Here is a 55932-nt window from a genome sequence, read left to right as displayed (position 1 = left end):
TCCGGCTTGGCTTGATGGCTGGAAGTCCACTTGGCGAGGGAATGGGTACGATGACGAGGAGCACCGCCGTATCCTCCGCGAATGGGATGAACAGGATCGACGGTTCAAAAAAATGCGCGCGCTAACGGATCCGCTGGATCCACGGTCTGGCGCCATATGGGTGCACAATCCCAGTAATCCCTTCAATTCTCAGAACCCGGCAAACCAGCGCCATTAGCGCTCGCCCGAGTTGTTATGTCCGTCGTCCGGGGCTCCTTTTAGATCAGTCGAGAAGCGGCCGGAGCCGAGAACCGAAGCTTGCTCGAGAGAAGTCAGCGGACCGGTGATGTCGAATGTTCCGCGGCCTGCATCGGCGTCGTTCAGGTACCGCGACCTCAATCCATTGGTGCTGAGGACCCCTTGCGAGAGAGCTTTCGCAAATGACTCTTCCGGGCGGGGCGTTCGTGCCGCAGCACGGGTCGCCGCCGTGATCGCGCTGCGGACATCATAGTTGACGACGTCCAGAGTGCTTTGGGCATTTTCGTTGACGGTGCCCATATCGCTACTGCTAAAGCCAAGGTTACCGCCCACCTTACCGCTTGTATCATGACTTCTTTGCGATTTCTTCGACGCACCGGATTTACGGCCTCGACCATAGTCGACTTCGCGCTCGCTCACTCCCGCTGACCCGCCGATCTCCAGTCCTATGCTGGTTCCCATGGATATCTGGTCCTGCGCCGAGCGCGACAGCGTGCGTTGCCAGCCGGTCTGGGCCATGACTGCCTGCACGTCGCGCTGCAGGGTGTCGGCGACCTGCGGCTTGAGGCGCCATTCCCCTTTGCGGTCCATCTCGAAACCGCCGCGCAGCCAGTTGGCCAGCATTTCCTGCCCTTCCTTTCCGCCGCTCATGAAATGCTCGATCGTGTCCGGGCCCGCCTGCTTGCCTGCTTCGAAGCGGGTACTGGTATCGGACCTCGCCGATCGCGAATGGGTGGTCGCGCTCGAAACCAGCAGGTCATTGTGGGCGAAGCTGAAGCGGGCCGTCCCGCCATTGGCGACGGCGCCAAGCTGACTCTCGTTGAGGAGCCCGCCCTTCCACATCGCCGCTGCCGTCTGCGGAGTGAGGTTGAGGCTCATGTCGCCGTTTTGGTCCATCGCGATCTGACGCTTGCCGAGATCCACGCCATGCTCAGCGAGCAGGTGCTGCATACGCGTCAGCCGTTCCTTCTCGACGATGTTCGTGAGCCGGTCGTTGCGGGCGCGATCGGCGATGCCTTGCGTCCCACCCTCGGCCATATCAACCTGGCTTCCGGACGTGCGCGAGAGCGCCAGGATGAAGCTGTCGAGCCTTGCGGCTTCGCGGGTCGAGCGGCCGGCCGCCGCGGCACCTTGCGCGAAACCGAAGTTCTCCGATTGGCGGCGCTGTTCGCCGATCCTGGCGGCGGATCGCGTTCCCGCCGTACCAACCCCGCGCTGGGCGTCGAGCTTGCCCGAACGTTCGGCGAAGTCGTAGCCTGCCGCCTCCCGTGTACGGCCATAGATGCTGGCGCCTTCGCGGGCAGCTTCCGCGCCGGCACCATCGGCCGTCCCGACCTGACTTGCCGCGTTGTAGTTCTCCAGGGCGTGGAGGACTTGCGCTTCGCTGCGCCCGGTGGCGTGGGAAAGCTGGGTTATCGCCGTGCTTCGCGCCTCGCCGGACAAGGCGTTGACGAAGCCGATGCGCCTCGATGTCTCATCCAGCGATAGGCCGAGCATCGCCGCCGCCTGGCGCTGTCCGTGGTTGCTGCCGGTACGCCAGGCCTGTTCCGTGGCGACGTTGGCGCGCTCGGTCTCGGCGACCCGCTCGCCTGCATAGTCGCGGCGACCCTCCATGGCTCCGACCTGGACCTGCGCGGAGGTGAGATCGTTGGCGAGCAGCTGGTGCTGGTCATAGGCATTCGCGATCAGCCTGGCGAACGTCGGATCGGCCTGTGCCTCGCCTATCACCCCGGACGCCTTAAGGCTTGCATCCTCTGGCGAATAGCCGCTCCGCTCGAAATGGCGCGTCGCCGCCTGCATCATCATGCCGTAGGCGCGCTGGTCGCCGAAGGCGCGCCACTGGACGAGGTTCTGGCTGAAGGCGGCGAACGCCTTCTCTCCGGTTTCGCCGCTTCCGAAATAGCTGGTGGCGAGGCCGCGCAATGCATCCTTCTGCGCGAACTGGTGGATCGCGCCGGTGGCGGCGCTCGCCTGGACCGCACGGGCGACCTGAGGGTCGGCAAGATCGCGGTCCCCAAGGGCAGGGGCCAGGCTCCCGATCTGGCGGGCGCCCTCGATTCCCCCAAGCGCGAGGGCGGTATCGCCCGCGGTGCCGGGCCGTTCTCCCAGGATATGTGCCGCCTCTCCGAAGCCGCGATTGGCCTGGAAGCTCGCGCGTTCGCCAAAATCGCCGAAACTCGACGATGCTGCCGCGCGCGAGCGCGTGCCCATCGCGGATGCCTGGGCTTCCAGCGCCGAGGCCTTGCCCTCGGCTGTCGCCATCGGTGCCGCCGCTGCAGCGGCCTGTCCGGTTATCCCGAGCGAACCGGACGTGAACGCGCCAAAGACGTTCCCACTGAAGCGGAACACCGTGAATACGAAGGCACCGGCAAGCCCCGCCGCTGCGGTACGGAAGCTCCCGAAGATGGCCAGCGCCTTCATCGCGGCTGACGGCGCGAGGAGCCAGGCATTGGCACCAAGGGCATTGGCGCGCAGCTCCTCCAGAACGGCGCTGGCACGCCCGAGCGTCAGCTGGTGGATGCCGGCATCGATCACGCCCCACAACGCGACGAACACGAACATGCCGATGGCGAAGCTCGCAACGCGCAAGTTCATAGGGGTCAGGATGAAGAGAAGCGCGATCGGAACCATGAACAGCATGATCCCGAACACCACGGCGCGGATTGTCGGCATCCATTCGTTGGCAACGGACAGGGTGGCGAGACCGCCCGACAGGACGGCGCGGTTGGCCATGACCCGTGCCGCCGAGGCCGGGCTGTCCTCGAACAGGACGTCGCCGACGCTGCCTGCCAGCATCACGTGGGTGAAGAGGCTCTGGGCCGTCATCGGGCGGCCGAGCATCATCTGGCCCATCTCACCCAGTTGCTGCCGGCACCGGGCCAACTGCTGAGCGTTCGCGGCGTCGTATCCGGTGTGTACGCAGATCTGCCGCGAATAGTCCTCGAACAGCGCCGGATCGGAAAGTCGCCCGGAGATGTGGGCCCAGGCCTCGGTGCAGCTTACGGTGGTGCCGCCCTTGTCGGTTCCCGTGTAGACCGTCGAGAACGTGGCGGGGCCGGCCATTGCGGCAAAGGCGGAGGGCAGGTCGCTCGTGGTTCGGAACAACTGGTCGTCGTCGATCCCGTAGGCCGGCGACACCCGGGCAACGGGATAGCACTGGCGCACATAGTCCTTGATCGTCGCATCGAGGAACGTGTCGGTCATCGGACCGCGCGGTGACACGGCGTTGAGGAACAGGTCGAAGCTGTGGCCGCCCGCCCCGAACTCGATCTTCGCATTGGGGTCGAGAGTATTGTCGTCGATCGTCTCGACAAGCGCGCGTTCCATCATGTTGGTGGCGCCGGCCACCAGCACGAGGAGATTGGGAACCCCGCCAACCGGTTGATAGGCGTTGCGGACACGGTCGTAGACGTGGACCGTGCCGGTGCTGGCGACGAGGCCGACGAAGACGCCGACGCCGAACAGGATCTGGAAACCGAAGGCGACGAGACCCATGCCGGATCCGCGTACGCTGGCGAGAACGGCTCCCAGGCCAATACCCACCGTAGCCACGATCAGCACCAGCGTCTCGTAGCGGGGATCGCCGAAAATCATCGAAACCAGCCGGAATGCGTCCACGGTCTCGGCGAAGCCGCCATAGGTATGGAAGCTCGCGTCGACAGCGAGCGCGGGTTCTGCCGAGAGGCAGAGAAGGACAAAAGCGAGAATTGCGCGGCGCATGGCAGGCATGACCTATCGGCTGCGGGCGGCGGCGCCGGCGGTATCGCGCGCGTCGCGGTCGCGCTCGCGCAGGAGGCCGGCATAGTTCGCCGAAAGGTTCGCGGCCGAAAGCGCGGCCATGTAGCTCTGGCGCATCTGCGCACGCTGGCGGAGCACTTCGTCGCGCAGATCGCGCAGCTGTTCGATGCCTTTGGAGAGGATACGGGTCTGGCACACGCTGGCGTTGGCGCTGTCCGCCGCACCCGCGACAGTCGCACCGCGCTCCGCATTGCTCACCGTGAAATCGATGGTGCGGGTGAGATCGTTCAGCATCTGGTAGGCCAGCGTGAGCGCCACCAGTTCGTCCGTGTCGCCGATGACGGAATCGGTCACGCCCTGCCGCACGCCCCACTCGAGCATGCGATAGACCGGCAGTGTCCGCACATTGGCGACGAACTGGCGTTCCTCGCTCGTCAGCGCAGTGCGGGTGCGGATTTTGGTTGCGATCGACTGCATGCGCTCGCGCGCGAGCACCAGCGCGCCGCGGCCCGAACCATCCTGCGCGCAGTCGGCGATGCTGGGCGGCAGGTTGAGCGAGCGGCGCTGGACGCGGCCGGTCAGGAAGTCCTGGGCGCTTTCGGTATCCTGCGCCGGGCACTGCGGGATCGCGGTGAACAGCGGGACCTTGTCGTTCGCATCCCAGCGCATGTAGACGTCCCCGACCCGTGCCCGCATCACGCTGGCCCAGTCTCCGGCACCAACCCGCGCCGCGGCATGGCTGAGAAGCGATCCGGTGCGGAAGATGTCGGTGACCTCGGCCGGGCAATTCGCCAGCGCGTCCTTCAGGTCCTCGGTCGGATTGTTCGCATTGGCCTCGATCTTCTCGCGGCTGTTCTGATAGCTCTTCGCGAACCCCTGCTTCACCGAGCGGTAGCCGGTCATCTCTTCGATGATCCCGGACATGTTGTCGTCGCCCTTGGCGATCTGGACCATGCGGTTTGCCAGCCGACAGTCGTTGACCTGGATCGAGTTAAGGTAATTGGTCGCCGCCTCCATCTTCGAGATTATGTTCCCCATCTTCTCGTCGAGGGTTTCGAGCAGGTACTGGAACGCAACCGCCGGCGCTGCCTGCAGGATGCTCTCCAGCTTTTGCACGAGGTAATCCGGGTCGAGGAACGACATGCCGCCCAGGAACATGTCTATGCCGCCGCAACCGGCCCGCACCTTTGGCAGGCTGACGGACATCAGATAGTCGTTGTGGACATCGACCCGGCCCGACATCCCGCCCGCGGTGATGTAGCCCCGCGTCTGATCCTCGAAGCTCCCCGGCGCCGTGTACGTGACGTTGTCGAACCAGGTCTCGGCCCAGCTCTGCGCCCTGGCCGGAGATGCAGTGCAGCAGGTAAAGGCGAGGGCGGCGAATAGCGCCATCAGCCCCTTGCACGGGTAGGACATCGGCTGGGTTCCTTCACGGGAAAGGTTGCGGTGGCGGTGGCGGTGGCGGTGGCAGTGGCAATGGCGGGGGCGGGCGCGGACAGCGAAGCGGAGCAGCATCATGGCCGCCTCCCTTCGCGTGGACGAGGCGCCGCGCCGACGATGCCGGTGAATTTCGCCATTGCGCGCACCCCTACGGCCGGCCGTACCCCCGTGAGCATCTTCGCGGCGAGGTAGAGGTTGCGCGCCAGGTTTGGCGTATGGTCGGTACCGACCGCGATCGGTATGGCGCGCCATGGGTCGGTCACCGGTCTGACCCAGGCAACCGGATGCCCGGCCCATGGCAGCCCGAGCCTGCCGGAGCGGATCATGGCGTCCTCGCTGCCCATCGTGCGCAGACGCCATCCGTGCCGTGCCGCGAGCGACGACAACTTTGCCCAGAGGTCCCCGCAGGGAATGCAACCCGCGCTAGTCGTCATTTCGATAATGAACGCAGGGCCATGCCCGTCCAGCGTCGCGGCAAGATCGTTGGGGAACGAGCGTGTCACCGGAACGCGGGCCAGCCAGGCCTGCATGGCCGCCGCGTCCGCGACCGGATGGATCGCGGCGCGCCTGGCCGCATCCTGGGCCGCATCCCGTGCGATGGGCTGCTGCGCTGCCGCGGCTGGTGGCAGGGCGGCAAGCAGCGCAATGGTGGGCGCGATTGATAGCAGGGCGCGGTTGCAGGCCGGGTACCGGAGAAGCGCGTGCTGGTTTGGCATGTTGGAGTGAGCCTTGAAGGCAAGGAAGATTTTCCTTACATTCAGCGGCGAAGGGACTCGCGCCATGAACGCTCTGACGATCAGCACCAAGGGACAGATCACATTGCGCAAGGAATTGCTGCAGCACCTTGGCGTGCATCCGGGCGACCGGATCAGCTTCGAGAAAATGCCCGGCGGCGAAGTGCGCATTCGCGCGGTGCGGCCTTCAGGCAAGCTCGACGGCTTCTTCGGTTCGCTGCGGCGCGATGGCCAGGCACCGATTTCGGTCGAGGACATGAACGAGGCGATCGCGGAAGGCTGGGCCGGCCGGTCGTGAAGATCACGGTCGATACGAATATCCTGGTGCGCGCCGCGACCCAGGACGACCCGGTGCAGGGCGCTCTCGCGCAGCGGCTGATGCAGGAGGCCGACCTTGTCGCCATCGCGCTGCCGTCGCTGTGCGAGTTCTGCTGGGTCCTGCTTCGCCTCTACAAGTTTCCGGGGTCCCGTGTCGCCGACGCGCTGAGGGTCCTGATCGAGGCGGAGAACGTCAGGCTCGACCGCCAGGCCGTCGAGGCCGGTCTGGCGATACTCGATGCAGGCGGTGACTTCGCGGACGGCGTGATCGCACACGAAGGTCAGTGGCTCGGCGGCGAGACATTCATGAGCTTCGACCAGAAGGCTATCCGTCTCCTGCAAGCGCGCGGGGAAGCAGCCGAAATTCCCGCCTGAACTGGATGCTTGGGGCTTTCGCTGCGGAATGGGTGGGTGCCGATTGGTCATTCTCCCGGCCCCTGGGCAAGAGGAATCCCAAGCCCATCGCTCACCCGCGGATCGCTGGCGGAAACGGGACCGTTCGCCAACGCGTCGAAGAAGCCGTCATCCTCGCCCGGCCCGGTCATGAACTGCTCGGGCCGGATATCGCCGCGTAGCAGGCGGACCGCCTGGTACGCCATCTGCGCGAGCGCCGGATAGGCTTCGACGCCTGACGCGATGACCATGCGCTGGTTGCTGGCACGCCGGATCACCATCGTCGTCGGCGTGACTTCGACCCCGAAGCGCTCGCCGACGCCCGGTCGCCTGTCCAGATCGATCGCGGTGACCTGCCAGCCCATCTCCTCCTGGAAGCGCTGGACGATCGGCCACTGGACCCGGCAATATCCGCAGGTCGATCGCGAAAACATCACGATCGCGAACTCGCCCGCATGTGCGCGCAGGTACGCGCGGCGGATCGTGTCCTTCTGCGCGGTCAGCTGCGAACGGGCATCGCCGACCATCGGATTCGCCGATTTCGAGTTCAGTTCGGGATGCTGCAGCATGGCAAGCTGGGTAACGCCCGCGAACGCACGGGCCTTTCGCCTCGCGAAGTCCTGGAGCCGCCAGAAATCCGACACGGCTTCGACGGTGAGGACGGTCGCGGCATAATCGCGCTGCTCCTCGATCAGCTTGCGGATGCGTGGCGGGGTCCACGTGGCAAGCTCGGACATAGGCGGGATCTTCGGTCTTGCGGCCAGGTCGTGGTCCGCCGTTTCCTGCGGAGCAGGGGCCTCGTACCACCAGTATCCTTGTCGGCTGCCCGCCGATGAGACCGGCTCGCGGCCCGGGGCAGCCGCGGCGGTCATCGGCGCGAACGCTCCAGCCTCGCCCACGCTCCCGACTTCACCGGCGGCCTCCCGCGCGAGTGTGGCGGACGAAAGAATGGCGAGGCATGCCAGCCAGCATGCGGGGGCCTGCCGCGGGATCACAGGATCCGCTCCATCCGGGTCAGGCGATCAAGCGGAAGCAGCCCGAAATAGCGGCTGTCGAAACCGCGCGGATGGGAGGAGCCGACATAGACCATTCCGGCCGGGATCACGCCGCTCCAGCGCATATGCTCGAGCCGCATCCCGCTGCGCGCGGCGGGCAGGGAGAGTGCGAGGAACCGGTCGTTGCAGAAGTACCAGGCGTCCGATGTCCCGGACCGGTGCCTCGAGGGAAGCTCGATCGTCGTGAGGCGATCGCCGGGGAGGCACAGCGCATGCTTGGTGATCCTCGCGGGCTTGTCGCCGATGACGGGATGCTGGAACACGAAGAGCACATAATCTCCCCGCGCGATGGGGCCCGGCTTCTCGCGAAGGGCCCAGGCCTCGATCGATGGCGTCATCACCAGCGTGATCTGCGGCATCGTCCAGCCGACCACGAGGGCGATCGGCAGGACGACCAATATCGCGTAGGCCAGCTTCGCGGGCCGGGCAGGCGCGTCGAGAGAGGCTGCGCCCAGAGCAACGGCGGCTTGGCGCGGGAGGTTCTGGAGCCCTGTCCAGATGGCGAGGAAAACCCTAGCGAGCCCCCATAAGAGCCTGAGCATGGCGCACGTCCTCCTTTCCTCCAAGGCGGGCATATTCCTCCAGCAGGCCCGGCAGGGCGCTGTCGCCGTAGACGAGATGCGCGCCGCGCGGACTGTCGTCGCCGCGTTCACAGTAGGCCTGTGCGGGGTCGCCCGGGATCATCGCCAGCGCGGGCACCTTGGCAATCGCGTGTTGGCGAAAAACCAGCGGATCGACGATCACCTGAACGTCGCGCATCGCGCATCCGGGGCCCTCGCACCCGGGATCGCGCTGCAGGATGCCGGCCGTAAGCTCGGCCATCGGACCTGCTTTCCGCAGACCGCCGGGCATCCCCCTGAAGGCCAGCACGCCGTGCACGCGTTCGAGCTGTCCGGCATAGCTGCGCAGAACCGCGATGGGCATCGAGGAGGAGACGAATATGACCGGCACCCAGCGTGTTGCCGCATCGGCAGGGAGGTTCGGCCCGGCTTTTGCGATGGCCTGTTCCTCGGACGGCTCGAGGCCGAGCGCTTGCCGCAGCGTCCTTGCCTGGCGTTCGCGTTCGGCCGCGAGCGCTGCCTCGCTCTGCCGATGCGCGGCCCGTGCCCGCGCTTCCAGCTCCGCAGGCGCCGCGTGCCGCCGCAGGCCCTCGAAAGCGCGGCGCCGTTCGGCCGGGCTATCAAGGTCGGGAAGCACGGGATGAGCGATTTCAGGGGCGTCGGTTCTGCTCTTGGCGATAGCGTCCGCAAGCCGCTCAAGGGTCTGCGAACCTTGCGCGCCGATCGCCTCGCGGGCATTCTCCTGAGCCAGTATCGCGGTGCTGATGCCAGCCACGACGAGCGTCGCGGCGGCGAGCGCGAGACTACTGGCCGATGGCGTTGAGATAGGCATCGACGCGTTCCTCCATGTCGATCTGGATCTCGGACGGCGACCGGTTCTCGATGTCGGCATAGTATTCCGACAGGTCCATCCGGCTGAAATCGAGGGCCTGGAATTCTTCCGGCGTGAAACCGCGGCACATCGGGTTTCTGGCCGTGCCCCAGGGGTTCGCGTTGAAGGCCCGGAGCTGCGGGCGCCCCTGCTCCTGGATGATGCGGCCGAGCTTGGTACTGAAGCAGCAGTGTCCGCGTGCTCGCTGGAGGCAGACGCCGAGTACACTGGACGCGCAGTAGCTGCCGACCTCGTGGCACATGTCCGAGGCGCGCAGCATGGCGGTTTCCATATCCTGCTGGTCGCACCCCGAAAGCAGGAACTCCATCATGAAGTTGATCGCCAGGCTCACGGCGATCGATGTCGGATCGATGCCGACGATGAGGGCGTTGGCGCCCGCGCTTGCCGCCTGGCTGGCCGTCGCGCCGGCCCTGAAGGCGGCGTAGGCGGCCTTCATCCCGGTGAACACGCCCTTGGCGACCGCGATCTTGGTGCCGATCGACGAAATCGACGAGCCCATCCCGTCCTTCACCACCTTGCCCTTGTCCGCGCAGCAATTGGCGAACGTCGTGGAGAGCCCGGCTGGACGGCAGCGCATCCCGCGACCGGCGAATATCTCGACAGTGCCGACGCAGTTGCCATCGGCATCGGCGGTGCCGTCGGCGCTCGGCCCAGCGTCCTCGATCGGTGGCGCCTCCGTGATCGGATTGGCAGCGATGTCGATGCAGGCATTCGGCGAGCACGATGGCGCCGCGCCCGCGACCGGTGAAACGCACGCGAACTGGTCGCCGAGCGGGCAGGCATAGGCCCCGCTCTCGGGCGAAACCACGCACGCGGTCCGCTCTATCGGGCACAGATATCCACCCGCCGGAGCGGCGAGGCAGCTTGCCTGTTCGCCCGCGTCGGCGGCATCGCCGTTCCCGTCGAGATCGGCGGCGCACATATATTGCTGCGCCCGGGCCGCAGGCGCGGCCAGGGTGCAGGTAATGGCGCAGGCCATGGCGATGCAGGTCGCCAGCATCGACCGCGCGCGCATTGACGGCCTTCCCGGCAGGAGCGGCACCCGGCTCATGGCGCCACCGCGCTGCAGACCATGTCCGCACCTGCCATCCGCACTGTCTGCATCATCACGACCGCTTCCGGGAAATCATCGAGGCATCCGCAGGCAGACACGATTTCCTCGCCGGGCCCTGCGGGACAGGCGTTGTCGCTCGTGCAGGCATGATAGAACGTGTCGACGCCCGTCGGCTGGTTCTGCTTCGATCCGACGACGCCGTCGGGTGCCGCTTCGCTGTTGGCCTTGGGTGCCTGCGTCTTGCAGATGGGCTCGCACGCGGGGACCGAACCGCGATCCGGCAAGGCGAATGCCTGCGTGGACGAAGAGAAGCTGCCGTCAGCCTGGAGCGTCCGGTCGGCGAGCAGCGTCTCGGTCGAGCGATCGATGATGTAGGCGCCGCGGCTCGTGTCGGGATAGGCAAGGCTCGTCGCCGTGCAGCGGTACTTGCGATCCTTCGTGAAGTAATCGCGGGTGAGGTCGGTCGGGCAGGACGGCGCGCCCATCAGCCGGGTCTGCTCCAGGGGCCTCAGGCCCGTGGCCACGCCGTTCAACGAGGTCTGCACCCCATCGACAAGCTCGCTGTCGAGACGGCATTGCGGATCGGCGGCGATGAAGGAGCATCCATCGACGACCTGTTCCAGCACCTGGCAACTGTCATCGACGTCGACATGGATCTGGGCGAAGGCCTCGCCGCCCTTGGCGACGGCGACCCGTAGCCAGACCTCGTGGTCGCCATCGGTGAGGAAGGGTTTGAGATCGAGGCCTGGATAACGATGGAACGTGTCCTTGGTTTCGCACGTGCCGGGGGGCAGACCGGTCCCTGTCCAGTTCGAGGGGCCCGAACCGACAAGCTGGCCGTCGATGCGGACCTGCGCCCAGTCGTCGGCATAGTAATGTGCAAGTCGGGCATCCCGGATCCGGTCGGCGCCCGCGACACGAAGCATCATGCGGAAGTCGAAAAGGGTGCAGCTGTTCCCGGCGAGGCTGTTGTCCGCTGGCGAGCCCATCAGGAAATCGAATGCGGATCCGTTCTGCAGCGTAGAGTACCCGCCCGAGGTTCGGCTCACGATGCTGGCAGGCGCGGGCCTGACCACGCTCACCTGCCGCTTGATCGTGCAATGTCGGTACTGCTGCGACGTGCCTGTCCCGATCGACGAGCCTTCGAGTGCCTTGAAGACGGTACTGGCGCTGCTGGCGATGGCCGCATCCGACGCGATCGCCGCCGGAGCCGCGCGGTAGCGGCTTTGCGGAACCGCGGCATCGGCGCTGCACGCGCTCGAGAGTGCTCCTGCATAGCGGATCGAAGGACCGTCGATGACCGCTTCCGCGATCCCGTAGCGCGGGTCGGCGGTCGTCAGTGCGCCGACCATCCCCCCGCCGAGATCGCGCAGTAATGAAGGCATGTTCGCCCAGGCCAGGTTGCTGCCGCAGCTGGCATTGATGCAGTAGCACGCGGCGAGCTGGGGCATGTCCACCGCAGTCAGGTTCAGGGCCCCCGCGCTGTCGACGTTCCAGCGCAGGAAGCGGCATTTCTCCCAAGTCCCCGGGCTGCACGAGACGACCCCGTTGGAGCAGATCCCCGAAACCGGGACCGGAATCGTGGACGTGGAATCGATCGTACCGTCGAGATCCCGGTCGCGCGACACGGTGACCGAGGTGAGATCGCCCGTCCCCGACGGCTGTACCAGCACTTCCAGCATCGTCGCGGTCTTCCGGCAGGCGATGGAGGGCGTGAAGCTGCGGGAATCGTCGATCGTGGCGATCGCCTCCCCGGCGAGGCCCGGCGTCACATAGTTCGCGCGAAGCGCGTCGCTGTCGGATGACTTCGCCCGGGCGGCAGTGGCCGCGGCGCGGGCCCGGTCTTCCATCGTCTGCGCCTTCGTCGATGCTGGAAAGAGGAGGGCGACGGGAACAACGAGGGTGGTCAGCGCGGTCATGGTGACGGCGAAAGTGCGGGGAAGACACTTGCGCCGCCTTGGGAAGGCCATCACCGCGCTGACCGGGGTTGGAGCGGCGCCGCGGGGGAACGGCGCCGCTCCTGCCTGCGCGCCCGGCCGGCGGCCGCTCGGGCCTTGGCGGGATGACCTCCGGGACTTGCCGGTCCGGCACGCGGGGCATGGGGGAGGCGACCTGCTCACGGCGCGGGTATCCCGGCGCAGCAGATCACCTTTTCGAAAAGCATGAACTGGGCATTGTCCTTGCCGGGCGCGTGCTTGGCGCTTGACCACAGCGCGCCGGGGCGCCCGATGTTGACGCACTTGCCGCCCTTCACCGGTTCCATGATCTGGAGCTTGTACCGGCTCTTCGTCCAGATCGGCTGGGGCACGAACGAACAGCCGTCGGCGGAACTGACGGTCAGGGCGCCTAGCCTTCCCATCATGAAGGTGCCGCGGGCGGCAAGACCGGCCCATGCCTCGACGCTGTCGTCGAAATGGATGTCGCCCGCGATCGGATAGGTCGCCCCCCACGATCCCATGCACCAGAACAGCGGATCGACGACTTTGCCGGCTGCCGCTGCCGCGCTGTCCGCCATGCAGGCAAGGCCGGCCGCAGGGTTGCCGAACAGGATGCCTTCGGGCTGGATGATCGCGCCGAGCGTCGCCGATTGCCAGGTCGGCAGCACCTCGGTGATCATCGCGACGTCGAAGCCGTCGTTCTCCAGACAGGGCAGGTCGGTGAACATGTCGAGCATCGCCCACACCGGGGAGATGTAGTAATGCATCTGGGCGAACATCTTGCGGGTGTTCGTGCCGTCCGCGATCGACGACTGGCTGCCCTGCAGCTTGCCGCCGGTCGGCATCAGGTCCGCGCCAAGCGCCATCATGCAACCAGGCTCGGTGACGACGTCGATCATCCGGTTGGGGGACCAGTAGGACACCTTGACGCCGAACCAGAATTCGAGGCCCTTGCGGCAGGCACAGAGCGGCTTCGAGGCCGACTGCGCGTCGAGTTCCTTGTCGAGCTTGTCGTAGCTGCCGACCCTGACGCCGCCGATGGTGATCGGAAAAATGCAGGTCCAGCGGACTTTCGTGATGGGATTGAACGCGCTGCCCGCCTCGCATCTGGAGGCCTGCGCGGGGACAGGCGCCGTGAGCGACATGGCCGCAGCGAGCGGTGCTGCGAGTATATTGGCAAGGCGCGGCCGCATCATCGCGCGGCTGCCTTGCGGGCGCTGCGGACTTGCGGTCCGAATTCGGAGAGGATCAGGCGGGTGCCCGATTGGGCAACTACCACGGGCGCAACGGTGAGGCCCAGCCGTTCCTTCATCCTTTCCTCGAGAATGAAGATGGCGCGGCCGGACTTCTCGGATAGTTCGATCGCATCGCCGCTGTCGGTTCCCAGAGCGGTCAGCACGACGAAGTCCCCGGGCCGCGCGATCCGCAGGCCCCAGGCAAGATCGCGGGGATGGACGATCACCAGCCGCTGCGGAAGCCTCACGTATGTGAGCGGGTTGAACGTGAACCCCTTGGGATAGAGCACTTTGCCGTCCGGGAGTGCGATGTCGAAATCGAGGGTGTGGAAGGGCACGACGCTGCGGACCCGGTCCGCTGGTGCGACGCCAAGCGAAGCGGCCTTCAGTGCCGTCCAGTTGCCGCGCGGGCCATAGGCCGCGCGCATGTCACGGGGGAGACCGGCCACCTTCGCCTCGATCTCGGCGAGCGCATCGGGTTCCGCGATCGGCCACGTCCGGCCGATCGTGCTGCTTGAACCTGTGGCCTGTGCGACCGCGATGGCCGGGCCAGAGGCGAGGATTGCCGCCATGGCAATCGCGGTGCAGGGCAGGGCGGCAGTGTTTCGCGTTTCAGAGTTCATGGCGGCGGCTCCGTCGATGCGCCGCGGCGCGCGCGGTCCCGGCGAGCGAGACGGCCAGCAGGGTCAGCGCGAGCGGGGTGAGGGCCCAGATCAGCGTCCGGTCGCTGGCGTCGAGACGCGGCGACAGGAAGAGCAGGGTGGTCTGGACGAACTGCAGCAGCAAAGCGCTCAGCACCAGCCGGATCGATGGCTGCGAGGGAGCGGACGAGAGCAGCCCGTTCATATGACGCGCCCCTTGGCGAGACGGGAGAGAAGTCGGCCAGCGGCGGCGGACAGGCTGAGCAGCAGGACTCCCGTCGCAAAGCATGATCCGGCGACGATCAGGCTCGCCCTGACCACCATCATCGCGGGATGACCGAGCAGAAACCCGGCGGCCAGCATCAGCACGCCCAGCATGCAGGTCTCGATTGCCACGAGCCGCAGGCGCCAGTGGAACGCTTCCGCCTCGAAGCGCTGCGCCACGCGCTCGCTTACCAGTCGCTCGATCCGTTCCTCTTCTGCGCCGTCAGGATGTAACTGGTCGAACTGCAGCTGATCGGGATGGGTGGTCGGAGTACGCCGGTTCGTCATCGCGCTGCTCCTCCGGCGACTTCGGCCGGATCGACACCGGCAAGCTGGCAGACCGCTTCGAGCGGCGAATGGCCCCGACGGATCAGCGCGTCGAAGGCGGCGACCTCGTCCGGCGCCGACGTGTTGATCCAGTAGGAGAACGGATCGACCACCAGGCGCGCGATACCCAGCCCCAGCGGCGAGTCGATGAAGACCTCGGAGTAGTTGGGCTTGGAGTTGCGGACCGACTTGAGCAGGTCGAGGACGAATCCCGAGTAATCCAGAATCTTGTTCTCGACCGCGCGGTCGTAGGTCGAGCCCTGCAGCAGGAAGCGCGTCGCCGCGTTCTCGAGGATCACCTGACCGGTTCCCCCGAACAAAGTGAGGTCGTTCATGCTTTGCAGGACGATGCCAAACGACCCGCGGTATTTGCGCGCGCGGCGGTAACCCTGCCCGAACGCTTCGGCGAGCCGCGAGAGATCCTGTCCGTCCGTGCGGGTCATGAACTGCGCCGCTTCGTCGCACAGCACGAAGCGCGGGCGATCACGGGCGGACAGATAGAGCTCCTGGGTGAGCGCGTTCACCACGACCATGACGATGACATTGAACAGGTCGGGCATCGCCTTCAGGCGCTCGAGCTCGAGCACGACGAACTCGTCGCTGCGGATGTCCAGCGTCGACGCGCCGTTGAAATAGTGGCCGTAGGCACCGTTCGACCCGAAATCGCGCAAGTTGAACGCGAGTTCGCGCGCGGCGGGCACGAGGTGCTCGACACGGTCGAGATCGCTGCCGACCTGGCCGGGATACGTGCCCAGCCACTCGCGGACCGCATCGATGCCCTGTGCCGAACGGCCGCTGTCGATGGTCCACTGGACCGCCGATTTCAGCAGGTTCCATTCCGACGTGGTGACGCCCTTGCGCGTCGAGGCATTCGCCATCTCAGCGACGATCGCCACCGCCATCGTGATTGCTGACTGCCGGTCGTCCCCGTCGAGCGCGAGCCCCATGTCGAACGGGTTGAGGACAAGGTGTTCCTCGCCGATGTCGATGTAGCGGCCCGAGCACAGCGTGCACAGCTTGCGGTAGCTGCCTCCGATGTCGATGATGCGGATGAGCGCGCCGCAGGCATAGTACTGCTGGCACAGGTTGTTGAGCAGGAAGCTCTTGCCGGCACCGCTTTCGGCCGAGACGACGAAATTGTAGTTATTGATGCGCGGATCGAACAGGTCGAGCGTGATCAGCTGGCCCTTGCGCCCGGTGTAGAGAAGTGCGGGACGTCCGCCCCCGCGAAAGTCGGTCTGGATCGGTGCCATCAGCACCGCGGCCTTGACCGGCATGCGAAAATCGCGCTCGAGCATACGCAGCATTGTGCGGTCGGGATAAAGCCCGAAGGGCAGGCTCATGACCAGCAGGGTGGGATTGAGGTAGCTTTCCTCCTGCATCGCGAAGGGCAGCGGCTCGCTTTCCCACAAGCGTTTGGCGCGGGCTGCAAGATCGCGCGCATGGGCCCGGTCACGGCCGAACACCCAGAGGCAGGGGATCACCCGTACAAACCGGGAATTGCTTGCCTCGTCCAGGATCCAACCGATCTCCTCGATCTGCTTGCCGACTTCGATCGCGAAGCTGCCGGCCGCCTTCTGCGCCGAGAGGATCTGTGCACGCTTGTGGATCTCGAACTGCGAGTGATCGAACAGGACGTTGAGGGTGTAGAGGAACGGGCCGCCGATCTGGTCGCTGTCCTCCGACGATCCGCGCATGCCGCCCATCAAGCGGTTGGCTCTCTCGGCGGTGATCCTGCGTGCAGGCGCCTTGGGCGTCAGGCACCGCGCGACCTGATTGCCGAGGAACACTTCGGAGCCCTCGAACACGAGATCGGGTCCGGCATCGATGATCTGCTTGGCGATCGGCGGCGCGCCCACGGTCGATCCGTCGGCGAAGACACCTGGAGCCCGGTCCGCGACGCCGTTGAAAATACGCCGATAGAAGGCTACCATCGCTTCCGGCGGCAGACGGCGGATGCCGAGCTTGGAGAGCTGTTCCTCGACCTGCCGGCGAAGATCCTCGCCGAGCGGTCGCCGCGTCTTTATCGACAGCAGGGTGCGGAAGTCGCGGACGGGAATGTCATGCAGAGCCTTGAGGCCATGCCGTCCCTCGCTGAGGTATTGGTGGGTCCGCCGCGCCGAGGCCTGGATCAGGGGATCGTCCCTCGTCTTCAGGTCAAGGTAGGCGTCGAGCACGCCGTCGATCAGCGGATCCGCGAATGTGTGGAACTGCAGAACCGTTCCATCGGGGAACTGGATGTTCAGAAGGCCTTGCAGCGCCGCCTGGACATGCGCGAACATGTAGGCGCTGGGCACGATCTCCCACGCATGACCCCAACTGTCGTCGATGCACAGGAAAGCCTCGCTTTCCGGTTCCCAGGCGACGAGTGGGAGAAAGTCTGAGAAGCTGTCGCGGCGCACGTTCTCGCGCAGGCGCGAGAAACTGAGACCGGGGGCGGATGCGCTCATGGCTGAAGCTCCATCTCGCCGGACGCCGCCGCTGTGTCAGCGGCCGTCTCGCGCATGGGCGTGAGCAGGGGAGCCTGGCGCGGAGCGGATGCTTCAGGCGAAAGCATATTGCCGATCGTCCACACCGGCTGGCCCAGGACCGAATAGACATAGCGCGGCATGAAAAGGCGATCGGGTCGGGCCCGGTCGGAATAGGGCAGGATGAGCGTGCGGACCGTGCGCGGGGCTTTGAGCATCGGGGTGACGGGTGCCTCGATCAGGCCCTTCAGTTCGCGGTACACGCTCGCGCGGTAGTCTTCGTAGGCGCCGCCCTGAGCGCTTCTGCGTCCCTGCGATCTCCGGTCGCCGGCGGCGCCCGGGCGGCTGCGCAGCCTGGTCTTGTCGTTGGTGACGCGCGGATCGGACTTCGAGGAGACCCCGGCACGGGCATCCTCGTAGGCGCGTTCGGGATGGATGCACTGGCCGTGATCGTCGTTCTTGCAGGAGAATTTCTCCGGGTAAGGCGACAGCAGCGATCCCATCGTCGAGCAGGCCGGCAGAAGGCAAAGGCCTGTGACGGCGCCGGCAATGGCTAGCACGCGATCCGCGGCGAGCTGGGGCATGATGAGGTTCATGAAGCGCGTTCCTCTGCTTAATGTGATGGAAGGCATCACAGCTTGCTCCCGACCGAGGGTCTGATCTCGAGGGCAAGGCCCTCCTGGATGACTACGACGACGTCCTTGGCGGCACCGACCTCGACGACCGGGCCTGCCTGGCGCGCAAGGTCGAGGTAAAAGTCGGTCAGTTTGTCGGATGAGCGCGAGAACCCACCGGCGATCCCCGCTTTCGCCGCGTCGGCGGCATCGAGCGAGCGCACGTTGCCCAGCGCCGAGGTGGAGACGCTGCCAAACGTGCCTTCGACGCTTTGCGAGATGCCGGCGATGGTCCCGGCGATGAACGAGCGGGCAAGCGTCGCACCCGCCCGGGTGACGACTTTGCCGGAGAGACCTTTCTTCCCATCGGTATCGACGAAGAAACCCTTGATGGTCTGGTCAATCACCGCGTGTTCGTCGAAATCGACGCAGGAGATCGAAACCAGCTGCACTTCGACCCGCTCCTTGGCCAGGCTGCCGGTCGCATTGCCGACGACGAAGCATCCGGCGAGGTTGGCCTTCACGTCATTGGGAAGGACGGCGGGTGCCTGGACCCTCGCTATGATCGGCTCAGGGTTTGTCGTTGCGTCCCGGCTCGCCAGCGCGTCGATCCCCGTCAGCAGCCGGGCCTTCATGAAACCAGGTGGCAAATAGATCGTCCGATTGGCTTTTTTTGACCGTGCCCCGCCGGCCGCGCCTCCCTCTGCTGAAAGCGCCGGCGTCGCGGTTCCGATCGCGCCCACCTGACGTTCGGTCGGCGGCGCGGGCGGGGCGGCGGGGGCCGATGGCACCCCGGGAGGCGCGGGCAGGCTGCCCGCCTCGCCGCGCGCTTCCGCGGGCGCCGGGGGGTAGGCCGGGATCTGGCCGGGCAGCGCCGGAGGAAGACCGTCTTCCCCGGGAAGTGGCGGCAAGCCGTCGGCGCCGGGGGCGGCAGGACCGACCTTGCCTTCCTCGATCGCGGTGACACGATCTCCAAGCAGCGTCTGCCCGTCGAGGATCTTCTGTAGATCGCCGCGGAGCTTCACCTCGAGGCTGTCGCCGCGAAGTCCGGCCCCCATGTCGAGCTTCGACGCTTCCGGCCCCTTGGGAGCCGCCTCGTCGCTGCCCGAACTTGCCGCGTAGAGGCCAGCGCCGAGCAGGGCGATACCGCAGGCCACCGTCACCTGCTTCGCGCGAAGCCGCTGGTCTGAACTGAGCCGAGACCACTTCCTGCGCAGGGTCGCAGCGACGCCGCTCTCGACCTGCCGCGCTTCGCCAGCGGGGCGCTGGCGGCTGCGCCGCTGTCGGACGTCGGAGTGCGCGCCGTCTGTGGCTGCGTCGGTTGCCGGCAGGTCAGCGCGCGCCGCGCCGGGTTCACCCTGGCGGGTCATGGCCGCGCGCTCCGCCGTACGGCGATCAGCCGGGCGGTCTCGCCGGCGCCGGCATTCAGGCGATCGAAGGTGAGGGCGAACAGATCGTCACCCAGCGCGCTGTCGATGAAGTCGCGTTCGTCGAGCGCGGTCGGCGTCTCGGCTGTCACGAGATATTCGCTCATCGAGAGGCCGGAACCATCGATCTCGAGGCGCTGGCGCTCGGACAAGGTGATGCCTGGCACGGCGCTCAGCGCGATGCGGCGGCGTGTCGGTGCAACCGGCGAGAAGGAGGCAGGAACGCGGTCCTGCAGGACGGCAAGGGTGATGCCCACCGCGCGTTCCTCCTCGGCCATCGGGGCCAGCAAAGCCTCGTTCGCGCTGGCGCGCTGGGCCGCTCCCGGCATCAGCACGACCGTTTGTGCCGCTATGTCCGAGGGTTCGGCGTAAAGCGGGTAGATCGCGCCGTTGCAGGCGACGAAGAACTCCGAGGGCTCTGTTGCGTACGTGCGCGTCCTGGCACCGAGATCATCGGTCTCGTGGACGAGGAACTTGATCCACGCATCCGATCCGCCGCGTTCGACGGCGATGCCTTTCTCGGCCGAGAACCGCACATCCTCGATGTCCCCGCCCTGGCATACCACGTGGTTGACGTCGCGGTTCGAGAGACGGATGCGGCTCGTCTGGTCGGGCATCGCAGCGATGGTCTGTGCTTGAGCGGGCAGGGGTGTTCCCGCGAGCACGACAAGGACGGCGAGGGCGGGAACGCTACCGGGTTTCGGCATTGAAGTTCTCCTCCTGGAGGGCGGTGAGCCAGAAGCGACCGTTTTCGATCGCGTATCGGATCCGCAAATTTCCGCGGAATTTGCGGATCACGCCGCCGATCACCCGCACTTTCTCGACCGGAACGACGATCTCGCTGGCAGTGAAGGTCACGGGCTGGTCGCCCCGGATGTACGTGGCGATCGACAGGGTCGGATTGGTCGCGAGTTCTCCCACAAGCCGCGTGAGGCTGTCGCGCATGGCATTGTAGGCGCTGGGGTGGACCAGGCTCAGCAGCTCCTGGAACTGGCGATCGGCGGAATAGGCGGAATAGGTTCCGGCAAGGGCGACGACATTGAAGGTGATCGTGCGGAGATAAGCGGCCGAAGGCTTGTTGCCGGTGACGTAGAGGTCGCCGCCCGCGCCGAACGGCACGACGACCGTGCGCTGGTTCTGACCCGAGGTGTAGAGGACGGTGCCCAGGACCGCGGTAATGCCGAAGAGGCCCGCGATCGCGAATTTCAGCAGGCGGTTCTCCTCGAACAGGTTCGCCGAACCCTGGAGATAGCGATGGAGGTGCCAACTGGGCCGGACGTCGCCGATCAGGTCGGCGCGGGCATCCCGGCGGGGCTCGGTTCCTGGGAAGGGATTGACCATCGCACCTACTCGAAGAAGCGGGTCTGCGTGGGACCCGGATAATGGCGGAAGCGGGTGAGCCCCCAGCGCCAGGCGAGATGCGGGATGAAACCGCGCGGCTTGCTGCGCTTCCAGGGGATGAAGAGGAGAAGGACACCGATGAGGGCCCACCCGAGGATCCCGCCGATGATGACCGCGACGAACACCGCGGCGATCACGACGACGAATTCCTGGCTGTCGAACCAGAGGATCTGGACCGGACGATGCAGGTACTGGGGCAGGCGTTCTTCCAATGCCCTTCTCCCTTGCTTCATCACGCTGGGGAGCGCGATTTACGGAAAAGTGACCATCACTTCCCGTTTCGGACGACGCGGTTCGCGGCCCTGGGGCACGCGCGCCGGACGAAGTTCAGATGACCATGCCGAAGGTCTGGAGGATCGAATCCGCCTTGATGAGGGCGACCGCGGCGACGATCGTGGGGATGCCGATCATGATGTTGGAGAACAGGCGCGAGACGCCGAAGAGGAACGCGGCGACACCGCCAACGAAGCCCAGCGGTCCCTTGACGCCCTGGTTCACCACGATGTCGTAGATGTCGTAGCCGAGATCGCCAGTAGCGGGCGCCGCGAAGGCATGGGCCGCCCCTGCGGCAGCCATCGCGGCGATGAGGAAAAGCGTGGCCGCGTCGATCGTGCGACCCGTCCTTCCGGTGATGAGTTTCAGCATGAGAGGTTTCCTTTCTGTCGGGAGCCGTCCGCATGAGTGCTGCCGGTCGCGATGAAGTATCGTCTCCGGCCGGCGGCAGCGCTGGACGGCACCCGTCAGGTGCGTGCCACCGGCATTTCGGTCCTCGTCGTTGCCACCGCGCGTTCGGCAAAAGCCCGCGCGGACTAGCAGCCGTGGCCCGCCATCAATGGTGATTTTCAGCGGCGGTTCGGGGCGTCGGCGTAATGGCCGGTCACGAACGCTTCGAGTTCGGCCTGCTGAAACCCGGAGATGACACGGCCATTGATGATGATTGTCGGTGTCGCGGCTATGCCCACCCCGTGAACGGCGGCCATGTCACGCTTCACCTTCTCCGCACCGCTGCTGCATTTGCCCAGGGCATCCGGCCTGGAACCGGAATAGACCTGCATGAAGGCGGCTTGCTGGTCAGGAGAACATAGGATGTGCTCCGCGAGAGCGGCCGCCTTCGGGTGCATGCCCGACACGAAGTAGACCCGCCGGCGTACCGGGCGACCTTCGGCGGCCTTGGCTTCCCAGAACCGCTCGAGAGCCTGGCAGTAAGGGCAATCGGGGTCGGTGAATTCGATGACCTCGGGTGCTCCCGCCGGGCCGATCATCAGGCCATCCTGAAGCGGGATGGCGCCAAGGCGGCGGCGCGATGAAGCATCCTGCGCGAGCGCGGTGACGTTGACGCCGTTCTTGTCGTAGACGGCCGCGAAAAGCAGATGCTCGCTTTCCGGCGCAAAATAGATGATGCGCCCGCCCGCATTCGCCTGATATACGGGGCCCTTCACAGGCGCCGGTCCGAAGTCCTCGAACTGCAGGTTCGTGAAGGTCTGGCGCAGTTGCTCCTGAGCCTGGGCCGCGGCCGTGCCGAGCGTGGCGGCATCCGATCCGGCCGTCATTTCCTGAGCGATCGCCGGGGATGACAGAGCCACCGCCCACGATATCGCCAGACTAGCGCCGAGGTGCATGGCCATCTCCGTTGGAACCGGCGCCACCGGCCGGGAAGGGCGTCTGCGCGAGAAGCGCGTTGTCGAACAGGGTCGCTGCACCGACCGGGGTCGGTGAAGGGCTCGCATGACGCGCTGCAGTTGGCAAATGGGGCGGGGACTTGCACGTGATCACGAAGCCATTGTCGTTGCGAGCTTCGATGATGGCGGGTCCGTCCGGGCATCTTTGCGCAGCGGGACCGGGGGGCGATCTGTCGGCGGCCATCGCCGGTATGGCGGTCAAGCCGGTGAGCGTCATCACGAGCGGCGACAGGCGCCGGGGACATGCAGGCACGGCATGGCTCCTTTTCGTTGGTTTGCGGGCGGGCGACATCGCAGCGAAAGGCGGCAATGACGTTGCATACATTCGATCCGGGAGCCGTTCGGTGGGTTCCCCCGGGGAACGAGCAGAGAGATGACGCGATAGGGCCGGGCACGCAATCGGCAGGGCACTGAAGTGCCGGGCTTGTGCAGTTACGGCCACATTGAACGCTTAGTGGCTGCGATGGCCGGTATTCAGTCTTCCAGGTCTCAAATAGTAATGAAACGGCATCTCAGTGCCGCTCGCGGCAGAAACCGAACAATGAGGTGCCAGAGGTACGTTGTGAACAGACGGATCATTTTGAACGCTGTACCAAGGGAGGCTGGGTCCGACGATGACCAGACAATCGCGAACGTTCAAACTCAGGCTATCACCGGCGGGCATGGATCTCCTGATTGATGCCCACTGCCACCTGATCAGGGCGACCCGAGGCCTGATAGCCTGGGGAACGACATTGCAGATCGCGGTCGAATGTCTCGATACCGCGCCCGCTTCCATCGTCGAGGAACTTCTGGCCACCATCGCCGGAGCCGGTCTCGACGGCGATCAGGAGCACCATCTGGGAGCGCCCAAAGGTCTCAACATGACGGCCGCGCGGATCGCCGATGATGTTGCCCGCGCGTCGCCGGGCATCCCGTCGCCCCTGCTGGCCAATATCTACATCGCCGCGCTCATGTACCTTCTCCGGGTCGAGGCCGATCAACTTCGAGCGACTTATGAGCGCGTCAGATTGAACTGAACGGATGCACTGTCATACATGGCGCGTTGTAACGGAAGCGTCATTTTGTACGTAGATGGCGCAAGTATTGCCGCAGTTCCATTTGACGCAGGTGGTATGCACACCTAGCGTGCAATGCAGCAAGCCTTGGCTGGGCGCCTTCTTCTCGTCAGGAGGACACTCGGAAATGTCGCTAGATTGTGCGGCTTCCGTCGCCGGCGGCCCGCTTCCTTACATAAAGGAACAGTCGGGACGGCGAATTGAGGAAGCAAGGAAAAGAAATGGGCTGACCCAGCGCGAACTCGCGGATGCTCTGGGCATGGGCATTCGCTGGCTTCGAGAGATCGAGTCGGGAAATCCCAGGGCCAGGCTCGATGATCATTTGCTGTGCGCGTACCGTCTCGAAATCTCGACCGGTCATATCCTGATACCGCTGATGTTCTTCGCGCAGAAGATGAGTTTTCCGCATCAACTTGGCGGCGGCGATCTTCGCGAGATGGAGCGCTTGTGTATCGAGGTCGTCGCCGAGCGGCACCTCGAACAGATGACAAGCGCGCTGACGCCGCGCTGGAACGTATCCTATCTGAGGCCGAGACGTCTCGATGGCTCCTGATCCCGCTACGCAGGAGCGCATCTATCTGGCGATCAAACGGGATTTCCTCGCCGGCGAGTTCAGGCCATGGGAGCGCATCGACATCAAGGCGATCTCCGATCGTCATCTCACGAGCGCGACGCCGGTTCGCGAGGTCCTGGCGAGGCTGGTCGGCGAGCGCCTGTTCGAACATCGGCCTGAAGGCGGGTTTCGGCCCCTCCTTCCTGACGGAACCGGGCTTGCAGACATGTATGCCTACCATCAGCATCTGATAGTCACGGCCCTGACACTCGCCGACAACCAGAAGCTCAGGCAGGTCATCAAGGCCTACCGCCATGATGCTCCCGAGACTGACCCGAGGGATATCGCGCGATATACGGCTTCACTGTTCAATTCGATCGCCTGGACCTCGGCCAATACGGAGATCATGGCGCAAAGCCAGAGCCTGAATGAACGACTTCATCACGCACGCATCGCTGAAACGAGGGTTTTCAGACATGTGCTGGGAGAGCTTCGAACCATAACCCGCAATGGCCTGGTGGACATACGCGGGGTTCTGGCGAAGCGCATAGCAAAGTATCATGTGAGGCGAGTTGAACGCACGCGGGAAATACTGGATGAATATTGATGGCGCTCGGGTTTTACGGACAGGCAGAATAAGCTTCGATGAGACACTGAATATATAAGGCAACTTTTGCCTTATATATTCAGTGTCTCATCGGCTCGGGCCTGTTACTTCTGGGTTGCCGTCAATCCTGGCGGCTTACACAGGAGTGTACAATGGCTCGCAACGAACAGCACGACCGCGAAGGTCTGATCGACCTCGGCGCCATCGAGGTGGAGACCAAGGGCACCGGCGACGTCCCTTCGGACTCGCAGGGTGGTCTGCGCCAGAACATCGGCCTCTCCGAGGAGGACTGACACGGCGATGGGACGGCGGCTATGCTTGCCGTCCCATTGACATCTCGAGGGCATGGCCATGGGACAGTCTATAGCGCCGGGCGTCACTTACTGCCTGGCTGGAGGTCGGGTCATCTTCATGGACCTGCGCACAGGCCGCTTCAGCGGCTTGCCTCCTCGTCACGAGGAAGCGTTCATCGCATCCATAACCGGTCAGGCCACGGCGACACTCGCCCCGTCTACCGCGGCGTTTCTAACCGCGCGAAAGCTCTGCGTGGAAAGTGACGCAGCAGATTTGCGGGTTCCCGTCATTCCTTTGCCGCAGATCGATCTCCTCGATCTCACTGCGCCGACAACGAGCGCCTCACTCGGCCTGTCCCTTCTGGGCGCGATTGCGCAGGCACGGGCGGAAATGGCACTTCGCACGCTGAGTTTCCGGTCGCTTACGGAACGCCTGCGGCGGCGCAAGCGGATGGTCGCCGCGGCGCCGGAGGAGGGATGCGAACAGGAGGCCGATATGCAGTTTGCGCTGCTGGAAGCGGCGATACGGCGTACTGACCTTCTTCTTCCCCCGAGCAACCGCTGTCTTGGCCGGTCGATCGCATTCCTTTCGATGGCATTGTCGCAAAATCTCGCTCCCGATCTCGTCATCGGGGTTCGCTCCAATCCGTTTCGCGCGCATGCCTGGGTGCAATCGCGGGGCAGGGTGATACACGACGACCAGAGGCAAGCGCCGCTCTTCACACCGATCTTCATGTTATGACGGTGGCCCGGTACGCGATGATCGTTGGCGGCGAGCGGGGCGAACGCGAAATGCTCGCGGAGGTGCTTGGCAGCGGCCCATCCTGGTCCCCGCCGCTCGGCGGATCGATGTCCATCGGGCTCGCCGACCGGCGAACGACGTGCATCGATCTTGACGGCCGAGGGGTAGTGGTGGGCGACCTGTATCCACGCTACGGGCCTGCAAGCCCCGTGGCATCACTGGATTCCACCGAGGTCTCGGCGATCGTCGATTCCGCAGGGGGCCATCTCGTAGAGCGATACTGGGGCAACTACGTCGCCTTGCTGAGCGGCGAGAACAGATCCTGGGTTCTGCGGGATCCATCGGGCGCGGTTCAATGCGTCCACGCACGGATAGGCCATGCCCATGTCTTCGCATCGGATGCCGATGTGCTCGCAGGGTCGGCGATTTGGACACCGCGGGTGGCCTGGCAGGCCTTGGCGCGTCATCTTCATTCGGCGGGATTGCCGGCCGCCACGACGGCGATCGAAGGCCTGTGCGAACTGCTTCCCGGTTTTCGTGCAGAAATTCGTCAAGGCGAGGTGGTCACGGAGCCAGTCTGGTCCCCTTGGGACCATGTCGGTGACCAAGCCTCGTTCGATCGATGCGCTGCTGCCGATACCTTGCGACGGGCAGTAGGTCAGGCAGTGGCGGCCTCCGTCGCCGGCCATAGCCGGATGGCGATCGGTATCTCGGGCGGCCTCGATTCCTCGATAGTCGCGGCGATGGCCATGCGGCGAAAGGCCGACCTCGTAGCGATCACACTGCACACCGGGGAGCCCGATGGTGACGACTACGACTATGCCTGCCACCTCAGCGAGGTGCTCGATCTGCCGCTCTTGGTTGCTCAGTACAGCGTGGCGGACGTCGATTTCTCCAGGGCGGCATCGCCGGACCTACCACGGCCTACGTCGCGGGCCGAGGCGCAGGCTTACAACGCAGCGATCCGAAGGGTAGCGCACGCGCATCACGCCGACGGGTTCCTGAGCGGGAATGGCGGCGACAACGTGTTCGGCTATTCTCAGACGGCAACCGCTCTCACAGACAGACTGCTCGCCGAAGGCATTGGGCCCCGAGCCATGCGCACCCTCGTTGATATCTGCGCGCTCAACGGCTGTGGTCCGGTTGCCGCACTGCGCAATGCTGCGCGAAAGCTTCCCACCTCCGCGCGGCGATATGCATGGTCTCCCGATCCCATGCTGCTTTCGGCGGAATGCAGGGAGGAATGCGCGCAGGTCTCGCCGACGCATCCCTGGCTCGACGCGCCTCGAAAAATCCTGCCGGGCAAAGCCGCACACGTCGCCCAGCTGCTCCGGATTCAGAACCACCTCCAAGCCAATGAGGGGGCACTCGGGATCGACGTGGCGACACCGCTGATGACACAGCCGGTAATCGAAGCCTGCCTCGCGATCCCAAGCTGGGAGTGGTGCGCCGGCGGGCGGGACCGATCGGTGGCGCGCGAGGCGTTTCGAGAGGTCCTGCCGCCGGCGATCGTCGCACGCCGCACCAAGGGCGGGCCCGATGGCTTCTGTTCGCGCCTCATTCACACGCGCCGGCACGAGATCGCGGAGCGCCTTCTCGACGGACGCATCGCCGCTGCCGGAATCCTCGACAGGGAGGCGTTGGTGGGTATTCTCGCCAGCGGGCGCCAGATTGCAGGCACGGAATTCGTGCGCATCCTCACTCTCCTGGAGGCCGAAGCGTGGTGCGAGCGATGGGAAGGGATGGCGATGCAGGTGCGGCGGCGTGTCTGAGGGCGGCCCATCGTGCGACTTCGGCCGCGCGATCGGGACTGGCGCTCCATCCGTCGACCAGCCAATAGGAGAACCAGTCGATCGCCCTCTTGTAGATGGCGAGCCGGTGGGCAGGCTGCCATTTGACGTGAAATTCGTCCGGGAAAACGAACATGTCGACGGGTTTGCCCGCCGCAGCCAGTGCGGTGTATCCTTCGAGTGCTGAAGAAAACTCGGCGTCCGACACCTGCAGCAGGACTGGCGCATGGATTCGTGCGGCGTTGCGGCGCAGACTGTTGCGCATCCAGAAGGCATTCTGCGGGTCGAGGAATGACGGATACCCGAGGTCCACAAGGTCGCGCTCGGCGGAAGGGCCGACGGCGAGGGCGTAATTGGGTTCCCACGTACCGTGGCTGAGCGCCGCCACCGCAACCCAGTCGCGATTGATGAGCGCATACTGTGCGCTCGTGACACCGTCGCTGAACCCGGTCAGACCGATGCGGCGCTTGTCGACGATGCCCGACGCCACTGCGTTTTTCACGCCCTGATCGATGCAAGACAGTATGCTTCGCCTCTCGGCATCCCCGTCGATGTTGATCCGCTCGATTTCGCTGAAGCTCTTTCCGCCGCGTGCAATGCCCAGCATCGGTGGCGAGTTGTAGGTGAGCACGGCGAACCCGGCACCGGCAAATGCCTGCACCGGGTATTCATCACCCGTTCCTCCTCGCAGATATCCCCGATCCTCGTATCCGATCACGACAAGCGGATAGCTGCGGCCGGGACGGTAATCGACGGGACGAACGAGATGGCCGAAGCACTGGAACCCCAGATCGTTCGTAGCCCGCCATTCGCGCGCATCACCCGTTCGCAAGGCCGTGAGACCAGGGTTCGGGTCGAACACCACGCGCAGCTTTCGGGTAGCATAGTCGAGACGGACGATTTGTCGCGGTGTCGCTGCATCCTCCCGAAGGCAGATCGCCGACCCGCGCGCATCTCCGCAGGCCGCGAACACCGCTTGGGATGCCAGGATTGGCTGGATACGTCCGGTGCCGGGCGTCCAGGCGTAGATAGCCGCCGTCCGGTTCGCCCAGCCTTCCTGCCGCACGAAGTAGACGATCCGCCGGTCTTCCGACCACCAAGGCGCCGATACTCGGCCTTCGCATCTGGGATCGAGGCACTCCCGGCCGCCGTTCTCGCCCTCGACGCCGATGCGCCATAGACCCTTCATGGCATCGGTCGACACCCGCAATGCACGGTTTCCCGCGCCGTCACGTGCGCTTCCGGTGCTGTTGCGAGCCTGTGACACACCCGCTCTCTCCTCGGCGGACGCGGTCCGCAAGGATCCCGAACCCGGATCGAGCGCGAAGTACTCCGTTGCCACCCCGGCGGGGGAGAACGGTGTCTTCGCGGTCATGGGCGAGAAGCGGCCATCGAAATGATAGCCAGACCGGGATTCCATCGTGATGGCTTTGCGCATTTCGGCAAGGCCGGGTTGCCCCCAGATGATTATCCTGCCCGCGCTTTCGACGACGAACCCATCGATATCCCATTGCGTGCGCGAAACCTGACGCGGCGGCATGGCGGGGCCGGCGATCCACAACTGGACCCGTCCGTCATGTTTCTTGAGGTAGGCGAACCAGGTCGAGTCCGGGGACCACTGTATGGACGAAATCCGCAGAGGACCCATCGGAAAGCCGACCTTGCCTCGATATTCGACACTCCTGATGACAGGATCGCCACCGTCATCGACGACGCGTGCGCGACCGTCGCGAACGGTGACGACCACGACATCGGTGCAGGAGACGTTGGCCGCCACGTCGATGCCACGCATCATTGCCGCAGCGAAGGTGCCGGATGGCGAGGTTGCGAAACCCTCGCCATCCGGGCCGCCAAGGTCGCGGATTGCGACGACGTCCTCGGCTGATATCACCCGTCCCGGTGCGACCCGAGGGCTGGAGCTGGGTGCCGGGCATTCACCCGCGATCGCGGGTGCGTGGATCGCGAACGTCCAACCGATCGCGATCGCCGTCGCCCAAGAAATCCGGCCCGCCATTTCAGAACGCCTTGGATACGGAAATGCTGATCGCCCGTCCGACGGAGGAGTAATTGGTCGAATCCCACGTCGGGTCGAGCGAACTGAGCGGTGTCACCCGGTCCGGCTTCTCGTTGAACAGGTTCTGTACCGCCAGTGTGCTTTCGATACCCGCCAGGAAACCCTCGTCTGCCGGCGAGCGAAGCCGCAGGGTCAGATCTGCGGAAACAAATGACCCTATCCGGTACGGGGTGCTGGAACGGTCATCGACGACGCCGCCGATGTAGTTGACGGTCGCGTTGGCGTTGATCGGTCCGGACTGGTAGTCGAAGGCCATCTGGCCGCGCCAGTGCGGCGGATCGTAGATGGTTCCGGCCAGCGTCACATAGTCGGCACCCGCTTTCGTCTGTTTCCTGCTTTCCAGGTAACTGGCGCCGGCGTGGAGGTTGAAACGTGTGCCTGAGGACGTCTCGAACGTATAGTCCGCCGCGAGGTCGACACCCTTGACCGCCACCTTACTGGCGTTGCGAAGGCGGTTATCGACGATGAGCCCGACGTTGGCAGGGTCGTAGGGGCGGCCGGTATAGTTCCGCAAGCCGAAGACGGATGCGTCGATCAATGCGGCCTGCTGCTCCGGCGTTGGATCGAAGACGAGCAGGTCGGCATTGAGAGGGTTCGATAGCGCCGCGTAGACGCTTGTGAGCGGAAGGGCGACACGGTCGCGGAAACGGATGTCATAGTATGTGGCCTGAAGTTTCAGACCCTCCAGAAATGCAGGTTCGAACGCCACCGTTCCCGACCAGGTCGTCGCCTTTTCAGGTCTGAGATCGGTGCCGCCACCATAGAGATAGAGGAATGTCCGGGTTGCCGGGTAGCCAGCGATCGAGCCGCCGCCGAGCAAGGCGACATTCTTTTCCTGGAACTCCTGATTAAGGGTCTGGGCCTTGAACGACCTTCCCCAGGTTGCACTGAGCGTCACGCTCTTGAGCGGCACATAGGCGATTCCGATCTTGGGCGTCGCCACGTCCTGCCCGCCATCGTAGCGCTCATAGCGTGCGGCTGCATTCAAGGTCAGTGCCTGCAGGGCCGGCAGGGCATTGGCCTCCCCGAAGATCGGGACGCTGACCTCGCCGTAGGCGAACAGGACACCGCGATCGGCGTCGAATGCGCCGGACGTCGTCGTCACGCCCGATGCCGTCACCGCACTTCGCATCTTCAGGCCGTTTGAACGCCAACCCAGGCCCGATGCCAGCCGCACCGTGCCTGCGGGAAGTTCCACGATGCCGCCCTCGACGCCCAGCTCGGCGGATTTCGCCGCGTTGTCGTAGAGTAGCGCCGTCCGCTGCCGCTCATTGCTCCCGAAGAAGGCGCGATTGAGGATGTGGGTACTGCTCTCGCTGTACATTCCGGTGAATGTGGCGCTCCAGTCCGACCCCAGGCGGACGGCCACTGTCGGAGCCACGCTGAATGCTTCGAGCTTGCGGTTTATGGCCTGCCCGTCGCTGTAGAAGTCGAGGGGCGGCGTGTTCGAGTATCCGTTCGGCGAGCGCCGGTTGTTGTACTGTGCGTCGATCGAGAATTCCACGTCGTCGCTCAGGACCTGATGCCCTGCGAGTACCGCGCTGAACTGTCGCTGGGCGGGAAGGATGGGGTCGTTCGGCGAGAAGGACGTCGCGTAGTCGCGCTGACGAGCCTTGATCGCTGTCCATTTTGTGAAGTCCCCTGCGACGAATATGCCGCCGTTCTGCCAGCGCCGGCCCGCGATCGCGGAATATTGCTGCTGTTCGAACCCTCCGTCGGCCGTGAAGCCGTAGCGCGCGCCAACTTTGGCGCCGTCGTAATCGCGGCGCAGGATGATATTGGCGACGCCGCCCACGGCATCGGATCCATAGATCGCGGAAGCGCCGTCCGCGACGACCTCGATCCGCTCGATCGCCAACAGCGGGATCGCCGAGACATCGACGCCCTGCGAGACGCCATCATAGGCAACGCGGTGACCGTTGATCAGTGTCAGCGTCGCGTCCGGGCCAAGGCCGCGCAAGTTGAAGGCCGACGAATTGTTGACGTTTTCGCTGGTGTCGTTGCTCACGAAGACCGTCGGATTCTGGCCTCCTGTGAAATTCTGCGGGATCGAGCGGATGAAACCGCCCAGATCGGTCTGCCCCCTGTCGAGAATGCTTTCGCGGCTGGTGGTCGACAGCGGTGACGAACTGATGCTCGTGTGGATGCGGCTGCCTGTGACCACGATGTCCTGTCCCACCGGACGCGCGCCTATTTCGCCCGGCGCCTCTTTTCGCCCCCGCAGGACTATCCCGTCCGCCCTGAATTCGGCGACCAGATCGGTTCCCTTCAGCACGATGGCCATCGCCTCGCGCACGCTGTACCGGCCGTGGAGGGCTGCGGTTTGCCTGCCCTCCACGAGTTCGGCCGGGTAGATGATCTCAAGGCCCGACTGCCTCGATAGAAGCCGCAGCGCAGCCCCCAGGTCAGACTGCTCGAGATCGTATTGCTGCCGTGTCTGTCGTTCCTGCGCCATTGCCGACGTACTCAGGACCCCAATCGCGACAGCCGAAAGGATGATACCCCGTAGTTTTCGAATTCCCTGCATTTTTGCCCCCATGTGGCGATCCATTGTTCGGATCCGACAAGAGGGATGGACGGGGTGATTGGACTACTACGGGGTGGTGGTGCGAATTTTTTCGCAGAGCGCGGTCTATCGTTGGTGAAGCACGATCCTCGAAGGGTCGGAATGGTCCACGCGCAGGTCGAACATCAGGGCGATCCGCTCGGCGATGCTTCCTGAATCCGAAAAGCTGAAGCGACCTGAGATTCTTCGTTCGGCAATTCCCGCAGCTGCTAGGCTGATCGGCTTGCCGCCTGCCAGGTTGGCGCGGTCGATTATCGCTCCGACGCGGATGTTGTCGAAGTCCATGACAGGTCCGGTGTCACGAGGTTCTTCGCCAGTCGGGAAGGGACCGGCCGCAGCGGTGAACGATAGCGCAGGCGGGTCCGGCAGACCCGCGAATGAGGTCGTCTGCCCGGGTGCCAGACGTCGTATCGCGGGAGGGACTTTCGGGCTCGCGGGCAAGGCTACATCCACGCTCCCGCGCAGGAGCAGAACTTTGACTTCGTGTGCCTTGTCGATCGCGACGTCGAAGACCGTGCCGCGCGCGGTGACGCTGCCGCCAGCGGCCCGCACCACGAAAGGTCTGACTTCATGCGCGACGTCGAAACGCGCCTTTCCCGATTGGAGGGACAGGATCCGATTGCTTGAACCGAACGTCACCAGCAATCGGCTGCCCGCCTCAAGCGTAACCACCGAGCCGTCCGACAGCGACTGGATAAGCCGCTGCCCGCTCTCTGTCGCCAGGACAAGACTGCCCGGAGCAGGCCGCTGTGCCGCCAGTGGGAGATTGGCGCCGGAACCTGGAGCGTCGAAATGCTGCAGCACAAGCCACGCGGTGGCCGCCGCCAGCAACACGGTCATCACCGTGACCGCCCAGCGAGTTGTTCGGCGTTGCCGGATCGACTGACCGGGCTCCTCGGCAGGTTCGAGAGTTTGTGCGCTCGCATCGCGCGCATTCGCGGCAGAAAGGAACTTTCCTAGCGCGAAGATCTCGCCCGCGCGATTGTACGCTGCCCGGTGCAATGCGCCGCGCGCCAGCCAGTTCTCGAATTCGGCGGTATGCTGTTCGGCTTCGGGGCCGCGCATGCGCGAGAACCAGTAAGCAGCCTCTTCCTCCAGCGTTTCGCCGTTCTGGCCTTGCGATGAGGGATCCTGGGTCATTCGCGTTCCAATATCTCGCCGATCTTCATGATCGCCTGGGCCAGATGCCATTCGACGGTTCTGGAGCTGATCTCGAGCTGATCTGCAATTGCCTTGACGCTGATTTCCTCGACGCGGTGCATCAGGAACACCTCGCGGGTGCGCGGCGCGAGCGCCTCGACACCGGCCCGGTAGCGGTCCTGCAGTTGCATCACCTCGATCGCATGCGACTGGCTCGGAGGTACAGCGGGCTCGATCCCGTCCAGCGGCAGCATGGCCGGAGCCCGCCGTTCGCGCCGGTTCCTGTCGATGAGATAGTTGCGCAAGATGCGCCTGAGGTAGGCCTGAGGGTTTCGCAGCTCCTGTAGCGGACGCCCGGCGGCCAACCGGGCAAAGAGATCCTGGACCATGTCCTCCGGATCTTCCTGCCCCCGGAATCTCGCGCGGAAATATCGGGCGAGGCCGGGCGCCTGCAACCGATAGACGTCCTCGAGCTGCCGGTCGCTCGCGCAGTGTGCATCCTGTGCACCGTCGCCGGGATCGGGCACGGGATCAATGTCTGGAAAGGCGATCGGCTATAGCCGATCGCTCGAGAAGGGCGCAGAAAATCATGAGCGGACCATCCGAAGATGCCGGAGCTGGGCCGATGCTCTCGTCCGACCGTTATGGATGGACGCTCATAATGCGTAAGGCGGGCTATTCCGCGGTCTGGCTGCCGGCAATGCTCAGACCGTGGACATACTTTGCAGGACATAGCCGCCCGGCGCAACATCAAGTGAGTGGCAGGGCAGTCAATCCTTGCCGATGATCTTCAGGATCTGCGCGAGACAATCGTCCAGCATGCGATGCCCTGCTGTAGTCAGTTCGACGTTCGTGCGCCGGCCATCGCTGGCGTCGGGATGACGGGCAAGGATGCGATGCTCGACGAGGCGGTTGATGGTGAACAGGGCCGTTCGCGTGGGTGCGCTTGCCGCGCCGCAGAGAGTCTTGAGGGATATGGGGCGCTTCTCGTCGCGGGCGTAGAGATCCAGGATCATCTCCAGGGCGGGTGAAGAGAACAGTTCCCGGCCCAGATGGGCCTCTACCGTTCGATGGACCTCGCAAAGCAGCTTTGCCGCCGAGGTCTTCCCGAGCGCGCGCCTTGAGCATGGGCGCCCCGCTCGCGTCGTCATCGCACCATCCCGTCCGGCCGATCGGGCTTGAGCCGCCAATCGGGCCCGAGGGAGCAAACCGACCAGAGACACCGGAAGTTCGCGTGCGACCGTGGTCCCCGATTAAGCAGCGTTCGAATCGGCGTCCTCACATGCGCGCCGCGCGGGTTGGCACCGAGCCGCCACTGCGAGGTATGGACCAAGCGTACCCGGGCAAGCTGCTGTGTTGAGGCGGTGCCGGCTGCCGGCGGGTTCGAGTTTCCCATGTTCACTGCTCCTAAATGGCGCTGGAGGTTGCGGCGCGCATGCCGAAGCGCGATCGGCATTGGCCGTGCATCGTCTGATCACCGTGCGACACGGGCTTCTCGGCTTCATGTGTTGCGGAAAACAGTCGGCAGCCAACTGGCCGGTGTCACCGGCCTGCTTCGCCACCTTCGATGTGATGGCGGTGCCTGGTCCAGGCGAACTCCGGCAGCCCTTCACGCAGTCGCCGCTGGTGCCGCTCGATGCCGATGCACAGCAGCGCCATCATCGGATAGCAGGTCTTGCCCAGAAGCCACCAGTAGACCGATGGCAGGATATCGGGCGCATATCCTCGGGCCCCGTGCCCCGCGACCGTGACGAGTTGGAAGGCCGCTATCCACATCGGCCAAAATCGGTCGGCGGTCAGCGCGACGGCCAGAAGCACACACAACAGGCCAGCGTCGATCCAGAGAATGTCCCATCGTACCTGCGTGAAGGTCGAGGCAGTGTCACCGTTGGCGAACCAGGTCACGAGTGCCGCCGCTGCTAGGGAGGTAGCCGCGATCCGTTCGGGCGCGCCTCCCCGCAGTGCAGCTTGGACCGCCAAGGCGACCATCATCGCGGCGAAGACCACGATGCCTGTCAAGCCGGGCTCCCGTGCCTCGTCGTCATGCCGGCGATCATGCGGCGATACCTGCTAGACCTCGTGCAGCACCTTCGGATGGCGGCTTGAGGACGTCCCCGAAGGCGGTGACGTCGAGGCCCATCTTGCGGCCCAGCGTCTCGAGCTGCCGGTGACCGTCCGCCATGTGACCGAGCGCGGACGAAACCATCAACTGGGCGTTGCTGATAGACGCCAGGATCTGGTGCCCGGCAATCGGCGAGACGTTGTGACCCGCCTGCGCCGCAATGGCGGCGCAGGCGAGCTCGCCTCCCTTGGCGTACAGCGACTGCAGCAATCTCTCGTAGGCATGCAGCTCGCTGACCAGCACATCGACGAACGGAACCGTGCGCTCACTGCGGTCCGAGCAGTCGGGAGACGACCTCGAGGCCGACGACGAGCATGCCGAAGCCGATGGCGAGGGCGACACCCAGCTGGGCGCTCCAGAAGATACGGTGGTTTGCGTTGAGGTCATTGCCGTTGTTTCCCTTGTTGCGAAGGGGAAGCAGATCGAGCGATCCCAGGATCTGTGCTCCCCGCCCCTCTTGTGTCTCGAAAACAAGGGGTTCCACGACCCGCGAAGATTCGAGTTCGAATTTCCGGGGGGTCGTTTGACCGGCTTCATATTCATGGAACAGCGCTGCGGCGTGGCGTCGATTCCTCGCTCCGAGGATGGCGATCGCTTCCGTGAGATACGTATCCACGGTGTTGGAGCTGATGCCCAGCTTTTCGGCGATCTCCTTGGACACCAGGCGATCGTAGACCATCCTCAGGCATTCGCGTTGCCGCGGTGTCAGCCGTTCGAAATCGCGTTTCTTCCTATCGGGCATCGGGGCGCCCCTCGCCGGTGACGTGCTCGTCGAAGTGCACGCGGGCCCGTCGTGCGCTTCTCAATGGCTTGCGATTCCTGGTCACCAATGGCGCTTCCCTGCAATGACTGCGGATCGTACGTGGCCTTCAGCCATCCTCTGTCGAGCACCGGCGCGTCCTGACGGACTTATGGTCGTCCGGTACATTCCCCTATCGAGTCAGAGGATAGATGGCGTTCGACCGCATTGTCACGCCTTTGTCGCGATCGGGATCCCCGCAGGCATCTCAGGGAGGCGATGGTGGACGTCTATGGTGCCGCCGGAAGATATGGGTGGCATTGCCGCGCCAAGATAGCCGTCATTCGTGCACCGGCTCTGTCGCAGTCATGAGGTCCGCAAGCTCGTCGAGGCATGCGCGGCCGAAATTGAGAAGCCCCAGCACCTGGCGCTGCCTGGCGCGGTCGAACGGCAGGAGATCGCCGAAAATCCGATAGCCCCCGTTGAGCAGGGCGCTGCTGGTGCGAATGCTCAAAGGCAGTATCTCGATCGGGGTTTGCCGCGTGATCCGGTGGGCCGGGATCGTCCTGCTTGCCTGTTCGTCCAGTTCGACCGCCCGTTTGTGGATCTGGGCCGCCCGCGACTGGCTGATGTGCAGTTCGGCCGCTATGCGCTTGAAGGTCCATCCTTCGCTGCGCAACCGCGATATCCGGTCCCGGCGCTCGCTGCCTGCGGCGATCTGCGCCTGGTTATGGTTCCTGCTCTGCATCGCCATCGTACCTCGCTGTCTCGCGCTTTCGGCTGGCACGTCCTCTCCCGGTTCGATCCGAACCGACTTGTCTTTTGCCGCGCATTCGCCGCGGTTGCGGGCACCATGATGGCGAAGCGCGAGGCGATGCGCCAGACTGCTTTGCCCTGCATCGGGCCCCGGTAAATGTCTTGCGTGAGTGGGGCGCCTCGCGGCTTTGCCGCGACCGCGCTCTAGGCCTTGCGCGCGGCGGGCTGACCGCCCGTGTCGCCGCGCGCCGGCCCCGGATCCCGCTGCCGCGGTTTCCGGCCTGCCGGTGACGATCGCATGGCGCTGGTCGTGCGGGCCTTGCCCGCCCGGGAGCGGACGCGCGCTCATCGCGCGCGGCGTCGGTTGGCGGCCTCCCGGGCGGAGCGCGGGTGGGCGCGCTCCCTTCTAGGCCCGCCCGCGTCGCCGGCAAGCCGGCCCTCAGGGGCCGGCTCCTTCACTGCCGTTACGGTCCTGCGCCGCCCCGCCGCTGCGCTTGCGGGGGCGGCTGGGATGCGCGGCGCCGCTTGGCGGCGGGCCTCTTCCGGTCGCTGGTGCCGCCCACCCCCGCTCCGCCGGGGGAGGCCATGGTGGTTTGGGGCGGGGCAGGAGGTTAGCCATGTCCAATTGTCGAGAGGTTCCGGATGGGGCCCGGTCGTCGGCTCCATGTCGCAAGCGCCGTTCGGGCGGCGAGCGGGCCGATCTTTACGAGGAAGTCACGCGGCGCATCGTCGCGCAGATGGAGGAAGGGTGCCTTCCGTGGGTCCAGCCTTGGGCCAGTGTCCGGGGCGAAGCATCGACGACGCCGGCTCCCGGCCTTCCGCGCAACGCCGTCACCGGGAGAAACTACTCCGGTATCAACGTGCTGATCCTGTGGGGCGCGGTCATCGAGCACGGCTGGCCCTCGCAGGGCTGGCTGACCTTCCGGCAGGCGCAGCAGGCGGGCGGCGCGGTCCGCAAGGGCGAGCACGGCACCACGGTCGTCTATGCCGACCGCTTCACCCCGGAGGCCGAGAAGCAGCGCGCGCGCGACACCGGCGAGGACGCCCGCATGGTGCCCTTCCTCAAGCGCTTCACCGTCTTCAACATCGCACAGGTCGAGGGGCTGGCTAGCCTGCCCGGCAGCGATTCCGCCCCTCTGCCCGAACGCGAGATCATCCCGCTCGCCGAACGCGTCATCGCCGCTAGCGGGGTGGACTTGCGCATCGGCGGCGACAAGGCGTTCTACGCCCCCGGCGCGGACTATGTTCAGGTGCCGCCGCAGCCTGCCTTCCACGAGCAGGTCAACTATTACCGCACCTGCCTCCACGAGCTGACGCACGCCACCGGCCATGCTTCACGGCTGGGCCGCGACCTCACCAATCCATTCGGTTCGAAGGACTACGCGCGCGAGGAACTGGTCGCCGAAATGGGTTCGGCCTTCCTGTGCGCGGCGCTGGGCATCGTCCCCACCGTGCGGCATGCCGATTATCTCGGTGCGTGGATCGCGGTGCTGCGCGAGGACAGCCGGGCGATCTTCCGGGCGGCCAGCGCCGCCAGCAAGGCCGCCGACTGGCTGCTCGCCCGTCATGCCGAAGCCCAAGCCGATGCCGAAGCGCTGGCCCCGGTTCAGCCGCACGGCGCGCAGGGATTCGCCTTGCCCGCGAATGGTCCGGACCGGGCCGAAGCGGGGAGGGCGCTGGCATGATCATCCTGCCCGATCCGCTGCGCGCGCGGCTGCTCGCCAACGCCGAGCAGAGCGCCCGCGACACCTTCTTCGATCCCGCGCCCGTGGTGCGCCTTTTCAATCCGCTCGGCCCCGCGACATGGCTCGCCAGCGAACTCTATGCCGACGAGGACACCCTGTTCGGCCTTGCCGACCTCGGGTTCGGTTGCCCGGAACTGGGCTGTTTCAGCCTGCGCGAGATCGGCGCGGTGCGCCTGCCCTTCGGCATGGGCATCGAATGCGACCTTGCGTTTGTGAGCGTCCATCGTCTCTCGGTCTGGGCAGACACCGCCCGCGCGGCAGGATCGATCCTTCACGCCGACACACTCCTCAGCCGGTTGTCGCCCGATCCCGCCCCGGAACAGCCATTCGGCGACGACACGCTTCACGACCTTCCGCCTCCGTAACCCCGGTTCGGACGGATGACGCGGGGCGGCCGTTCGTCGCCCGATCCAAGGCCGGTCCGCCCTCTCAAGGCATTCGGGAGCGAACCGGCCGCTCACAAGGAGCAGACCCATGAAACTCGAATTCATCCCTCTCGACAACCTGTGCGTCAGCAAGGCGAATATGCGCCATGCCCGCAAGGCTCCCGACGTTTCCGATATCCTCCCCACCATCCGCGCACGCGGCGTCCTGCAACCGCTGATCGTGCGGCCCTGCCGAAACGGCGGCGAGGCTTCGCCCGGCTTCGAAATCGTGGCGGGTGCGCGCCGCTTCCACGCGGCGCAGATTGTCGCGGGCGAGCGCCGCATCGAGGCCGGTGGCGCGCTCGGCGCACAGAGTGGCGGCGACGCCAGTGGAGAAACCGGCGAAGAGGCCGCTATCGCTGCGGCCGCGACGGCAGTCGCCAACGACCCGCAGTCCTCGGCAGAAGCCTGCGATCCGGTCGCCGACGCCGCGCAGCTGCCCTGTGCGATCCTCGATGAGGGCGACGATGCTTCCGCCATCGAAGCTTCGCTGATCGAGAACATCGCGCGCCTCGATCCCGACGAGGTCAGCCGCTGGGAATGCTTCACCCGCCTGATCCGCGAGGGACGCAGGCCCGAGGATATCGCCGCGACCTTCGGTCTGCCCGACCTTGCGGTCCGGCGCGTGCTCGCGCTCGGAAACCTCCTTCCGCGCATCCGCGACCTCTATCGACGCGAGCAGATCGACGCGGCGACCGTGCGGCATCTCACGCTTGCCTCCAAGAGCCAGCAGAAGGCATGGCTGGCGCTGGCCGAAGACCCGGACGCCTATGCGCCGCGCGGCTATCAGCTCAAGGGCTGGCTGTTCGGCGGGCAGTCTGTCCCGGTGCGCCATGCCCTGTTCGACGTCGCCGCGAGCGGGCTTGCCACGATCGCCGACCTGTTCGGCGAGGACAGCTATTTCGCCGATACGCAGGCATTCTGGGCCGCGCAGAACGAGGCCGTCGAGGCGCGCCGCACCGATACGCTGGAGGCCGGATGGGCGGACGCCATCGTCGTCGGTCCCGACACCCATTTCCACGAATGGGAATACGAGAAGGCCGCGAAGCGAAAGGGCGGACGGGTCTATATCGACGTGCGCGGGAACGGCGAGGTCATCGTCCACGAGGGATATCTCGACCGCAGGGAAGCCGCGCGGCTGCAGCGCACCGCCGAACGGGGAGGCGAGGGTGGATCCTCGAAGGTCGCGCGGCCCGAACTGACCTCGGTCACGCAGGTCTATGTGGACCTGCATCGCCATGCCGCCGTACGCGCCGCGCTGCTCGACCACCCCGGCACGGCGCTGAGGCTGATGGTCGCCCATGCCATCTGCGGTTCGCATTTGTGGCGGGTCGGTGTCGAACCGCAGGCGGCGCGCAGCGATGCCTTGCGCGAAAGCCTCGACGAAAGCCGGGCCGAGGCGGTCTTCGACAAGGGTCGGCGTGCCTGCCTCACGATTGCCGGTTTCGGCGAAGAGGAGCCGACCATGACCGGTGGCGGTTCCTCGGGCCTGTGCGGTGCGTTCGCGCGGTTGCTGGCGCTCGGCGATGGCGAAGTGCTCGACATCCTCGCCGTGGTCATGGGCGAGACGCTCGCGGCGGGAAGCGCGGCAGTGGAAGCGGTGGGCACCCAGATCGGCGTCGATCCGGCGAACTGGTGGGAGGCCGACGAGGCGTTCCTCGACACCTTGCGCGACCGCGAAGTGCTGCTCGCGATGGTCGGGGAAGTCGCCGGGCCGCTCGTCGCCACGGCCAATGCCGGGGAGAAGACCAAGACCCTGAAAGCCATCATCCGCGATCACCTCGCGGGCGCGGGTGGGCGCGCGAAGCGCGAGGGCTGGGTGCCGCGCTGGATGGCGTTCCCGCCAACGGCCTATACGGCGCGCGGCGGGGTCGGGACCGTTGCCGCGCATGCCCGGGCGCTGGCGGAACGCAGCGCGGCGTTCGAGGAGCGACCTGTCGAGACGGCGGGCGACGATGCCGAACTCCTGAAGACCGCCGAAGGCGAAGATGCGCCGCAGGACGGGGACGATCGCCTCGCGGCATGAACGCAGGAACCGGGGCGGCACGGCGCCGTCCCGGTTCCCTTTCAGGTCATGCGGGTGGGGAAAATTCGCGCTCCGCGCCTGCGGGCAAGTGCCGGTATTCGGCCCCTGCCCGCAGGCGCGGAGCGGTTTGTCGTTGCACGCGCAGCGGGCAGGTGGCACGGCCCGCTCTGACGGGGGTCAGCGCCAGTGACGATACTTCAGGAAGTCGAGAAACTCGTGGTGCGCCTCGCGCCCGAGCCGGTCTGCGATGCCTGCCTGACGGATACCCTCGGGCTCAGCGTCCTGCACCATGCCGACCACGCGGTGCGCGAACTTGCCGGTTCCAACGGCTTCGAACTCAGCAAGGACGAATGCAGCCTGTGCGGCGAGACGCGGATGGTCATTCGCCGCCGCTGATCTGGCGCAGCCGATGCGCCCCGAACATCGCTGAAGACCGTGGAGAACTGAGCACGGATACTCGCCAGTCAGCGATCGACGCAGCATGATGGCAAACCTCGGTGCGGCTTTTTGCCGCATGAGTTCAGGCAGGCAAGAGCGCGATGGCAAGGGATCATTTCGTCTCCCAGGTGCATCTGAAGAACTTCTATGCCTCGTCGCTGGGCGGCCGCAAGATGTACGGGTTCAGCAAGTCCAGCGGAAAGCGTTTCCCCTGCGGCTCAGAGGACGTCTGCCGGATCGAAGAAGGCAGCACCAATGCCTTCCTGCCCGAACCCCGCCTCGTCGAGGAGTTCCTGAAATCGGTGGAGCCAGGCTACAACGCCGCCTGCACCGCCCTGCGAGCCGGGCCGATCCTTCCCGGACACGTCCGCGTGATCGCGGGGTTCCTCTCCTACGTCATGACCTGCTCGCCGGGTGGGATGCGGCTTGGCACCGAGCCGATGAACTCTCGGCTGAAGCTTGAGATGGCCCTCATGGAAGAGGCGGGACTGTTGTCCGCGCCGCCCCCGGAACTGCCGCCCGCGCTGCGCGAAATGTCGATCGCGCAGCTTGTCGAGGAGGGACATCTCCTGTGCGAAACAGATCCCAAGTATCCGCAGGCGATAGGCATCGCGAGTCTTCTCAGGTTGCTTGGCTTCTTCGGCAACTGCGCGTGGGATATCCTGCTCAACGGCCATGACGACACACCCTTCTTCACCAGCGACTTTCCAGTGGCGGTCGAGGCGACGCCCGATCCGATGGTCGCGAACCGGGTCGTGCCGCTGACGCCGCGACTCGCCATTCGCATCCACCCGCGCCGGGTATCGCCAGGTTCCCTGCCATCGCATCGCGATGGACGCTTTTCGGATTTTCGCTACCGCCGAAGAGAGATTTCCCGGCAGGAGGCGATGGCTGTGAACCGGCTGATTGTCGGCTGCGCCGAGGACCTTGTCTTCGCTTCGCTGGACCGGCCCTGGGTCGGTGATTTCCTCGAGAGGAACGCGCATTTTCGCCTCGAGGCCGAGACCAGCAACTTGCGATACGAGGGCGGCGGCCTCAGCATTGCCAGGGTCGTCCTGAGACAGCGGCGCGCGCGCCCCGGGATCTGATCCACCTGGATTGCGACCGGCGTCCCTGCGCAGTCCATTGGCCTATGGGCGTCGCCGGTCGGCGCGGTCCGAACCCGGGAGCGGCGGTGCATGGCTCGAGGTACCGTTTGCCGGCTCGCCGCCGCGAGCGCCTCGCCCCCACAGCAACGCCGGAGCGGCCCGTGCTTCGATCTGTCGCCGCCATCCTGCCCGGGGGCTTCGGACTCGTCCGCAGGTGGAACGAGAGGTGGCGGCCTTGTGGCCGCGACTGCTCGTGCGCGCGTCCGCTCGGCAACGGTGTTGCTCCGCAAGGAACGACGCCCCGACGCATTCCCGGCTGCAGGGGCATCGACCTGGGACGGTCGCGGTCCGGCCAAACCATCGCCCTTCGGCTTATTTCCCCGCCCGCAAGCGGGCTCCTCGCGGCGGCGCTGAGCGCCTCAAATAAGCCTTCGGGCTCCGGTCCTTCGCTGACGCTTCGGCCTGCCGGTTAGCCGGACCGCTGGTCCCGTCCCTCGCGGTCTGCCCATCGCCCGGAAATGGTTCGAGCGACATCATCCAAGGAGAAACACCATGCCCGCCATCGGTTTCGTCACACGTGAAGGTCGCGGCTTCAAGGGCCAGCTTCGCACCCTCTCGATCCGCGCCGACATCGAGATCGCCCCCAACTCGCGCAAGGCAGGCGATACCCAGCCCGACTACCTGGTCCGCTCCGGCGGCGCCGAAGTGGGGGCAGGGTGGCTGCGCCGCGCCGAGAGCTCGGGCAACGATTATGTCTCGCTCAGTCTCGCCGCTCCGGAGTTCGGACCGCGCCGCCTCTACGCCAACCTGGGCCGCGCCGCCGGACAGGACGACGACGACGCCTTCGCGATCATCTGGAACCCGGCCGACTGACCCTGCCGCTCCCCCCGCGTCGATCCCGGCGCGGGGGCCTTGCCGCAAAGGATGCGGGCGCCGCTGCCGTGTGGCCGGTCCGGCGATGAGCAGCCCAAGCGCATCCTCTTCCCGGTGCGCGGGCATCCGCTCCTTGGAGCGCGAAGCGGAAGACGCCCGGCCGATTGGGACAACACCGGACGTGCGATGCGGCAGCGTTGCGGGATCTGCTGCGCGAGGTGGGAGCCCTGCCGAGAGGGTGGGGCTCGGCTCGGCAAGTCCAAGTGTGACGGCCGGGTCAGCGGCTGTGCAAGGCCGGCGGCACCTCCAATTTTGCCGCAGGCAATGAGCGTGCTGCGCACGCGAGTCTGTTTGAGTGTCTGCGACAAAATCGGCTCCTCCGCCGCCGCTTCGCGGCGCCCCGGCTGACGCCGGTGCGGCCCTGACAGCCGCTTTCCCGGCCATCCGCAAGGACCTGTCCTCGGTTCGCGGGGACGCGAAACTTGTGGAGGCCATCATGACCATTTTTCATTCGGCGCAGCGCGGTTCGGCTGACAACCGCGTGTTCGGCGCGCTCGTGGCGGGGCTCGACGCCGAGTTCGGCGCGGGCGCGGGCGAAGCACTTGCGCAGCACTACCTGGATGCGGAGGAGCGCGACTTTCTGTGGGACGCACGGATCGACGAACGCTGGCTCGGGACATGCGAGGACGAGGAGGACGCGGATGCGCAGCACGACAGGGTGGCAGTCATCGGCAGGCTGCAGGGCACCTGGTACACGGCGGTGAGCATCGTCGATGGCGAGGGTCGGGCGCAGGACCTGATCGCGCGGTGGGACTGGGAAAGCGAATGCTCTGCCCGGGAGGCCTGGTCAGGGTTGGGCTAGGCTGCGGGACCTGGACCTGGGCTTGGACAGGAACGCGGCGGTGTCGGAACGAGGGCACCGCCGCGTTGATGCCGGAAGGTCGTCCGATGGCACTCAGGCCGCGGCATCGCCGGGGGCATGCGCCGTGTTGTCGACTGCGCCAGCACCGGTCCTGGCTGTTGTCGCCCCCTCCGTCAGGGCAGGTTTCCTGCTCGCTGCCGCACGCACCGAAGACGGAGCGGGCGATCCATCATCCCGTGATATGGCCTTCATCGCTGTGATTGCCTCTGCCCCTCCCACGCGGACTGCATGGGCAAGAACGTCGCGGAACTCGCGCTCGCTCAGGCGTTCCACCGGTAGGTCGCTCACCAGTGCAGCGTAGCTGGCGCGCACACTGAGGCGTACCGTCTCGGCTTCCCCGGCAAGTGTGCGCTGATCGGCCTCGATCTTCGCGAGCCGCTCACGGTCAGTCATCCTGGGCATCGTCATATCTCCTTCGCTTCGAAGGAGGTCATCCCGCCGGCACCACTATTCCAGACCGGTGGTGGGATGGCAATCGCCCGGATCGGGATTTGCCGCGCGCCTGGAAACGAAGACGAAGAAAGCGGCCTGAAGGAAGTGGCACCGTCACTTTGACCGATAGGCGCAGTCGCGAAGCGCACTGCGGGAGGGGGACGCACGCCGGAGGCGAAAAGTAATGCACCGTACGCACGGGTGCTGCGGGCGCGAATCGGCCGGAATGCGTGTGTTCACGGGGCGGCGCGCAGCGGCTGCCGCTCCGCAAACTACGCGTCATACCGGCTGCCGCGCGGCGATCCCGATCAACCAAGCCACTGATGCGGATTGGCACTTTTTGGCAGCCGGCGGCAGTTTTCATGAACGCTTGAGATCGATGCGTCATACCGGTAGTATGGTGAGGCTTCATCACCAAACTGGCGAGCCGGACCAAGGAGTCCGCCGCTTGGCACGTATCACCATTCGCATAGACGACGAGCTCTATGCGCACCTCGCAGGCCAGGCGCTCGTCGCCGGGCAGGGGACGGCAACGTACTGCCGCAGTGTCCTGGAGCGTTTCGAGGGGCGCGATCCTTCGGGCTACCATGCGCGCTTCGACGAAGTCCACGCGAGCGTGATCCAGACCCTGGCGATCCTCGCCACATCGGTCGGCGAGCGCTCGCCCGATCTCCTGCGCAAGGGGCAGGCCCAGGCGCGCCGGTTGCTTGACGACAGGGGGCTGCTCGATCCCGCGCAGGACCGTTCATGAGCATCTTCCGGCACGATACGCTCGGCTCGTGGACACGCGGTGGACAGGCTATCGTCCACAATGTGCGCATGACCACGCAGGTATTCTACCAGACCGTTCTGGCCTGCTTCGTCGTCTGGATCGGCGGGATCATCTGGTACGCCCTCGAGAAGTCGAGTGAGTACGAGCGCTTCGTTCTCGTCAAGCTCGGGCAGGCCATCCTCATGGGGGACGCGGTTCCGGGCAATGTGACGCCGGTCCTCTTCCGCACCCCCAGCGGGCTGCAGTACTGGACCTCTCCGCGCGATCTGCTGGAGTCGGACATCGCCCGCCGTACGCTCGCCGCGTTCGAGACCCATCTCCTGTACGGTGCGGGGTTCTCGGGCATCTTTGCCCTGGCAATGCTGGCTTGGGCCTGGTTCTACTTTACCCGGACGGGGCGGGGCCTGGGATCGAACCAGTTCCTGCGCGGCGCCCATTTCGGCACGGTCCGGCAGGTGCGCCGTGCCCTCTGGCGCCATGCGCGAGGCAGCTTCGCGATCGGCGGGGTCGACGTGCCCGACGCCTTCGAGCCCGAGCACATCCTGCTGTGCGGGGCGCCCGGGACCGGCAAGACCAACATCATCGTCAAGATGCTGGGCGGCATCCGCCAGCGCGGCCGCCGCGCGATCGTCTATGACACGGCCGGGACGTTTGTGGAGAAGTTCTATCGGCCCGGCATCGACGTTCTGCTGAACCCGCTCGACGCCCGCGCAGACGGCTGGTCGCCGTGGGTCGATGTGCCGCGCGAGTATCACTACGAGCAGATCGCGGAATCGACGATCCCCGACAAGTCCGGCGATCCCTTCTGGGCCAAGGCCGCTCGCGGCACGCTGGTCGCGGTCCTGCGCAAGCTCGCGGCGCAGGAGCGCATGCTGGTCTCGATCCTGCTCGACACGCTTGTGCGGTCCAAGCTGAAGGAGCTTGCCGCCTTCGCTGCCGGGACCGAGGCCTCGGCGTTCATCTCGACCGAAGGCGAACGCACCAGCGCCGGCATACAGGCCGAGCTTGCCTCGGTGATGCGCAGCTTCGCCTACCTCGACGACACCGCGGACGGCTTGTCCATCCGCGACTGGGTCTCCGACGAGGAGGGCGACAGCTGGCTGTTCATCACCGTCAAGGCCGACCAGCTTCCCTCGTTGCGCCCGCTAATCACGGTGTGGCTCGACATCGCCATAAGCGCGATCATGAGCCTCACGCCCGACCGCAACCGGCGCCTGTACTGCGTGATCGATGAACTGCCGACCCTGCAGAAGCTGCCGTCGCTGTCGGACTTCCTGGCCCGCGCGCGCAAGTACGGCGGCTGCGGCATTCTCGGCTTCCAGTCGTACCCCCAGCTCGAGGCGACTTACGGCCTACAGGATGCCGCCGCGATTACCGGGTACTGCTCGACGTGGGTGGCATTGCGGGCCAACGACACCCCGACTGCCAGGCACGTTTCCGAAAATCTGGGCCAGGTCGAGCAAGTCGAAGCCAACGAGGGCATGTCCTACGGGGTGAACGACATGCGCGACGGCGTGAACCTCTCACGCATGCAGGTCACGAGGCCCCTCGTCATGCCGACGGAAGTGACCAACCTGCCCAATCTCTCCGGTTATCTGCGCTTCGGGCGGAGCCTGCCGGTCGTACGGTTCGAGGACAGCTACAACACCGTGGCTTCGATCGCGGAGGCATTCGAGGAACGCGATACACCTCCAGTCCGCCTTGCGGTGGCGACACGCATGCTGTCGGCACCCCCGGATCACAAGGATCCGGTGCCGCTGGACGGCTCCGGCTGTGGCGGGTGGGTTGAGCCTAGCGCGGCCGCGCCGCTGTCACAGGAACCAGTTGAGGCCCCACGCGAGGAAGAACGCGGCGAACCCGCACCATCGATGCCTGGCGACCCATCGACCGAGGAGTTCTCCTCGCATCCAGCTGCGGTCGATGCCGAGAGCACAGTCGGCGATGGTGCGCGGCAGGGCGGGGATGGAGCCGCCGCTTCTTCGTCGATAGAGCTTCTGGGGCGGCCGGCTGGTTTCCGTCTGCACCAGCATGGCCGCCACGGCGGGGCGCGAAATGCCGCGAGGCCCGCATGATCCACCCGCGCCGCCTCAAGGGCTCGGCGAGCAATATCGCCCGCTACTACGCCATCGGCGACTATTATTCGAAGGGGGCGGGCGAACATTCCGAGTGGGGAGGCGCGATCGCCGCTGACCTTCACCTGGAAGGCAAGGTCGACCCGGGGGTCTTGCGCGACTTGCTCGCGGGCCGTGTTGCCGGCCAGCAGCTCGGACGGCTTCTGGCAGACGGATCGCGTCAGCACCACCCCGGCTGGGACTTCGCCGTGAACGCCCCGAAATCGGTGTCGATCATGGCTCTGGTTGCCGGCGACGGGGGGATAATAGAGGCCCATGAGCAAGCGGTGACGCGCGCCCTTGTCTATCTCGAGGAACACGCCGCGCTACGCCGCCGGATCGATGGCGAGGTCACCGAGAAGACGACCGGCCGGCTGCTCTTCGCGCGCTTCTCCGAGCACGCGAGCCGGGAGCTCGACCCGCATCTTCATACGCACGTGGTCGTGCTCAACGTGACCAGCGAGCGCAGCGGCGACAGGTTCGCCAGCCTCGAGACCAGGGCGATGTACGCCGAACAGATGGTGGCAGGTCAGGTGTACCGCAATGAGCTTGCGCACCTCCTTCGCGAGCGGGGATATGAAGTCGACTTCGATCCGCGCAAGGGCCTGTTCGAAATCCGCGGGGTTCCCAAGGACCTGATCGCGGACATGTCGCGCCGCTCCGCGCAGATCGATGCCCATGCCCGGGAGCATGGCCTTGAAGGGCAAGCAGCGCGGCGCAAGTCTTTCTACGAGACGCGCGGCGCCAAGGAGAAAGTCTCGCTTGAGGCCCTGCATGAGCGCTGGCGCGGCCGTCTTGGTCCACATGCCGAGCAGGTTCACCATACCAGGGCGGAGGCCGACAAGATTTCACCCCGCGAGGTTGCGGTCGAGCCCATGCTGGCGGCACGGGCAATGCTGTTCGGGCTGCGCCAGTCGGAAGGTAGCGAAGCGGTCAACAACCTGGGACGCCTTCTGAAAACAGCGCTCGCGTCGCACGTGGGGGAAGTGCGGCTGGACGACGTTCATCCACTGGCGCGGGAGCATGAGTGCAGGCACAAGGTTCTCGCGGTGCGTCACCCGACTGGCGACGAAGTTCATACCCGCGGGCGGACATCTCGCGCCACGGTGCGGCTTGAACTCGCGCTGGCGGACCATCTCGTCCTGGCGCTCGGCGACGCGAAACCCATCGCCGCGAGAGAGGCGCTCGGCGTTGCCGGGGCCAGGCATGGACTGACGCCGGAGCAGCGCCTTGCGCTAGACCATCTTGGTCTGTCTACGGACAGGGTCACCGGGCTACACGGTGTCGCCGGTTCGGGAAAATCCACCCTGGTCGCGGCGCTGCGCGAGGCTGCCGGTGCTCGCACTACCCTTGTTGCGCTGGCTCCGACATCGTCCGCTGCAGCGGAACTCGGAAATCGGGCTGGTATAGAATCGCGCACGGTGGCGAGCCTTCTGGCGACCGGAGGCAGGTCGCTCGGCGAGGATCATGCCCTTATCGTGGACGAAGCCGGACAGCTCGGGAACCGGCAGGCCGTTCGTCTTCTTGAGATTAGCCGCGCAACCGGCGCGCGACTGATGTTCCTTGGCGACACCCACCAGACCGGACCGATCGAACAGGGCAAGCCCTTCTGGCTCATGCTCCGGCTCGGACTATCCAGCGCGCATCTCAGATCGGCAGTGCGCCAGGAAAACGACAAAATTACCCGGGCGGTTACGCTTGCCCGCAGCCGCGATTACGCGGGCTCCCTCAACAATCTCGATGCCGTGAGGAGCGGCGGCACAAACGAGGAGCTTGCCAAGGCGATGGTAGGGGAATGGACGCGGCTGAGACCGGAGAACCGCGCTCGGACCAACATGCTCGTACTGGAGAACGCTACCCGTCTGATCGTCAATTCCAAGGTACGCGAGACGCTGAAGGTCGAGGGCGCTGTCGCTGCGGAAGAAACCCGGCTCGCGATACTTTCTCCGGCCGGCATGACCGCGCAAGAGAAGCACTTCGCACGCTTCTACACCCGCGGACAAGTCGTCGTATTCTCGCGCGACGACTTGGGTCTCGGCATCGCACGGGACGCCGAGTACCGCGTCCAGAGTGCCGGCCGGAACGGGCGGGGACGCCAAGTGGTCACTCTGGTGGACGAAAAGGGGCGCCGGATCGACTGGGACCCGCGCCTTGGCCGAGCGTCGCGGATCAACGTCTTCAAGGAAGATGTCCGTAATCTTGCCGGCGGAGACCGTATCCAGTGGCGCCTCGTGAACCACGAACTTGGTATCCGAAACGCGGAGCGCGGCACGGTCGAGCGGATCGATGGAACGATCGCGACGATCCGGTGGGATCGCGATGCGCGGGTGCAGGATCTCGATCTTTCCGTGCACAGGACCTGGGACCATGGCTATTGCGAGACGGTGTATTCTGCCCAGTCGAAGACCTACGACCGGGTCTTCGTGCTCGCGCCGGTCGCGTCCCCTCTCGTGACCGGACAGAACTTTTACACCGCGATCACGCGGGCGCGGTTCGGTGCGAAGCTGTGGACCGAGGACCGTGATCGTCTGGTCGATCGTCTGTTGCGCAGATCCGGCGAGAAGACCTCCGGGATCGAAGGGCTGGGCCGCATCGGCCGGGACAGCGCCGCGGCCCGGGCCGAGCGTCATCATGAACGTTTAGCCCGGATTCGCGAGAGCCAGATCGCGCAAAGGCGCGAGCGCGGCGCCGTCGTAAACCGAAGCGGCCCGGTGGCGGCCGGCTCACAGCGCAGCGACGTGCCGATCCGTCTCGCCGAAGACGCGCACTCGATTGTGCAGATCATCGACAGATGGCTGAGAGCCGCCGCCGATCGCCATCGCGGCCCCGACGATAAAAATCTTAATGCCGGAGAATCCGAGCGCCAGTCAGCTGGCGGCAAGCCGGACCGGTCGCTTGCCGCACCGCGTTCCGGAGGAGACAGCCATGAACGCTGATCGGATCGTGGTCGCAGCGCTGCTTATGGCAGCGATTGCCTTCGTGCGGACGTGCGACGTGCATGCGAGGCCCGTGCCACCTATCGAACACGAGGCCAGGATCGGGATATGTATCCGGGAAGCGGCAACCGGCAAGGTCTGGCTGGAAAGAACACTTTGGGGCCTGCGTGACCAGGAAGCAGGATGGCTCGGAGCGCGGATCGAAAATTCCAACGGCACCCAGGACCTTGGGCCGCTTCAGGTGAACAGCTCGTGGATACCGCGTCTTGCAAAGCTAACGAGACGGTCGCAGCACGAAGTCCGGACATGGCTGTCCAGCGATCCGTGCTTCAATGTCCAGGCGGCGCGCTGGATATTCCTGTCCGGACTTGCAGCGAGCGGGGACTACTGGAAGGCTGTCGGAATCTACCACAGTCCAACGCTCTGGCGGCAGCGGCGCTATGCCGGAAGCGTGGCGTTGCACCTGCGCCGCCGGTTTGGCGAGGCCGTCTTCGGACGGTAGTAGCAGGGAAACATATTGCCGAGCGCCCTGACTGGCGCTCGTCCGAGGCTCTGCGGTTTCGGGTCACCGGGGCATGCGTTCAGCGGCCGACAAGACGCGCTGCACCGCCGCCGTCGAGAACGGCTTGAAGCCAGGCCCCGAATGCACGGACTTTTGCAAGTTGCTGAGTTTCCCTGTGGGTCACGAGCCAGAAGGCGCGCTCGAGGCTGCATTCCGGAACGATGCGGGACAGTCCGGGCGCCACGTCGCCGATGAAACATGGCAAGATCCCTATTCCGGCACCGCCTGAAACCATCGCATACTGGGAGTTGATGCTGCTCGATCTCAGGGAGACCTTGAGCTGGGGATGGATCTCGTCCGCGTAGCGCAGCTCGGGCGCTGTGAGAAGATCCGGGATGTAGCCAACGAGGCGATGGGCCGTCAGTTCCCCGAGGTCGGCGGGCACACCATGCTCGGCAAGATATCTGTCGCTTGCATAGAGGCCAAGCCGGTACGGCGTGAGCTTGCGGGCGACAAGCGGTCCGGCCTGTGGACGCGAAAGATAGATCGCCATGTCTGCTTCACGCCTCGACAGGTTCAGATAGCTGCTGCTCGCGACGAGATCGACAATGATGTTAGGGTAGAGGTCCGCGAATGCCGACAGGCGCGGTGCCAGGAACCAAGATGCGAAGCCCTCGGACACGCTGATCCGCAAGGTGCCTGCGGGGCCGCCTCCGCTTGTTGCAAGGGACGCAATGCTTCCCGCCGCGAGGGCCATGGTTTCCACATGGGCGAGAAGTGCTTCGCCTGCCTCCGTAAGCACCTGACCCTCGCGCGTCTGTTCGAACAGGATCTGGCCCATACGGGCCTCGAGCCTTCGCAGGCGACGTCCGGCCGTGGTGGCATCGATACCCATGCTTCGCGCTGCACGTGCCATCTGACCCTCGCGGGCGATGGCGAGAAAGGTCTGATAGTCGTTCCAGTCTGATACCTGCATATATGCAGGTAGTGGTCGCACAAATGCAGTTTGCCTGCAACATCGCACGCTCGTTAGGGAGAGTTCAAACTATTGCTGTCGGCCGCTGCCACTATTGGCATTGGCGTGGCCAGCGCTGGGATGAAGGATATTGCCATGGCCACTGCCGAACTGATCGCCGAAACCCCCGTCGCCGCCGAAGTCGCCGAACTGGTCGCCCGTTCGCGCGCCGCGCAGGCGCAGATCGAGAACGCTACGCAGGAGCAGGTCGACACCTGGATCCGCGGCATGGTTTACGCCGTGTGCAAGCCCGGCATGGACGAGGAAATCGCCCGCGAGACCGTGGAAGAGACGCAGCTCGGCAACTACGAGGGCAAGTTCAAGAAGATTTCGGTCAAGACCCGCGCCACCCTCTACGACATCATCGACGACAAGTCGGTCGGCGTGATTGACGAGATCCCCGAGCGCAACATCGTCAAGCTGGCCAAGCCGGTCGGCGTGATCGGTGCGCTCTCGCCCTCGACCAACCCCGAGGCCACCCCGGTCATCAAGGCGATCAGCGCGGTCAAGGGCCGCAACTCGATCATCATCTGCCCGCACCCGCGCGCCAAGTTCATCAACGCCAAGATCTGCAACCTGATGCGCGATGCACTGGTCAAGATGGGCGCCCCCGCCGACCTCGTGATCCCGATCGAGCAGCCCTCGGTCGAAAAGACCAACGAAGTCATGAAGCAGTGCGACCGCATCCTCGCCACCGGCGGCACGCCGATGGTCAAGGCGGCCTATTCGTCGGGCACTCCGGCGCTGGGCGTGGGCGTGGGCAACGCGGTCATCACCGTCGACGACACCGCCGACCTCGATGACGCCGCCGCCAAGATCCTGCTGTCGAAGACGCTGGACTATGCCGCTTCGTGCTCGTCGGACAATGCGGTGATCCTGCTCGACGCGATCTACGACACCATGCTCGAAAAGCTGAAGGCCAAGGGCGGCTTCATCATCGAGGGTGAGAACAAGACCAAGCTGCAGAACGCGATCTGGGAAGACGGCGAGCACATCAACGCCAAGGTCGTCGCCCAGTCGGCCAAGTTCATCGCCGACTATGCCGGCTTCGCGATCCCTGAGGGCACTGCCTTCTTCATCGTGCCGGAAACCGGCTACGGCCCGGACTACAAGTTCTCCGGCGAGAAGATGACCGTCACCATGGCGCTCTACCGCGCCAAGGGCATCGACGAGGCGATCCGCCTGACCAACGCCATCCAGGGCTATCAGGGGCAGGGCCACTCCTGCGGCATTTATTCGCAGAGCGACGCCAACATCATGAAGCTGGCCGAAGGCACCAAGACCAGCCGCGTGATGGTCAACCAGCCGCAGTCGGCCTCCAACTCGGGCAACGTGTGGAACGGGATGCGCCAGACCTTCTCGCTGGGCTGCGGTTCGTGGGGCGGCAACGGCACCAACAACAACGTCACCTGGCGCGACCTCATCAACGAGACCTGGGTGTCGAAGCCGCTGGCGCAGCACAAGGTGATCCCATCGGACGAGCAGCTCTTCGGCAGGGACATCATCGCGCTGGTAGGTTAAACGAGAGGATCGGGCATACACTATGACCGCAAACATCATCCTGCTGGGCCCCCCGGGTGCGGGAAAGGGGACGCAGGCACAGCGTCTGGTCGAACGCTTTGCCATGCGTCAGTTGTCGACCGGCGACATGCTGCGCAAGGCGATCCGTGAGGGGACTCCTACCGGCATGGTTGCGCAATCGGTGATCGAGCGTGGAGAACTGGTGTCCGATTTGCTGGTTTCGGCACTGATCGGAGATGAACTCGACGCAATGGGGTCTGGCACGGGCGCGATCTTCGACGGCTACCCGCGGACCCAGGCCCAGACGGTCTCGCTGGATGAGCTGCTCGCGGCTCGTGGTCGCACTCTCGATCACGTCATCGAGTTGGGCGTGGACGAGGGCGTGCTCGTCGAACGTATCTCGGGGCGTTTCGCGTGTGCAGGTTGCGGCAGGGGCTATCACGACAGCTTCGCACGGCCGATACTGGAGGGATTTTGTGACGCCTGTTCGAGTGACGTGTTCGTTCGTCGACCGGATGACAACGAGACCGTCGTGCGCACGCGCTTGCTCGAGTACAGGACCAAGACGGCGCCAATCATCGAAATCTACCGTGCGCGCGGGTTGGTCCGCACGATCGACGGGATGCTGGGTGTAGGCGAAGTGGCGGCATCGCTTGATGCGATCCTCATCGACGACCGCACGGCGCGGCGATCTGATTGATCGAGGAAGACCCGCAGTCACGCGCACAAGACGGCACCGCCGCGAACACACTGGAATTGGCATGAAGATCGCATTCATCGGCCTGGGCAACATGGGCGCTGGTATGGCAGCCAACCTTGCCAAGGCCGGACACGACGTTCGGGCGTTCGACCTTTCGGCGGATGCGCGGGCCAAGGCGGAGGCTAACGGCTGCAGCACATTTTCCGCGATTGGCGATGCCGTCACGGCGGCAGATGCAGTCGTTACGATGTTGCCGAACGGCGCAATCGTGAAGGCGGTCTACACCTCGGATGTGATCGGTAGCGCGCCCGCTGGAGCCCTTTTTCTCGACTGCTCGACAATCGACCTGGCTACGACGCGCGAGGTTGCCGCACTGGCGAGCGGGGCGGGGTATGAAATGGTCGATTCACCGGTTTCCGGGGGCGTGGCGGCGGCCAATGGCGGGACGTTGACGTTCATGGTCGGTGGCTCGCTGGAGGCCTTCGATAGAGCCAGCGCTGTGCTGGGTCCGATGGCGAAGGCCATCATCCACGCCGGAGATATCGGCGCCGGGCAGATCGCTAAGATGTGCAACAACATGCTCCTCGGCATCCACATGATCGGGACGTGCGAGGCGCTCGCCCTCGCCGCCAAGGCAGGGCTCGATCCGCAGAAGTTCTTCGAGATCAGTTCCAAGTCGACCGGATACTGCTGGTCGCTCAATGACTACACCCCCGCGCCGGGCATCGGTGCGCCGAGCCCGGCCGACAACGGGTACGCGGGCGGCTTTTCCGCTGCGTTGATGCTGAAGGACTTGCGGCTCGCGATGGACGCGGCTCACGCTGTGCATGCGACTGTGCCGATGGGCGAGCAGGCTGAGGAAGTCTACGCGGCGCTGGTCGCTCAAGGCAATGCCAACAAGGACTTCGGGGTCGTGTTCGCAACGTTGTGATGGGAATGGCCGGTGCGGTGCTACGGCGCCGAAGGCGGTTATTCAGAATAGAACGATGTCGGGGCCGGACAGGCAATCGTTCGCCCGAGCGGTATCTGCCCCACTAAATGAACACTACTGTTGATTAACGGGTGGGGTGATTGCAATTCGCGGTGGTGGGCAGCGCACAACGAGCGCGGCGCCCCTCCATCAAGAGAGTGATCTGCGGATGCCCTGCCTCAAGACCGACGTGCCCGCGCCGGACGAACTCGATATCCCGGCGCTTAAGGCGAAGTACCTCGCCGAGCGCGACAAGCGCCTGCGCCGCGAGGGCGGCGAGCAGTACGTGCGCCCGACCGGGGACTTCTCGGACAACTATGCCCATGATCCCTTCACTCCGGTCGCCGAGCGCGCGCCGCTGGTCGAGGACATCGACGTGGCGATCCTGGGCGCCGGGTTCTCCGGCATCCTTGCGGGCTATCACTTGCGCAAGCAGGGCGTGACCAACGTGCGCAACATCGACCATGCGGGCGGTTTCGGCGGCGTATGGTACTGGAACCGCTACCCCGGCGTGCAGTGCGACAACGACGCCTACTGCTACCTGCCGTTGCTCGAAGAGACGGGCTACATGCCGTCGAAGAAGTTCTCCGACGGCTGGGAAA

Annotated in this window: 55 protein-coding genes (1 of these 55 only partly in view); 24 read left to right on the top strand and 31 right to left on the bottom strand. The window is 65.4% G+C overall.

The window, feature by feature from the left end; translation table 11 throughout:
- On the top strand, positions 1-217 hold the 3' portion of the coding sequence (locus PKE80_RS09790) for a hypothetical protein (protein WP_155986465.1). The gene continues 200 nt to the left of window position 1, outside the view; only the last 217 of its 417 coding nucleotides appear in the window; its start codon lies off the left edge, out of view; its stop codon occupies positions 215-217.
- On the opposite strand, the gene PKE80_RS09785 is transcribed toward PKE80_RS09790, so the two are convergent.
- The 3 genes from PKE80_RS09785 to PKE80_RS25245 form a co-directional block, all read right to left on the bottom strand.
- Entirely contained in the window at positions 214-3966 is a 3753-nt protein-coding gene (locus PKE80_RS09785; RefSeq protein ID WP_370424894.1) for a conjugal transfer protein TraG N-terminal domain-containing protein, read from the bottom strand. The two genes, PKE80_RS09790 and PKE80_RS09785, sit on opposite strands and share 4 nt — an antisense overlap.
- Before the next feature lie 3 nt (positions 3967-3969).
- Positions 3970-5367 carry a conjugal transfer protein TraH gene (locus tag PKE80_RS09780; protein ID WP_271182330.1) on the bottom strand — a complete coding sequence of 466 codons (1398 nt, stop codon included), beginning with the start codon at positions 5365-5367 and terminating at the stop codon, positions 3970-3972.
- Positions 5368-5489: 122 nt separating this feature from the next.
- On the bottom strand, positions 5490-6221 hold the full coding sequence (locus tag PKE80_RS25245; protein ID WP_309298982.1) for a hypothetical protein: 732 nt from the start codon (positions 6219-6221) through the stop codon (positions 5490-5492).
- Here PKE80_RS25245 and PKE80_RS09770 point away from each other — a divergent pair.
- A complete protein-coding gene (locus PKE80_RS09770) occupies positions 6196-6447 on the top strand; it encodes an AbrB/MazE/SpoVT family DNA-binding domain-containing protein (protein WP_036529968.1) in 252 nt (83 codons plus the stop codon). The genes PKE80_RS25245 and PKE80_RS09770 overlap by 26 nt on opposite strands.
- A complete protein-coding gene (locus PKE80_RS09765) occupies positions 6444-6842 on the top strand; it encodes a type II toxin-antitoxin system VapC family toxin (RefSeq protein ID WP_036529966.1) in 399 nt (132 codons plus the stop codon). Before PKE80_RS09770 ends, PKE80_RS09765 begins: the two co-directional genes overlap by 4 nt.
- A 47-nt stretch (positions 6843-6889) precedes the next feature.
- Here the strand turns inward: PKE80_RS09765 and PKE80_RS09760 are convergent, their stop codons facing one another.
- From PKE80_RS09760 to PKE80_RS09680, 17 genes are all read right to left on the bottom strand, one after another.
- Positions 6890-7732: a conjugal transfer protein TraF gene (locus PKE80_RS09760; RefSeq protein ID WP_051587194.1), complete on the bottom strand. Its 843-nt coding sequence runs from the start codon at positions 7730-7732 to the stop codon at positions 6890-6892.
- 119 nt (positions 7733-7851) lie between these two features.
- Complete coding sequence (locus PKE80_RS09755; RefSeq protein ID WP_036529964.1) at positions 7852-8457, bottom strand: S26 family signal peptidase; 606 nt, start codon at positions 8455-8457, stop codon at positions 7852-7854.
- On the bottom strand, positions 8429-9307 hold the full coding sequence (locus PKE80_RS09750) for a type-F conjugative transfer system pilin assembly protein TrbC (protein WP_036529962.1): 879 nt from the start codon (positions 9305-9307) through the stop codon (positions 8429-8431). The genes PKE80_RS09755 and PKE80_RS09750 overlap by 29 nt, the downstream gene beginning before the upstream one ends.
- Positions 9279-10382, bottom strand: a complete 1104-nt coding sequence (traN, locus tag PKE80_RS09745; protein ID WP_036529960.1) for a conjugal transfer protein TraN — start codon at positions 10380-10382, stop codon at positions 9279-9281. The genes PKE80_RS09750 and traN overlap by 29 nt, the downstream gene beginning before the upstream one ends.
- Before the next feature lie 32 nt (positions 10383-10414).
- Positions 10415-12340 carry a hypothetical protein gene (locus PKE80_RS09740; protein ID WP_370424891.1) on the bottom strand — a complete coding sequence of 642 codons (1926 nt, stop codon included), beginning with the start codon at positions 12338-12340 and terminating at the stop codon, positions 10415-10417.
- Between the two features lie 197 nt (positions 12341-12537).
- Positions 12538-13503 (bottom strand): TraU family protein, encoded by a 966-nt coding sequence (locus PKE80_RS09735; RefSeq protein WP_236727485.1) that lies wholly within the window; start codon positions 13501-13503, stop codon positions 12538-12540.
- Between the two features lie 47 nt (positions 13504-13550).
- Entirely contained in the window at positions 13551-14216 is a 666-nt protein-coding gene (locus tag PKE80_RS09730; RefSeq protein WP_051587190.1) for a conjugal transfer protein TraW, read from the bottom strand.
- On the bottom strand, positions 14206-14439 hold the full coding sequence (locus PKE80_RS09725; RefSeq protein ID WP_036529957.1) for a hypothetical protein: 234 nt from the start codon (positions 14437-14439) through the stop codon (positions 14206-14208). The genes PKE80_RS09730 and PKE80_RS09725 overlap by 11 nt, the downstream gene beginning before the upstream one ends.
- Positions 14436-14786 (bottom strand): hypothetical protein, encoded by a 351-nt coding sequence (locus PKE80_RS09720; protein ID WP_036529955.1) that lies wholly within the window; start codon positions 14784-14786, stop codon positions 14436-14438. Before PKE80_RS09720 ends, PKE80_RS09725 begins: the two co-directional genes overlap by 4 nt.
- Positions 14783-17275 carry a TraC family protein gene (locus PKE80_RS09715; RefSeq protein ID WP_036529954.1) on the bottom strand — a complete coding sequence of 831 codons (2493 nt, stop codon included), beginning with the start codon at positions 17273-17275 and terminating at the stop codon, positions 14783-14785. Before PKE80_RS09715 ends, PKE80_RS09720 begins: the two co-directional genes overlap by 4 nt.
- Entirely contained in the window at positions 17272-17889 is a 618-nt protein-coding gene (locus PKE80_RS09710; RefSeq protein WP_051587189.1) for a TraV family lipoprotein, read from the bottom strand. The genes PKE80_RS09715 and PKE80_RS09710 overlap by 4 nt, the downstream gene beginning before the upstream one ends.
- Positions 17890-17924: 35 nt before the next feature.
- A complete protein-coding gene (locus PKE80_RS09705) occupies positions 17925-19277 on the bottom strand; it encodes a TraB/VirB10 family protein (RefSeq protein WP_081799217.1) in 1353 nt (450 codons plus the stop codon).
- Positions 19274-20041 (bottom strand): type-F conjugative transfer system secretin TraK, encoded by a 768-nt coding sequence (locus tag PKE80_RS09700; RefSeq protein WP_036529952.1) that lies wholly within the window; start codon positions 20039-20041, stop codon positions 19274-19276. Before PKE80_RS09700 ends, PKE80_RS09705 begins: the two co-directional genes overlap by 4 nt.
- Positions 20025-20675 carry a TraE/TraK family type IV conjugative transfer system protein gene (locus PKE80_RS09695; protein ID WP_036529951.1) on the bottom strand — a complete coding sequence of 217 codons (651 nt, stop codon included), beginning with the start codon at positions 20673-20675 and terminating at the stop codon, positions 20025-20027. Before PKE80_RS09695 ends, PKE80_RS09700 begins: the two co-directional genes overlap by 17 nt.
- A 5-nt stretch (positions 20676-20680) precedes the next feature.
- The gene (locus PKE80_RS09690; protein ID WP_036529949.1) at positions 20681-20947 is read right to left on the bottom strand and encodes a type IV conjugative transfer system protein TraL; all 267 of its coding nucleotides are present in this window, start codon (positions 20945-20947) and stop codon (positions 20681-20683) included.
- A gap of 115 nt (positions 20948-21062) precedes the next feature.
- Positions 21063-21380, bottom strand: coding sequence for a hypothetical protein (locus PKE80_RS09685; RefSeq protein WP_036529948.1), 318 nt, complete (start codon positions 21378-21380; stop codon positions 21063-21065).
- 197 nt (positions 21381-21577) lie between these two features.
- Positions 21578-22354, bottom strand: coding sequence for a DsbC family protein (locus PKE80_RS09680; RefSeq protein WP_036529992.1), 777 nt, complete (start codon positions 22352-22354; stop codon positions 21578-21580).
- Positions 22355-23076: 722 nt separating this feature from the next.
- On the opposite strand from PKE80_RS09680, the gene PKE80_RS09675 reads away from it, so the two are divergent.
- The 6 genes from PKE80_RS09675 (at position 23077) to PKE80_RS09650 (ending at position 27439) form a co-directional block, all read left to right on the top strand.
- Entirely contained in the window at positions 23077-23433 is a 357-nt protein-coding gene (locus PKE80_RS09675) for a hypothetical protein (protein WP_051587188.1), read from the top strand.
- A 55-nt stretch (positions 23434-23488) separates the two neighbouring features.
- The gene (locus tag PKE80_RS09670; protein WP_271182324.1) at positions 23489-24025 is read left to right on the top strand and encodes a helix-turn-helix domain-containing protein; all 537 of its coding nucleotides are present in this window, start codon (positions 23489-23491) and stop codon (positions 24023-24025) included.
- Positions 24015-24632, top strand: coding sequence for a GntR family transcriptional regulator (locus PKE80_RS09665; RefSeq protein WP_271182323.1), 618 nt, complete (start codon positions 24015-24017; stop codon positions 24630-24632). Before PKE80_RS09670 ends, PKE80_RS09665 begins: the two co-directional genes overlap by 11 nt.
- A gap of 152 nt (positions 24633-24784) precedes the next feature.
- On the top strand, positions 24785-24925 hold the full coding sequence (locus PKE80_RS09660; protein WP_271182322.1) for a benenodin family lasso peptide: 141 nt from the start codon (positions 24785-24787) through the stop codon (positions 24923-24925).
- A 52-nt stretch (positions 24926-24977) separates the two neighbouring features.
- A complete protein-coding gene (locus PKE80_RS09655; RefSeq protein WP_271182321.1) occupies positions 24978-25667 on the top strand; it encodes a lasso peptide biosynthesis B2 protein in 690 nt (229 codons plus the stop codon).
- Complete coding sequence (locus tag PKE80_RS09650; RefSeq protein ID WP_271182320.1) at positions 25664-27439, top strand: asparagine synthase-related protein; 1776 nt, start codon at positions 25664-25666, stop codon at positions 27437-27439. The genes PKE80_RS09655 and PKE80_RS09650 overlap by 4 nt, the downstream gene beginning before the upstream one ends.
- Here the strand turns inward: PKE80_RS09650 and PKE80_RS09645 are convergent.
- The 9 genes from PKE80_RS09645 to PKE80_RS09605 form a co-directional block, all read right to left on the bottom strand.
- Positions 27366-29471 (bottom strand): Atxe2 family lasso peptide isopeptidase, encoded by a 2106-nt coding sequence (locus PKE80_RS09645; protein ID WP_271182319.1) that lies wholly within the window; start codon positions 29469-29471, stop codon positions 27366-27368. The two genes, PKE80_RS09650 and PKE80_RS09645, sit on opposite strands and share 74 nt — an antisense overlap.
- Before the next feature lies 1 nt (position 29472).
- Complete coding sequence (locus PKE80_RS09640; RefSeq protein WP_271182318.1) at positions 29473-32082, bottom strand: TonB-dependent receptor; 2610 nt, start codon at positions 32080-32082, stop codon at positions 29473-29475.
- Positions 32083-32163: 81 nt separating this feature from the next.
- Complete coding sequence (locus PKE80_RS09635) at positions 32164-33237, bottom strand: FecR family protein (protein ID WP_271182317.1); 1074 nt, start codon at positions 33235-33237, stop codon at positions 32164-32166.
- Positions 33234-33764 carry an RNA polymerase sigma factor gene (locus PKE80_RS09630; RefSeq protein ID WP_271182316.1) on the bottom strand — a complete coding sequence of 177 codons (531 nt, stop codon included), beginning with the start codon at positions 33762-33764 and terminating at the stop codon, positions 33234-33236. Before PKE80_RS09630 ends, PKE80_RS09635 begins: the two co-directional genes overlap by 4 nt.
- A gap of 243 nt (positions 33765-34007) precedes the next feature.
- Positions 34008-34388, bottom strand: coding sequence for a winged helix DNA-binding protein (locus PKE80_RS09625; RefSeq protein ID WP_271182315.1), 381 nt, complete (start codon positions 34386-34388; stop codon positions 34008-34010).
- Positions 34389-34779: 391 nt separating this feature from the next.
- On the bottom strand, positions 34780-35256 hold the full coding sequence (locus tag PKE80_RS09620; RefSeq protein WP_271182314.1) for a hypothetical protein: 477 nt from the start codon (positions 35254-35256) through the stop codon (positions 34780-34782).
- Between the two features lie 34 nt (positions 35257-35290).
- Positions 35291-35569 (bottom strand): hypothetical protein, encoded by a 279-nt coding sequence (locus PKE80_RS09615; protein ID WP_271182313.1) that lies wholly within the window; start codon positions 35567-35569, stop codon positions 35291-35293.
- A gap of 55 nt (positions 35570-35624) precedes the next feature.
- Positions 35625-36101: a helix-turn-helix domain-containing protein gene (locus PKE80_RS09610; RefSeq protein ID WP_271182312.1), complete on the bottom strand. Its 477-nt coding sequence runs from the start codon at positions 36099-36101 to the stop codon at positions 35625-35627.
- 337 nt (positions 36102-36438) lie between these two features.
- Complete coding sequence (locus PKE80_RS09605; protein ID WP_271182311.1) at positions 36439-36852, bottom strand: sigma factor-like helix-turn-helix DNA-binding protein; 414 nt, start codon at positions 36850-36852, stop codon at positions 36439-36441.
- Positions 36853-37471: 619 nt separating this feature from the next.
- Here PKE80_RS09605 and PKE80_RS09600 point away from each other — a divergent pair.
- The 7 genes from PKE80_RS09600 to PKE80_RS09570 all read left to right on the top strand — a co-directional run bounded on the left by PKE80_RS09600 (position 37472) and on the right by PKE80_RS09570 (position 44311).
- Positions 37472-38539 carry an ArdC family protein gene (locus PKE80_RS09600; protein WP_271182310.1) on the top strand — a complete coding sequence of 356 codons (1068 nt, stop codon included), beginning with the start codon at positions 37472-37474 and terminating at the stop codon, positions 38537-38539.
- Positions 38536-38964, top strand: a complete 429-nt coding sequence (locus PKE80_RS09595; protein WP_271182309.1) for a DUF2958 domain-containing protein — start codon at positions 38536-38538, stop codon at positions 38962-38964. Before PKE80_RS09600 ends, PKE80_RS09595 begins: the two co-directional genes overlap by 4 nt.
- A 109-nt stretch (positions 38965-39073) precedes the next feature.
- Entirely contained in the window at positions 39074-41050 is a 1977-nt protein-coding gene (locus PKE80_RS09590) for a ParB/RepB/Spo0J family partition protein (RefSeq protein WP_271182308.1), read from the top strand.
- Positions 41051-41236: 186 nt separating this feature from the next.
- Positions 41237-41446 (top strand): hypothetical protein, encoded by a 210-nt coding sequence (locus PKE80_RS09585; protein WP_036528285.1) that lies wholly within the window; start codon positions 41237-41239, stop codon positions 41444-41446.
- A 143-nt stretch (positions 41447-41589) separates the two neighbouring features.
- Positions 41590-42576, top strand: coding sequence for a DUF4238 domain-containing protein (locus PKE80_RS09580; RefSeq protein ID WP_271182307.1), 987 nt, complete (start codon positions 41590-41592; stop codon positions 42574-42576).
- 552 nt (positions 42577-43128) lie between these two features.
- Positions 43129-43449, top strand: coding sequence for a DUF736 domain-containing protein (locus PKE80_RS09575; RefSeq protein WP_036528283.1), 321 nt, complete (start codon positions 43129-43131; stop codon positions 43447-43449).
- A 496-nt stretch (positions 43450-43945) separates the two neighbouring features.
- Positions 43946-44311 carry a hypothetical protein gene (locus tag PKE80_RS09570; protein ID WP_271182306.1) on the top strand — a complete coding sequence of 122 codons (366 nt, stop codon included), beginning with the start codon at positions 43946-43948 and terminating at the stop codon, positions 44309-44311.
- Between the two features lie 93 nt (positions 44312-44404).
- Here PKE80_RS09570 and PKE80_RS09565 read toward each other — a convergent pair whose 3' ends face one another.
- Positions 44405-44773 carry a hypothetical protein gene (locus PKE80_RS09565; protein ID WP_271182305.1) on the bottom strand — a complete coding sequence of 123 codons (369 nt, stop codon included), beginning with the start codon at positions 44771-44773 and terminating at the stop codon, positions 44405-44407.
- 478 nt (positions 44774-45251) lie between these two features.
- Here PKE80_RS09565 and PKE80_RS09560 point away from each other — a divergent pair, with 478 nt between their 5' ends.
- Genes PKE80_RS09560 through PKE80_RS09545 form a run of 4 tightly spaced genes read left to right on the top strand, consistent with a single transcriptional unit; the run spans position 45252 to position 51124 of the window.
- Positions 45252-45554, top strand: coding sequence for a hypothetical protein (locus PKE80_RS09560; RefSeq protein ID WP_271182304.1), 303 nt, complete (start codon positions 45252-45254; stop codon positions 45552-45554).
- The gene (locus PKE80_RS09555; protein WP_271182303.1) at positions 45551-47647 is read left to right on the top strand and encodes a type IV secretion system DNA-binding domain-containing protein; all 2097 of its coding nucleotides are present in this window, start codon (positions 45551-45553) and stop codon (positions 47645-47647) included. Before PKE80_RS09560 ends, PKE80_RS09555 begins: the two co-directional genes overlap by 4 nt.
- Positions 47644-50622, top strand: coding sequence for a MobF family relaxase (gene mobF, locus PKE80_RS09550; protein ID WP_271182302.1), 2979 nt, complete (start codon positions 47644-47646; stop codon positions 50620-50622). The genes PKE80_RS09555 and mobF overlap by 4 nt, the downstream gene beginning before the upstream one ends.
- Complete coding sequence (locus PKE80_RS09545; protein ID WP_271182301.1) at positions 50612-51124, top strand: lytic transglycosylase domain-containing protein; 513 nt, start codon at positions 50612-50614, stop codon at positions 51122-51124. Before mobF ends, PKE80_RS09545 begins: the two co-directional genes overlap by 11 nt.
- A 79-nt stretch (positions 51125-51203) precedes the next feature.
- Here PKE80_RS09545 and PKE80_RS09540 read toward each other — a convergent pair whose 3' ends face one another.
- The gene (locus PKE80_RS09540) at positions 51204-52100 is read right to left on the bottom strand and encodes a LysR family transcriptional regulator (RefSeq protein WP_271182300.1); all 897 of its coding nucleotides are present in this window, start codon (positions 52098-52100) and stop codon (positions 51204-51206) included.
- 135 nt (positions 52101-52235) lie between these two features.
- Here PKE80_RS09540 and PKE80_RS09535 point away from each other — a divergent pair, with 135 nt between their 5' ends.
- The 4 genes from PKE80_RS09535 to PKE80_RS09520 form a co-directional block, all read left to right on the top strand.
- Positions 52236-53660, top strand: a complete 1425-nt coding sequence (locus PKE80_RS09535; protein ID WP_271182299.1) for an aldehyde dehydrogenase family protein — start codon at positions 52236-52238, stop codon at positions 53658-53660.
- Positions 53661-53682: 22 nt separating this feature from the next.
- Positions 53683-54360, top strand: coding sequence for an adenylate kinase (locus tag PKE80_RS09530; protein ID WP_271182298.1), 678 nt, complete (start codon positions 53683-53685; stop codon positions 54358-54360).
- Positions 54317-55291: a 3-hydroxyisobutyrate dehydrogenase gene (gene mmsB / locus PKE80_RS09525; protein WP_271182297.1), complete on the top strand. Its 975-nt coding sequence runs from the start codon at positions 54317-54319 to the stop codon at positions 55289-55291. The genes PKE80_RS09530 and mmsB overlap by 44 nt, the downstream gene beginning before the upstream one ends.
- Positions 55292-55499: 208 nt before the next feature.
- Positions 55500-55932, top strand: a 433-nt coding sequence (locus PKE80_RS09520; RefSeq protein ID WP_271182296.1) for an NAD(P)-binding protein, incomplete at its 3' end; no start/stop codon positions are given.

It is taken from the genome of Novosphingobium resinovorum (assembly GCF_027922145.1).
Classification (GTDB): Bacteria; Pseudomonadota; Alphaproteobacteria; order Sphingomonadales; family Sphingomonadaceae; genus Novosphingobium; species Novosphingobium resinovorum.
The sequence above is the reverse complement of the archived record's forward strand: the minus strand, read 5'-3'. Positions and strand labels throughout refer to the sequence as shown.

Excerpts from the sequence above, each read along its gene's own strand:
- PKE80_RS09785 (WP_370424894.1), bottom strand. The coding sequence starts at position 3,966 with ATGCCTGCCATGCGCCGCGCAATTCTCGCTTTTGTCCTTCTCTGCCTC.
- PKE80_RS09780 (WP_271182330.1), bottom strand. The coding sequence starts at position 5,367 with ATGGCGCTATTCGCCGCCCTCGCCTTTACCTGCTGCACTGCATCTCCG.
- PKE80_RS09770 (WP_036529968.1), top strand. The coding sequence starts at position 6,196 with ATGAACGCTCTGACGATCAGCACCAAGGGACAGATCACATTGCGCAAG.
- PKE80_RS09760 (WP_051587194.1), bottom strand. The coding sequence starts at position 7,732 with ATGACCGCCGCGGCTGCCCCGGGCCGCGAGCCGGTCTCATCGGCGGGC.
- PKE80_RS09755 (WP_036529964.1), bottom strand. The coding sequence starts at position 8,457 with ATGCTCAGGCTCTTATGGGGGCTCGCTAGGGTTTTCCTCGCCATCTGG.
- PKE80_RS09750 (WP_036529962.1), bottom strand. The coding sequence starts at position 9,307 with ATGCCTATCTCAACGCCATCGGCCAGTAGTCTCGCGCTCGCCGCCGCG.
- traN (WP_036529960.1), bottom strand. The coding sequence starts at position 10,382 with ATGCGCGCGCGGTCGATGCTGGCGACCTGCATCGCCATGGCCTGCGCC.
- PKE80_RS09740 (WP_370424891.1), bottom strand. The coding sequence starts at position 12,340 with ATGACCGCGCTGACCACCCTCGTTGTTCCCGTCGCCCTCCTCTTTCCA.
- PKE80_RS09735 (WP_236727485.1), bottom strand. The coding sequence starts at position 13,503 with ATGTCGCTCACGGCGCCTGTCCCCGCGCAGGCCTCCAGATGCGAGGCG.
- PKE80_RS09730 (WP_051587190.1), bottom strand. The coding sequence starts at position 14,216 with ATGAACTCTGAAACGCGAAACACTGCCGCCCTGCCCTGCACCGCGATT.
- PKE80_RS09725 (WP_036529957.1), bottom strand. The coding sequence starts at position 14,439 with ATGAACGGGCTGCTCTCGTCCGCTCCCTCGCAGCCATCGATCCGGCTG.
- PKE80_RS09720 (WP_036529955.1), bottom strand. The coding sequence starts at position 14,786 with ATGACGAACCGGCGTACTCCGACCACCCATCCCGATCAGCTGCAGTTC.
- PKE80_RS09715 (WP_036529954.1), bottom strand. The coding sequence starts at position 17,275 with ATGAGCGCATCCGCCCCCGGTCTCAGTTTCTCGCGCCTGCGCGAGAAC.
- PKE80_RS09710 (WP_051587189.1), bottom strand. The coding sequence starts at position 17,889 with ATGAACCTCATCATGCCCCAGCTCGCCGCGGATCGCGTGCTAGCCATT.
- PKE80_RS09705 (WP_081799217.1), bottom strand. The coding sequence starts at position 19,277 with ATGACCCGCCAGGGTGAACCCGGCGCGGCGCGCGCTGACCTGCCGGCA.
- PKE80_RS09700 (WP_036529952.1), bottom strand. The coding sequence starts at position 20,041 with ATGCCGAAACCCGGTAGCGTTCCCGCCCTCGCCGTCCTTGTCGTGCTC.
- PKE80_RS09695 (WP_036529951.1), bottom strand. The coding sequence starts at position 20,675 with ATGGTCAATCCCTTCCCAGGAACCGAGCCCCGCCGGGATGCCCGCGCC.
- PKE80_RS09685 (WP_036529948.1), bottom strand. The coding sequence starts at position 21,380 with ATGCTGAAACTCATCACCGGAAGGACGGGTCGCACGATCGACGCGGCC.
- PKE80_RS09680 (WP_036529992.1), bottom strand. The coding sequence starts at position 22,354 with ATGCACCTCGGCGCTAGTCTGGCGATATCGTGGGCGGTGGCTCTGTCA.
- PKE80_RS09675 (WP_051587188.1), top strand. The coding sequence starts at position 23,077 with ATGGATCTCCTGATTGATGCCCACTGCCACCTGATCAGGGCGACCCGA.
- PKE80_RS09670 (WP_271182324.1), top strand. The coding sequence starts at position 23,489 with ATGGCGCAAGTATTGCCGCAGTTCCATTTGACGCAGGTGGTATGCACA.
- PKE80_RS09665 (WP_271182323.1), top strand. The coding sequence starts at position 24,015 with ATGGCTCCTGATCCCGCTACGCAGGAGCGCATCTATCTGGCGATCAAA.
- PKE80_RS09660 (WP_271182322.1), top strand. The coding sequence starts at position 24,785 with ATGGCTCGCAACGAACAGCACGACCGCGAAGGTCTGATCGACCTCGGC.
- PKE80_RS09655 (WP_271182321.1), top strand. The coding sequence starts at position 24,978 with ATGGCCATGGGACAGTCTATAGCGCCGGGCGTCACTTACTGCCTGGCT.
- PKE80_RS09650 (WP_271182320.1), top strand. The coding sequence starts at position 25,664 with ATGACGGTGGCCCGGTACGCGATGATCGTTGGCGGCGAGCGGGGCGAA.
- PKE80_RS09645 (WP_271182319.1), bottom strand. The coding sequence starts at position 29,471 with ATGGCGGGCCGGATTTCTTGGGCGACGGCGATCGCGATCGGTTGGACG.
- PKE80_RS09640 (WP_271182318.1), bottom strand. The coding sequence starts at position 32,082 with ATGGATCGCCACATGGGGGCAAAAATGCAGGGAATTCGAAAACTACGG.
- PKE80_RS09635 (WP_271182317.1), bottom strand. The coding sequence starts at position 33,237 with ATGACCCAGGATCCCTCATCGCAAGGCCAGAACGGCGAAACGCTGGAG.
- PKE80_RS09625 (WP_271182315.1), bottom strand. The coding sequence starts at position 34,388 with ATGACGACGCGAGCGGGGCGCCCATGCTCAAGGCGCGCGCTCGGGAAG.
- PKE80_RS09610 (WP_271182312.1), bottom strand. The coding sequence starts at position 36,101 with ATGCCCGATAGGAAGAAACGCGATTTCGAACGGCTGACACCGCGGCAA.
- PKE80_RS09605 (WP_271182311.1), bottom strand. The coding sequence starts at position 36,852 with ATGGCGATGCAGAGCAGGAACCATAACCAGGCGCAGATCGCCGCAGGC.
- PKE80_RS09600 (WP_271182310.1), top strand. The coding sequence starts at position 37,472 with ATGTCCAATTGTCGAGAGGTTCCGGATGGGGCCCGGTCGTCGGCTCCA.
- PKE80_RS09595 (WP_271182309.1), top strand. The coding sequence starts at position 38,536 with ATGATCATCCTGCCCGATCCGCTGCGCGCGCGGCTGCTCGCCAACGCC.
- PKE80_RS09590 (WP_271182308.1), top strand. The coding sequence starts at position 39,074 with ATGAAACTCGAATTCATCCCTCTCGACAACCTGTGCGTCAGCAAGGCG.
- PKE80_RS09580 (WP_271182307.1), top strand. The coding sequence starts at position 41,590 with ATGGCAAGGGATCATTTCGTCTCCCAGGTGCATCTGAAGAACTTCTAT.
- PKE80_RS09575 (WP_036528283.1), top strand. The coding sequence starts at position 43,129 with ATGCCCGCCATCGGTTTCGTCACACGTGAAGGTCGCGGCTTCAAGGGC.
- PKE80_RS09570 (WP_271182306.1), top strand. The coding sequence starts at position 43,946 with ATGACCATTTTTCATTCGGCGCAGCGCGGTTCGGCTGACAACCGCGTG.
- PKE80_RS09565 (WP_271182305.1), bottom strand. The coding sequence starts at position 44,773 with ATGCCCAGGATGACTGACCGTGAGCGGCTCGCGAAGATCGAGGCCGAT.
- PKE80_RS09555 (WP_271182303.1), top strand. The coding sequence starts at position 45,551 with ATGAGCATCTTCCGGCACGATACGCTCGGCTCGTGGACACGCGGTGGA.
- mobF (WP_271182302.1), top strand. The coding sequence starts at position 47,644 with ATGATCCACCCGCGCCGCCTCAAGGGCTCGGCGAGCAATATCGCCCGC.
- PKE80_RS09545 (WP_271182301.1), top strand. The coding sequence starts at position 50,612 with ATGAACGCTGATCGGATCGTGGTCGCAGCGCTGCTTATGGCAGCGATT.
- PKE80_RS09540 (WP_271182300.1), bottom strand. The coding sequence starts at position 52,100 with ATGCAGGTATCAGACTGGAACGACTATCAGACCTTTCTCGCCATCGCC.
- PKE80_RS09535 (WP_271182299.1), top strand. The coding sequence starts at position 52,236 with ATGGCCACTGCCGAACTGATCGCCGAAACCCCCGTCGCCGCCGAAGTC.
- PKE80_RS09530 (WP_271182298.1), top strand. The coding sequence starts at position 53,683 with ATGACCGCAAACATCATCCTGCTGGGCCCCCCGGGTGCGGGAAAGGGG.
- mmsB (WP_271182297.1), top strand. The coding sequence starts at position 54,317 with ATGCGATCCTCATCGACGACCGCACGGCGCGGCGATCTGATTGATCGA.